The organism is Burkholderia sp. ABCPW 111 (genome assembly GCF_000773065.1).
Classification (GTDB): Bacteria; Pseudomonadota; Gammaproteobacteria; order Burkholderiales; family Burkholderiaceae; genus Burkholderia; species Burkholderia savannae.
The window spans coordinates 1-56,123 of record NZ_JPWT01000066.1 but is presented as its reverse complement, the minus strand read 5'-3'; the positions used below and the strand labels follow the sequence as shown (position 1 = coordinate 56,123).

The 56,123-nt window shown below is 67.9% G+C and carries 53 protein-coding genes and 3 pseudogenes; 23 read left to right on the top strand and 33 right to left on the bottom strand.

All coding sequences use genetic code 11. The annotated features are described in order from the left end of the window. Window positions 1–81: 81 nt before the first annotated feature. The 9 genes from X946_RS13535 to X946_RS13495 all read left to right on the top strand — a co-directional run bounded on the left by X946_RS13535 (window position 82) and on the right by X946_RS13495 (window position 9,856). On the top strand, window positions 82–750 hold the full coding sequence (locus tag X946_RS13535) for a LemA family protein (RefSeq protein WP_038748345.1): 669 nt from the start codon (window positions 82–84) through the stop codon (window positions 748–750). After that, window positions 747–1,595: a TPM domain-containing protein gene (locus X946_RS13530; protein WP_038748344.1), complete on the top strand. Its 849-nt coding sequence runs from the start codon at window positions 747–749 to the stop codon at window positions 1,593–1,595. The genes X946_RS13535 and X946_RS13530 overlap by 4 nt, the downstream gene beginning before the upstream one ends. Further along, window positions 1,595–2,092, top strand: a complete 498-nt coding sequence (locus X946_RS13525) for a TPM domain-containing protein (RefSeq protein WP_038748342.1) — start codon at window positions 1,595–1,597, stop codon at window positions 2,090–2,092. Before X946_RS13530 ends, X946_RS13525 begins: the two co-directional genes overlap by 1 nt. Window positions 2,093–2,270: 178 nt before the next feature. Next, window positions 2,271–2,639, top strand: a complete 369-nt coding sequence (locus X946_RS13520; RefSeq protein ID WP_038748341.1) for a hypothetical protein — start codon at window positions 2,271–2,273, stop codon at window positions 2,637–2,639. A gap of 93 nt (window positions 2,640–2,732) precedes the next feature. Then, on the top strand, window positions 2,733–4,031 hold the full coding sequence (locus X946_RS13515; RefSeq protein WP_038748339.1) for a TolC family protein: 1,299 nt from the start codon (window positions 2,733–2,735) through the stop codon (window positions 4,029–4,031). A 10-nt stretch (window positions 4,032–4,041) separates the two neighbouring features. Next, window positions 4,042–5,661 carry an efflux RND transporter periplasmic adaptor subunit gene (locus X946_RS13510; RefSeq protein ID WP_038748337.1) on the top strand — a complete coding sequence of 540 codons (1,620 nt, stop codon included), beginning with the start codon at window positions 4,042–4,044 and terminating at the stop codon, window positions 5,659–5,661. Continuing rightward, a complete protein-coding gene (locus X946_RS13505; RefSeq protein ID WP_038748335.1) occupies window positions 5,658–8,867 on the top strand; it encodes an efflux RND transporter permease subunit in 3,210 nt (1,069 codons plus the stop codon). The genes X946_RS13510 and X946_RS13505 overlap by 4 nt, the downstream gene beginning before the upstream one ends. Continuing rightward, the gene (locus X946_RS13500) at window positions 8,864–9,205 is read left to right on the top strand and encodes a copper-binding protein (RefSeq protein ID WP_038748333.1); all 342 of its coding nucleotides are present in this window, start codon (window positions 8,864–8,866) and stop codon (window positions 9,203–9,205) included. The genes X946_RS13505 and X946_RS13500 overlap by 4 nt, the downstream gene beginning before the upstream one ends. Window positions 9,206–9,472: 267 nt before the next feature. Then, window positions 9,473–9,856: an avidin/streptavidin family protein gene (locus X946_RS13495; RefSeq protein ID WP_038748331.1), complete on the top strand. Its 384-nt coding sequence runs from the start codon at window positions 9,473–9,475 to the stop codon at window positions 9,854–9,856. Between the two features lie 75 nt (window positions 9,857–9,931). Here the strand turns inward: X946_RS13495 and glmS are convergent, their stop codons facing one another. From glmS to X946_RS13470, 5 genes are all read right to left on the bottom strand, one after another. Further along, entirely contained in the window at window positions 9,932–11,764 is a 1,833-nt protein-coding gene (glmS, locus tag X946_RS13490; protein WP_038748330.1) for a glutamine--fructose-6-phosphate transaminase (isomerizing), read from the bottom strand. Window positions 11,765–11,826: 62 nt separating this feature from the next. After that, window positions 11,827–13,188, bottom strand: coding sequence for a bifunctional UDP-N-acetylglucosamine diphosphorylase/glucosamine-1-phosphate N-acetyltransferase GlmU (gene glmU / locus X946_RS13485; RefSeq protein WP_038748328.1), 1,362 nt, complete (start codon window positions 13,186–13,188; stop codon window positions 11,827–11,829). Window positions 13,189–13,323: 135 nt separating this feature from the next. Then, window positions 13,324–14,319: a tRNA 2-thiocytidine(32) synthetase TtcA gene (ttcA, locus tag X946_RS13480; protein ID WP_038748326.1), complete on the bottom strand. Its 996-nt coding sequence runs from the start codon at window positions 14,317–14,319 to the stop codon at window positions 13,324–13,326. Then, window positions 14,316–14,720, bottom strand: coding sequence for a dihydroneopterin aldolase (locus X946_RS13475; protein WP_038748324.1), 405 nt, complete (start codon window positions 14,718–14,720; stop codon window positions 14,316–14,318). The genes ttcA and X946_RS13475 overlap by 4 nt, the downstream gene beginning before the upstream one ends. 81 nt (window positions 14,721–14,801) lie before the next feature. Beyond that, on the bottom strand, window positions 14,802–15,875 hold the full coding sequence (locus tag X946_RS13470) for an SDR family NAD(P)-dependent oxidoreductase (protein WP_038748322.1): 1,074 nt from the start codon (window positions 15,873–15,875) through the stop codon (window positions 14,802–14,804). 13 nt (window positions 15,876–15,888) lie between these two features. Between X946_RS13470 and X946_RS13465 the strand changes: the two genes are divergently transcribed. Together X946_RS13465 and X946_RS13460 are read left to right on the top strand one after the other, a co-directional pair. Then, entirely contained in the window at window positions 15,889–17,079 is a 1,191-nt protein-coding gene (locus tag X946_RS13465) for a class I SAM-dependent methyltransferase (protein WP_038748321.1), read from the top strand. A gap of 18 nt (window positions 17,080–17,097) precedes the next feature. Further along, complete coding sequence (locus X946_RS13460; protein ID WP_038748319.1) at window positions 17,098–17,292, top strand: DUF2905 domain-containing protein; 195 nt, start codon at window positions 17,098–17,100, stop codon at window positions 17,290–17,292. A gap of 237 nt (window positions 17,293–17,529) precedes the next feature. Here X946_RS13460 and X946_RS13450 read toward each other — a convergent pair whose 3' ends face one another. The 7 genes from X946_RS13450 to X946_RS13425 all read right to left on the bottom strand — a co-directional run bounded on the left by X946_RS13450 (window position 17,530) and on the right by X946_RS13425 (window position 25,164). Continuing rightward, window positions 17,530–17,754: a hypothetical protein gene (locus X946_RS13450; protein WP_038748316.1), complete on the bottom strand. Its 225-nt coding sequence runs from the start codon at window positions 17,752–17,754 to the stop codon at window positions 17,530–17,532. A gap of 661 nt (window positions 17,755–18,415) precedes the next feature. Continuing rightward, the gene (locus tag X946_RS13445) at window positions 18,416–19,324 is read right to left on the bottom strand and encodes a carbohydrate kinase family protein (protein ID WP_038748314.1); all 909 of its coding nucleotides are present in this window, start codon (window positions 19,322–19,324) and stop codon (window positions 18,416–18,418) included. Beyond that, on the bottom strand, window positions 19,321–20,763 hold the full coding sequence (locus tag X946_RS13440; protein ID WP_038748312.1) for an AGE family epimerase/isomerase: 1,443 nt from the start codon (window positions 20,761–20,763) through the stop codon (window positions 19,321–19,323). The genes X946_RS13445 and X946_RS13440 overlap by 4 nt, the downstream gene beginning before the upstream one ends. Further along, a complete protein-coding gene (locus X946_RS13435; protein WP_038748310.1) occupies window positions 20,760–21,779 on the bottom strand; it encodes a LacI family DNA-binding transcriptional regulator in 1,020 nt (339 codons plus the stop codon). The genes X946_RS13440 and X946_RS13435 overlap by 4 nt, the downstream gene beginning before the upstream one ends. Before the next feature lie 138 nt (window positions 21,780–21,917). Next, a complete protein-coding gene (locus X946_RS36555; protein WP_268811006.1) occupies window positions 21,918–22,052 on the bottom strand; it encodes a hypothetical protein in 135 nt (44 codons plus the stop codon). Beyond that, entirely contained in the window at window positions 22,049–23,608 is a 1,560-nt protein-coding gene (locus X946_RS13430) for a methyl-accepting chemotaxis protein (protein WP_038748309.1), read from the bottom strand. The genes X946_RS36555 and X946_RS13430 overlap by 4 nt, the downstream gene beginning before the upstream one ends. 512 nt (window positions 23,609–24,120) lie before the next feature. Beyond that, on the bottom strand, window positions 24,121–25,164 hold the full coding sequence (locus tag X946_RS13425; protein WP_038748307.1) for a bile acid:sodium symporter family protein: 1,044 nt from the start codon (window positions 25,162–25,164) through the stop codon (window positions 24,121–24,123). A gap of 379 nt (window positions 25,165–25,543) precedes the next feature. On the opposite strand from X946_RS13425, the gene X946_RS35100 reads away from it, so the two are divergent. The 3 genes from X946_RS35100 to X946_RS13410 all read left to right on the top strand — a co-directional run bounded on the left by X946_RS35100 (window position 25,544) and on the right by X946_RS13410 (window position 28,631). After that, window positions 25,544–26,026: a hypothetical protein gene (locus tag X946_RS35100; protein WP_038748305.1), complete on the top strand. Its 483-nt coding sequence runs from the start codon at window positions 25,544–25,546 to the stop codon at window positions 26,024–26,026. 406 nt (window positions 26,027–26,432) lie between these two features. Beyond that, window positions 26,433–27,509, top strand: coding sequence for a porin (locus X946_RS13415; protein ID WP_038748304.1), 1,077 nt, complete (start codon window positions 26,433–26,435; stop codon window positions 27,507–27,509). A 159-nt stretch (window positions 27,510–27,668) separates the two neighbouring features. After that, on the top strand, window positions 27,669–28,631 hold the full coding sequence (locus X946_RS13410) for a LysR family transcriptional regulator (RefSeq protein ID WP_038748302.1): 963 nt from the start codon (window positions 27,669–27,671) through the stop codon (window positions 28,629–28,631). A 299-nt stretch (window positions 28,632–28,930) separates the two neighbouring features. Here the strand turns inward: X946_RS13410 and X946_RS13405 are convergent, their stop codons facing one another. Further along, window positions 28,931–29,890: an NAD(P)H-dependent flavin oxidoreductase gene (locus tag X946_RS13405; protein WP_038748300.1), complete on the bottom strand. Its 960-nt coding sequence runs from the start codon at window positions 29,888–29,890 to the stop codon at window positions 28,931–28,933. A 296-nt stretch (window positions 29,891–30,186) separates the two neighbouring features. Between X946_RS13405 and X946_RS13400 the strand changes: the two genes are divergently transcribed. Then, a complete protein-coding gene (locus X946_RS13400; protein ID WP_038748297.1) occupies window positions 30,187–31,080 on the top strand; it encodes an alpha/beta fold hydrolase in 894 nt (297 codons plus the stop codon). A gap of 306 nt (window positions 31,081–31,386) precedes the next feature. Here X946_RS13400 and X946_RS13395 read toward each other — a convergent pair whose 3' ends face one another. Then, a complete protein-coding gene (locus X946_RS13395) occupies window positions 31,387–31,875 on the bottom strand; it encodes an Lrp/AsnC family transcriptional regulator (RefSeq protein ID WP_038748296.1) in 489 nt (162 codons plus the stop codon). Window positions 31,876–31,986: 111 nt separating this feature from the next. Between X946_RS13395 and X946_RS13390 the strand changes: the two genes are divergently transcribed. After that, window positions 31,987–32,901 (top strand): DMT family transporter, encoded by a 915-nt coding sequence (locus tag X946_RS13390; protein ID WP_081989558.1) that lies wholly within the window; start codon window positions 31,987–31,989, stop codon window positions 32,899–32,901. A gap of 275 nt (window positions 32,902–33,176) precedes the next feature. Here the strand turns inward: X946_RS13390 and X946_RS36840 are convergent, their stop codons facing one another. From X946_RS36840 to X946_RS13365, 5 genes are all read right to left on the bottom strand, one after another. Further along, the gene (locus tag X946_RS36840) at window positions 33,177–33,368 is read right to left on the bottom strand and encodes a DUF1289 domain-containing protein (protein WP_100185351.1); all 192 of its coding nucleotides are present in this window, start codon (window positions 33,366–33,368) and stop codon (window positions 33,177–33,179) included. Between the two features lie 164 nt (window positions 33,369–33,532). Next, complete coding sequence (locus X946_RS13380; RefSeq protein ID WP_038748293.1) at window positions 33,533–34,039, bottom strand: YbaK/EbsC family protein; 507 nt, start codon at window positions 34,037–34,039, stop codon at window positions 33,533–33,535. A gap of 49 nt (window positions 34,040–34,088) precedes the next feature. After that, a complete protein-coding gene (locus X946_RS13375; protein ID WP_038748291.1) occupies window positions 34,089–35,021 on the bottom strand; it encodes a hydroxymethylglutaryl-CoA lyase in 933 nt (310 codons plus the stop codon). A 76-nt stretch (window positions 35,022–35,097) separates the two neighbouring features. Continuing rightward, window positions 35,098–36,039: a 2-hydroxyacid dehydrogenase gene (locus X946_RS13370; protein ID WP_038748290.1), complete on the bottom strand. Its 942-nt coding sequence runs from the start codon at window positions 36,037–36,039 to the stop codon at window positions 35,098–35,100. 4 nt (window positions 36,040–36,043) lie between these two features. Continuing rightward, complete coding sequence (locus X946_RS13365; RefSeq protein ID WP_038748288.1) at window positions 36,044–36,481, bottom strand: VOC family protein; 438 nt, start codon at window positions 36,479–36,481, stop codon at window positions 36,044–36,046. A 149-nt stretch (window positions 36,482–36,630) separates the two neighbouring features. On the opposite strand from X946_RS13365, the gene X946_RS13360 reads away from it, so the two are divergent. Then, window positions 36,631–37,266 (top strand): RBBP9/YdeN family alpha/beta hydrolase, encoded by a 636-nt coding sequence (locus X946_RS13360; RefSeq protein WP_038748286.1) that lies wholly within the window; start codon window positions 36,631–36,633, stop codon window positions 37,264–37,266. A 47-nt stretch (window positions 37,267–37,313) separates the two neighbouring features. On the opposite strand, the pseudogene X946_RS35670 reads toward X946_RS13360, so the two are convergent. From X946_RS35670 to X946_RS13345, 4 genes and pseudogenes are all read right to left on the bottom strand, one after another. After that, window positions 37,314–37,422 (bottom strand): annotated as a pseudogene (locus X946_RS35670) (ADP-ribose pyrophosphatase); the annotation flags it as partial. Window positions 37,423–37,548: 126 nt separating this feature from the next. Next, window positions 37,549–39,666: a phosphocholine-specific phospholipase C gene (locus X946_RS13355; RefSeq protein ID WP_038748284.1), complete on the bottom strand. Its 2,118-nt coding sequence runs from the start codon at window positions 39,664–39,666 to the stop codon at window positions 37,549–37,551. Between the two features lie 46 nt (window positions 39,667–39,712). Further along, window positions 39,713–40,012: a hypothetical protein gene (locus tag X946_RS13350; RefSeq protein ID WP_038748281.1), complete on the bottom strand. Its 300-nt coding sequence runs from the start codon at window positions 40,010–40,012 to the stop codon at window positions 39,713–39,715. A 274-nt stretch (window positions 40,013–40,286) separates the two neighbouring features. Continuing rightward, window positions 40,287–40,745 carry an Lrp/AsnC family transcriptional regulator gene (locus tag X946_RS13345; protein WP_038748280.1) on the bottom strand — a complete coding sequence of 153 codons (459 nt, stop codon included), beginning with the start codon at window positions 40,743–40,745 and terminating at the stop codon, window positions 40,287–40,289. 124 nt (window positions 40,746–40,869) lie between these two features. Here X946_RS13345 and X946_RS13340 point away from each other — a divergent pair, with 124 nt between their 5' ends. Genes X946_RS13340 through X946_RS13330 form a run of 3 tightly spaced genes read left to right on the top strand, consistent with a single transcriptional unit; the run spans window position 40,870 to window position 42,746 of the window. Continuing rightward, window positions 40,870–41,598, top strand: coding sequence for an AzlC family ABC transporter permease (locus tag X946_RS13340; RefSeq protein ID WP_038748278.1), 729 nt, complete (start codon window positions 40,870–40,872; stop codon window positions 41,596–41,598). Next, window positions 41,595–41,897 (top strand): AzlD family protein, encoded by a 303-nt coding sequence (locus tag X946_RS13335; protein ID WP_038748276.1) that lies wholly within the window; start codon window positions 41,595–41,597, stop codon window positions 41,895–41,897. The genes X946_RS13340 and X946_RS13335 overlap by 4 nt, the downstream gene beginning before the upstream one ends. A 6-nt stretch (window positions 41,898–41,903) precedes the next feature. Beyond that, complete coding sequence (locus X946_RS13330) at window positions 41,904–42,746, top strand: alpha/beta fold hydrolase (RefSeq protein WP_038748274.1); 843 nt, start codon at window positions 41,904–41,906, stop codon at window positions 42,744–42,746. A 561-nt stretch (window positions 42,747–43,307) separates the two neighbouring features. Here X946_RS13330 and dapA read toward each other — a convergent pair. Then, complete coding sequence (gene dapA, locus X946_RS13325; protein WP_186448549.1) at window positions 43,308–44,195, bottom strand: 4-hydroxy-tetrahydrodipicolinate synthase; 888 nt, start codon at window positions 44,193–44,195, stop codon at window positions 43,308–43,310. A 281-nt stretch (window positions 44,196–44,476) separates the two neighbouring features. Between dapA and X946_RS13320 the strand changes: the two genes are divergently transcribed. Beyond that, the gene (locus tag X946_RS13320; protein WP_235364025.1) at window positions 44,477–45,397 is read left to right on the top strand and encodes an integrase family protein; all 921 of its coding nucleotides are present in this window, start codon (window positions 44,477–44,479) and stop codon (window positions 45,395–45,397) included. A gap of 9 nt (window positions 45,398–45,406) precedes the next feature. Then, window positions 45,407–46,216 carry a hypothetical protein gene (locus X946_RS36215; RefSeq protein ID WP_235364024.1) on the top strand — a complete coding sequence of 270 codons (810 nt, stop codon included), beginning with the start codon at window positions 45,407–45,409 and terminating at the stop codon, window positions 46,214–46,216. A gap of 99 nt (window positions 46,217–46,315) precedes the next feature. On the opposite strand, the gene X946_RS31090 is transcribed toward X946_RS36215, so the two are convergent. From X946_RS31090 to X946_RS13285, 7 genes are all read right to left on the bottom strand, one after another. Next, window positions 46,316–47,127, bottom strand: a protein-coding gene (locus X946_RS31090) for an IS5 family transposase (protein ID WP_152611715.1) whose coding sequence is annotated in 2 segments (ribosomal slippage) — window positions 46,316–46,779 and window positions 46,779–47,127 — 813 coding nt in all. Because the reading frame shifts where the segments join, the coding sequence is not laid out codon by codon here. Window positions 47,128–47,388: 261 nt separating this feature from the next. Continuing rightward, a complete protein-coding gene (locus X946_RS33795) occupies window positions 47,389–47,604 on the bottom strand; it encodes a hypothetical protein (protein ID WP_145986824.1) in 216 nt (71 codons plus the stop codon). Then, window positions 47,601–49,058, bottom strand: coding sequence for an aldehyde dehydrogenase family protein (locus X946_RS13305; protein WP_038748269.1), 1,458 nt, complete (start codon window positions 49,056–49,058; stop codon window positions 47,601–47,603). Before X946_RS13305 ends, X946_RS33795 begins: the two co-directional genes overlap by 4 nt. 19 nt (window positions 49,059–49,077) lie before the next feature. Then, window positions 49,078–50,742 carry a GMC family oxidoreductase gene (locus X946_RS13300; RefSeq protein WP_038748629.1) on the bottom strand — a complete coding sequence of 555 codons (1,665 nt, stop codon included), beginning with the start codon at window positions 50,740–50,742 and terminating at the stop codon, window positions 49,078–49,080. A 166-nt stretch (window positions 50,743–50,908) separates the two neighbouring features. Then, a complete protein-coding gene (locus X946_RS13295) occupies window positions 50,909–51,850 on the bottom strand; it encodes a LysR family transcriptional regulator (RefSeq protein ID WP_038748267.1) in 942 nt (313 codons plus the stop codon). A 248-nt stretch (window positions 51,851–52,098) separates the two neighbouring features. After that, complete coding sequence (locus X946_RS13290; RefSeq protein ID WP_226383077.1) at window positions 52,099–53,091, bottom strand: alpha/beta hydrolase; 993 nt, start codon at window positions 53,089–53,091, stop codon at window positions 52,099–52,101. Then, window positions 53,092–54,075 (bottom strand): alcohol dehydrogenase catalytic domain-containing protein, encoded by a 984-nt coding sequence (locus X946_RS13285; protein WP_052145083.1) that lies wholly within the window; start codon window positions 54,073–54,075, stop codon window positions 53,092–53,094. Window positions 54,076–54,311: 236 nt separating this feature from the next. On the opposite strand from X946_RS13285, the gene X946_RS13280 reads away from it, so the two are divergent. Continuing rightward, complete coding sequence (locus X946_RS13280) at window positions 54,312–55,202, top strand: LysR family transcriptional regulator (protein ID WP_038748265.1); 891 nt, start codon at window positions 54,312–54,314, stop codon at window positions 55,200–55,202. 28 nt (window positions 55,203–55,230) lie between these two features. On the opposite strand, the pseudogene X946_RS13275 reads toward X946_RS13280, so the two are convergent. Both X946_RS13275 and X946_RS36210 read right to left on the bottom strand, forming a co-directional pair. Continuing rightward, window positions 55,231–55,623, bottom strand: a pseudogene (locus tag X946_RS13275) (IS5/IS1182 family transposase); the annotation flags it as partial. Window positions 55,624–55,648: 25 nt separating this feature from the next. Continuing rightward, window positions 55,649–55,836, bottom strand: a pseudogene (locus X946_RS36210) (transposase); the annotation flags it as partial. Between the last annotated feature and the right edge of the window lie 287 nt (window positions 55,837–56,123).

Genomic DNA, 56,123 nt, shown 5'->3' with positions numbered 1-56,123 from the left:
GGCCGTCCGAAGCCGGCGATCCCGGAACGGCCGTCGGCGAGTGGCGCAAGCTTTTCCGGCAAACGGCAACGGAGGTAGCAGATGCGACATCACACTTCGGTCTCGCGCGCCGCGGCGGCGTGGTCATTTCGGTTCCGGGCCGCGTTGCTGGCCATGCTCTCACTCGCGTTGTCCGGCTGCGGCTACAACGCGATCCAGGTGCAGGACGAGCAAGTGAGCGCGAGCTGGTCGGAAGTGCTGAATCAGTATCAGCGGCGCGCGGACCTCGTGCCGAATCTCGTCAATACCGTGAAGGGCTACGCGAATCAGGAGCGCGAAGTGCTCACCCGCGTCACCGAGGCGCGCGCGCAGGTCGGCTCGCTTCGCGCGACGCCGGAGCTGCTGTCCGATCCGCAGGCGTTCGCGAAATTCGAGGCGGCGCAAGGGCAACTGACGTCGTCGCTGTCGCGCCTGCTCGTCGTGTCGGAGAATTATCCGCAACTGAAGTCGGACGCGAATTTCCGCGATCTGCAGGCGCAGCTCGAAGGCACCGAAAACCGCATCGCGGTCGCGCGCAACCGCTACATCCGCTCGGTGCAGGCGTACAACACGACGATACGCTCGTTCCCGAGCAACCTGACCGCGATGGCGTTCGGCTACAAGGAAAAACCGAACTTCTCGGTCGCGAACGAAGCGGAGATCTCGAGGCCGCCGCGCGTCGATTTCGGGAACACGCCGGCGCCCGCGCCCGCTGCCGGAGCGTCGAATTGAAGCTCTTTCGTGCGGCGTGCTTCGCCATCCTTACGTTCGCGTCGCTCGGCGGCGGAGCGTGCCGCGCCGAGCAGCCGGTGCCGCCTCTCGCCGCGCGCGTGACGGACGAGACGGGCACGCTGACGGACGCCGAGCGCGCGACGCTCGAGCAGTCGCTGAAGGATTTCGAGGCGCGCAAGGGCAGCCAGATCGCCGTGCTGATCGTGCCGACGACGCAGCCCGAGACGATCGAGCAGTATTCGATCCGCGTCGTCGAGCAATGGAAGCTCGGCCGCGCGAACGTCGACGACGGCGCGCTGCTCATCGTCGCGAAGAACGATCGCACGCTGCGCATCGAAGTCGGCTACGGCCTCGAAGGCGTGCTGACCGACGCGACGAGCCATCGGATCATCGACGAGGTCATCGTGCCGAGCTTGCGGCGCGGCGATTTCTACGGCGCAATTTCGGCGGGCGTCGGCAGCATGATGCGCGTGATCGAAGGCGAGCCGCTGCCGCCGCCGCGCCCGCGCCGCGGTGAGGATGGCGGGCTCGGCCGCTTGTTGCCCGTGCTGTTCGTGATGACGATCGCCGCGGGCGGCGTGCTGCGCGCGATATTCGGCCGGCTCGCGGGCTCGGTGGTCACGGGCGGCGTGGTCGGCTTCGTCGCGTGGCTGTTGTCCGGCGCGCTGCTCGTCGCGATCGCGGCGGCCGCGATCGCGCTCTTCTTCACGCTGTTCGGCGGCGGAATGGGCGCGCGCGTCGGCGGGCCGTTTATCGGCGGGCGCGGCGGCTGGGGCGGCGGGCAGGGCGGCTTTCGCGGCGGCGGCGGCGGTTTCGGCGGCGGCGGCGCGTCCGGGAGGTGGTGATGGATATCGGACGAATCGCGAGGCATCTGCTGATGACACGCTGGCGCGTCGCCGCGGCGTTTCCGAAGCGCACGCTCCGCAAGATCGGGCACGCGGTCGAGGCGAGCCACGAGAAGCACGTCGGCCAGCTTCGCTTCGCGGTCGAGGGGGCGCTGCACGCGTCGGCGCTCTTCAAGGGCGTGAGCGCGCGCGAACGGGCGATCGACGTGTTTTCCGAACTGCGCGTCTGGGATACCGAGCACAACAACGGCGTGCTCATCTATCTGCTGCTCGCCGATCACGACGTCGAGATCGTCGCCGATCGCGGGATACACGCGCGCGTCGACAGCGACGACTGGGAGGAGGTGTGCCGCGCGATGGAGGCGGAATTTCGCCGCGGCCGCTTCGAAGCGGGCTCGATCCACGGAATCGAGCGCGTCACTGCGTTGCTCGCGCGGCACTATCCGGCGCGCAAGGCGCCGGGCGACGAGCTGTCGAGCGCGCCCGTCGTGCTGTGAGCCGTGCGCGGCGTCGCGACGCACGGGCGCGATCCGATTGGCTCGGCTCGACGAGACGCGATGCGATGCCGGACAAGCGATGCGCAACCCGCAACCCGCAACCCGCAACCCGATTGCAAGCAACATTCGATACGATCGTGACGAACGATGCGCATTCGCTGCGCTATACTCTTGCGCGATGAAGATCCTTCGCCTGCTTCTCGTGCTGCTGTGGTGCGCGACGCTGCCCTTGACCGGGCTGGCGGCGAGCGGCCTCGTCGGCGATTGCCCGATGCAGCAGACGATGTCGATGGGCGTCGACGGCGCGATGCCGCCGTCGCAGGACTGCGAATCGATGAAATCGACGGCTGCCGGCAAGACCGGCAAAGCGAAGATCGTCTTCTGCAAAGTCATGGTGCAGTGCCAGTTCGGCAGCCTCTATCATCCGATGCCGGCGTCTGACGTAGTCCGCCCCGCGGGCGAGAGCCGTCAGGTCGTCTTCCATTACGCGAAGTCGCTTACCGTCCGCGAGCCGGGCGGATTGTGGCGACCTCCGCGCACCGCCTAACCCCGCTCCGACAGGTTCGCCGCACATGCGGCGGGTTCGTCCCGCACTCGGGACGCGGAATCCGTTCGGGATTCCATCGCTGGGGTTCAGCACATGTATTCGACATATCGCGCGCCGCGTGGCCGGCGTGCGCGCCTGCGCGCGCGCACGCTCGTCGCGGCGCTCACTTTCGCGAGCGCGGCCGCCGCGTTCGCTCAACCGGCGCCTTTCACGCTCGACGCCGCATTGCAATCGGCGACCGATCGATCGGCGGCGATGCAGGCGGCGCAGGCTTCCGTCCAGGCGAGCGCCGAGGCCGCCGTCAAAGCCGGGCAGCTGCCTGATCCGATGCTCAAGGCCGGCATCGACAATCTGCCGATCGACGGCCCGCAACGCTTCACGATCGGTCAGGAATCGATGACGATGCGCCGCATCGGCATCGCGCAGGAATGGGTGTCGGGCGACAAGCGCCGGCTGCGCACCGCGCTCGCGAACGAAGTCGTCGGCCGCGAGCGCGCCGGCTATCTGCTGCAACTCGCAAGCGTGCGCCAGCAGACGGCGGTCGCGTGGCTCAACGCGGCCTATGCGAAGAAGGCGCTCGCGCTGCAGCGCGAGCTCGTCGACGAGATGAGCCGCGAACTTGCCGCGACGCAGGCCGCCTATCGCGGCGCGAAGGCGACGGCCGCCGACGCGGTGCAGGCGCGCGCGCTGCTCGCGCAGACGCGCGACCGCCAATCGAACGCTCAGCAGGCGTTCGACACCGCATTGATCGGCTTGTCGCGCTGGACTGCCGTGCCGGTATCCGACGTGTCGGGCGAGCCGCCCGCGCCGGTGTCGTTCGTGCCGTCGCTGCCTCCGGACGAACTGAGCCACGTGCAGCCGACGCTCATCGCGGCGGACGACGACGTGGCGGTTGCCGACGCCGATGTCGCCGTCGCGAGCAGCGAGCGCCGCCCGAACTGGACGTGGGAGATCGCGTATCAGCAGCGCGGCGCGCCGTACGCGAACATGGTGTCGATCGGCGTCACGATTCCGCTGCCGATCGATCGTCGCGACCGGCAGGATCGCGACGTCTCGCAGAAGCGCGCGCTCGCAACGAAGGCGCGGCTGATGTACGAGGACGCGCGGCGGCAGGTCGAGGCGGACATTCGCACGCAGTCGGCGACGCTCGCGAGCGGCCGCGCGCGGCTCGCCGAGCTCGATCGGTCGCTGCTGCCCGCGGCCGACGAGCGCGTGCGGCTTGCCGACGCCGCGTATCGCGCGGGCGCGGGCTCGCTCGCCGATGCGTTCGCCGCGCGCCGCGCGCGGCTCGATGCGCGTCTGCAAGTGCTCGATCTCGAACGCGACGTCGCGCAGAGTTGGGCGCAGCTCGAATATCAGATCGTCCCGTCGGCGACGCTCGCCGCACAATGAAGGAGCGAACATGAACCACACTCGCTTGACGCGTGCGACGCTGATGACGTTCGCCGCCGTTTCGTTATTGTCCGCCGGCTATTTCGCGGGCGCCCGCTTTGCGCCGCGCGTGCACGCAGCCGCGGCGGCGTCCGCGGCCGGCGCGGCGAATCGCCCAACCGCCGCAACCGCCGCCGGCACGGTCGACCCGAAGACGGGCAGAAAGGTGCTGTACTGGCACGACCCGATGGCGCCGAACCAGCATTTCGACAAGCCCGGCAAGTCGCCTTTCATGAACATGCCGCTCGAACCTGTCTACGCGGACGACGGCGGCGGCGACGCGGGCGTGCGCATCGATCCCGGCCTGCAGCAGAACCTGGGCATTCGCTATGCGAGCGTGCGACGGCGCGACGTCGACGAAGGATTCGACGCGGTCGGCACGACGCAATTCGACGAATCGCGCGCGGTGGTCGTGCAGTCGCGCGTGACGGGCTATATCGACCGACTGTACGCGAACGCGCCGATGCAGCGCATCGCGAAGGGCGCGCCGATCGCGTCGCTGTTCGTGCCGGATTGGCTCGCGCCGCAGGAGGAATATCTCGCACTCAAGCGCGGTGGAATGGATGCGGAGCTGCTTGCCGCGTCGCGCGCGCGAATGCGTGCGCTGTCGATTCCCGACGGCGTGATCGCGAGCCTCGACCGGACGGGCCGCGCGCAGACGCACGTCGTGCTCGCGTCGCCGGAGGCGGGCGTCGTCGGCGAGCTGAACGTGCGTGACGGCGCGATGGTGACGCCCGGGCAGACGATCGCGAAGATCGCGGGGCTGTCGACGCTGTGGCTCGTCGTCGACGTGCCGGAGGCGCTCGCCTCCGGCGTGCGGCCCGGCATGCGCGTGGACGCGACGTTCGCGGGCGATCCGCAGCGGCGTGTGAGCGGCGTGATCCGCGAGATCCTGCCGGGCGTCAATGCAACGACGCGCACGCTGCAGGCGCGGCTCGAGATCGATAACCACGCGTTCACGCTGACGCCGGGCATGCTGATGCGCGTGCGCGTGGACGCGCCGCATGCGGCGCCGCGGCTCGTCGTGCCGTCCGACGCCGTGATCGCGACGGGCAAGCGCTCGGTCGTGATCGTCAGGATGGCAGACGGTCGGCTGCGGCCGGCGGAGGTGGCGATCGGCCGCGACGTCGGTGACGAGACCGAGGTGCTGGCCGGGTTGAACGAAGGCGAAACGGTGGTTGCATCCGGACAGTTCCTGATCGATTCCGAAGCGAGCCTGAAATCGGTGTTGCCGAGGCTCGAAGCCGAGGCGGCCGGCGCGCGCGCGACGACGGCCGACGCCGCGACAAGCGCGACAAGCGCGACAAGCGCGCAAACGTCATCGTCGTCCCCGTCGCCTGCGCACGCGAGCGCCGCCTCGCCGGTTTACGAAACCACCGGCAAGATCGAGAAGATCACCGCGGCCGACATCACGTTCTCGCATCAGCCGGTGCCGGCGCTCGGCTGGGGCGCGATGACGATGTCGTTCGGCAAGCCCGCGCCCGCCGCGTTCGCGAACGTGAAGCCGGGCGATACGGTGCGCTTCGCGTTCCAGGGCACCGACGACGGCTATCGGCTGACGAAGGTCGAACCGATCGGAGGCGCACGATGATCGCGCACGTCATTCGATGGTCGATTCGCAATCGCCTTCTCGTGCTGCTCGCGACCGCGCTCGTCGCCGCGTGGGGCGCGCTATCGCTGAACCGCACGCCGCTCGATGCGCTGCCGGATCTGTCCGACACGCAGGTGATCGTCAAGGCGTCGTATCCGGGCAAGGCGCCGCAGGTGGTCGAAGATCAGGTGACCTATCCGCTCACGACCACGCTGCTCGGCGTGCCGGGCGCGAAGACGATCCGCGCGTATTCGTCGTTCGGCGATGCGTTCGTCTACGTGCTGTTCGACGACAAGACCGATCAGTACTGGGCGCGCTCGCGCGTGCTCGAGTATCTGAATCAGGTTCAGAGCCGGCTGCCGCAGGGCGCGAGCGTCGCGCTCGGGCCGGACGCGACGGGCGTCGGCTGGGTCTACGAGTACGCGCTCGTCGATCGCAGCGGGCGGCACGATCTCGGCCAGCTGCGCGCGCTCAACGACTGGTTCCTGAAGTTCGAGCTGAAGGCCGTGCCCGACGTCGCGGAAGTCGCGAGCATCGGCGGGATGGTGCGCCAATATCAGGTGGTGCTCGATCCCGACAAGCTGCGCGCGTTCGGCATCACGCAGGCCGACGTCGCCGGTGCGCTCGGCAAGGCGAACAGCGAATCGGGCGGCTCGGTCGTCGAGATGGCCGAATCCGAGTACATGGTGCGCGCGAGCGGCTACCTGCGTACGCTCGACGACTTTCGCAACGTCGTGCTGCGCGCGAGCGACGCCGGCACGCCGGTGCTGCTCGGCGACGTCGCGCGCGTGCAGATCGGCCCGGAAATGCGGCGCGGGATCGCCGAGCTGAACGGCGAAGGCGAAGTCGCGGGCGGCGTGATCGTGATGCGGTCCGGCAAGAACGCGCTGTCGACGATCGAGGCCGTGAAGGCGAAGCTTGCCGATCTGAAGCGCTCGCTGCCCGCGGGCGTCGAACTCGTGACGACGTACGACCGCTCGCAACTGATCGAGCGCGCGGTCGACAACCTGAAGGACAAGCTCGTCGAGGAGTTCATGATCGTCGGGCTCGTGTGCGCGGTATTCCTGTTTCATCTGCGCAGCGCGCTCGTCGCGATCCTGTCGCTGCCGCTCGGCGTGCTCGCCGCGTTCATCGTGATGCGCTATCAGGGCGTCAACGCGAACCTGATGTCGCTCGGCGGCATCGCGATCGCGATCGGCGCGATGATCGACGCGGCCGTCGTGATGATCGAGAACGCGCACAAGCATCTCGAGGCTCACGAGCATGCGCACCCGGGCGAGCCGCTGCCGAACGCCGCGCGCTGGGAGCTGATCGCCGCGTCGGCGGTGGAAGTCGGGCCCGCGCTGTTCTTCTCGCTGCTGATCATCACGCTGTCGTTCATTCCGGTGTTCGCGCTCGAAGGTCAGGAGGGCAAACTGTTCGCGCCGCTCGCATTCACGAAGACGTATACGATCGCCGCGGCGGCGGGCTTGTCGGTCACGCTCGTGCCGGTGCTGATGGGCTACCTGATTCGCGGCCGCATTCCGCACGAGGCGTCGAATCCGCTGAACCGGCTGCTCGTGCGGCTCTATCGGCCGCTTCTCGAAGCGACGCTGAAGCGGCCGTGGTTTGCGATCGGCATCGCGGTCGCGGCGCTCGTCGTCACCGCGATTCCGGTGTCGCGTCTCGGCGGCGAGTTCATGCCGCCGCTCGACGAAGGCGATCTGCTGTACATGCCCACCGCCTTGCCCGGCATTTCCGCGCAGAAGGCGGCCGAGCTGCTGCAGCAAACGGACCGTCTGATCAAGACGGTGCCCGAGGTCGCGACCGTGTTCGGCAAATCGGGCCGCGCGGACACCGCGACCGATCCGGCGCCGCTCGAGATGTTCGAGACGACGATCCGTTTCAGGCCGCGCGACGAATGGCGGCCCGCAATGACGCCCGAGAAGCTCGTCGACGAGCTCGATCGCGTCGTGAAGGTGCCGGGCCTGTCGAACGTCTGGGTGCCGCCGATCCGCAACCGGCTCGACATGCTGTCGACCGGCATCAAGACGCCGGTCGGCGTGAAGATCTCCGGCCCGGATCTCGCGCAGGTCGAGCGGATCGCAACGCAGGTCGAAGCGGCGGTGAAGGGCGTGCCGGGCGTCGCGTCGGCGCTCGCCGAGCGGCTGAACGGCGGGCGCTACGTCGATGTCGACATCGACCGGCGCGCGGCTGCGCGCTATGGCCTTTCGATCGGCGACGTGCAGGCCGTCGTCGCATCGGCGATCGGCGGCGAGAACGTCGGCGAGGTGATCGCGGGCCGCGAGCGCTTTCCGATCAACATCCGCTATCCGCGCGAGGTGCGCGATTCGCTCGAAAAGCTGCGGCAATTGCCGATCGTCACCGGGCGCGGCGCGCAGATCCTGCTGCGCGACGTCGCCGCGGTGACGATCGCCGACGGGCCGCCGATGATCCGCAGCGAGAACGCGCGGCTGTCGGGCTACGTGTATGTCGACATTCGCGGCGTCGATCTGAAGACGGCTGTCGATGCGATGCAGCGCGCGGTCGCGCAGCGGGTCGCGCTGCCGCCCGGCTATTCGATCGCGTGGTCCGGGCAGTTCGAGTATCTGGAGCGTGCGGCCGCGACGCTGCGCGCGGTGATTCCGGCCACGCTCGTCGTGATTTTCGTGCTGCTGTTCGTGACGTTCGATTCGGCGGCCGACGCGCTGCTGCTGATGACGACCGTGCCGTTCGCGCTCGTCGGCGGATTCTGGTTCGTCTGGATGCTGGGCCATGCGGTGTCGGTCGCGACGGCGGTCGGCTTCATCGCGCTCGCCGGCGTGGCGGCCGAGTTCGGCGTCGTGATGCTGCTGTATCTGAAGAGCGCGTACGCGCGGCGCGTCGCCGCCGGCGAGCCGCCGACCGAGACGATGCTCGCCGACGCGATTCGCGAAGGCGCGGCGCTGCGCGTGCGGCCGAAGGCGATGACGGTCGCCGTCGTGCTCGCGGGCCTCGTGCCGATCATGTTCGGGCACGGTTCGGGTTCCGAAGTGATGCAGCGAATCGCCGCGCCGATGGTGGGCGGCATGGTCACGGCGCCGCTGCTGTCGATGTTCGTCATTCCCGCTGGGTGGATGCTGCTGCAGCGCCGCCGCGTGCGCCGAGCGATGCGCGCGCGGCGTTCCCCCGTTGCCGGCCGCGCTGGCGCGGATTTTTCTTCCCTTGATACCGGAGAACCTCAATGAAGCAATCGATCGTGTTGCTGATCACGCTCGCGGCCGCGGCCGCTCCCGCCATCGCCGCCGACGGGATGGCGGGCATGAACATGCCGATGTCGTCGCACGATGCGTCGCGGCAATCCGACGCCGCGTTGACCGACGCGGTGGTCCGGAAAGTCGACCCCGCGGCCGGCATGGTCACGCTCGAGCATGGCGCGCTCGATAACGTCGGGATGCCGCCGATGACGATGGCGTTCAAGGCGAAGGACGCGGAGATGGCGGCGCGCGTTCGCGCGGGCGACAAGGTGAGGGTGCGCGTCGAGAACGTGGGCGGCGTGCCGACCATCGTGAAGCTCGAGAAATAAGCGTTCCGCGCATCGGGCCGGCCGGCGGCGGCCGGCCCGTTCGCGATGCTTCGGTCGCGCGCGCATCGGGTTGCGCGGCGCGGGCGTCGCGCGCGCGGCCGCCGCTCGAAACGCAGCGAAATTTCCGGAGAAAGGGCGCTCGCTGTCACGAGCGATGAACTATTGTTCTAGATATCCGTGTTGCAGCGCCGACGGAATGGCGCCTACGCGCGACCCGCGCCCCGTCCGGGCCGGCCGCCGTCGATTCGTCAATTGAGGAGGCGAAAGATGCAGCGATTGGAACATGCGCTCAGGCGCGTCAAGGTCGGCACCGGCACGCCGATCGATTTCTCCGGCACCTGGAAGAACGAGCTCGGCTCGACGATGCGGATCGAGCAGTCGGGCGACAGCGTGTCGGGCACGTACGAGAGCGCGGTCAGCGAAAAGGGCGGCTCGACGAGCGGCGATCTGATCGGCTATGTCGACGGCAATCTGATCGCGTTCGTCGTCCACTGGGATCAGTTTCAGGCGATCACCGCGTGGGTCGGGCAATGCGAGCCCGGCACGTCGAACGACAGGATCAACACGCTGTGGCAGATGACGCAGCAGGTGGAGGCGGGCGAGGAGTGGGCGTCGATCAACGCAGGCGCCGATACGTTCGTGAGGGATTGAGGCGGGAAGGTTTCGGTGCGGGACGCGAGCGATCCGCGGCGTGGCGCGGCGAATCGCTCGTTCGGCCGTGCGCGCTTACTCCACCGTCACCGACTTCGCGAGATTGCGCGGCTTGTCGACGTCGGTGCCGCGCGCGCAGGCGGTGTGATACGCGAGCAACTGCAGCGGCACGACATGCAGGATCGGCGACAGCGGCCCGTAATGCTCGGGCATCCGGATCACGTGCAGCCCTTCGCCGTTGACGATGTGCGTATCGGCGTCGGCGAACACGTACAGCTCGCCGCCGCGCGCGCGCACTTCCTGCATGTTCGACTTCAGCTTCTCGAGCAGCGTGTCGTTCGGCGCGACCGTCACGACCGGCATCGCCTCCGTCACGAGCGCGAGCGGCCCGTGCTTGAGCTCGCCCGCCGGGTATGCTTCCGCGTGGATGTACGAGATCTCCTTCAGCTTCAATGCGCCTTCGAGCGAGATCGGGTAGTGCAGCCCGCGGCCGAGGAACAGCGCGTTCTCCTTGCGCGCGAATTCTTCGGACCACGCAATGATTTGCGGCTCGAGCGCGAGCACGCCGTTGAGCGCGGCAGGCAGGTGGCGCAGTTGCTTCAGGTAGTCGGCTTCGCGCGATGCGTCGACGTGGCCGCGCAGCTTGCCGAGCGTCGCCGCGAGCACGAACAGCGCGACGAGCTGCGTCGTGAACGCCTTCGTCGACGCGACGCCGATCTCGGTGCCCGCGTGCGTGAGAAATTGCAGCTCGGTTTGGCGCACCATCGCGCTCGTCGCGACGTTGCAGATCGCGAGCGTGTGCGCGTGGCCGAGCGCCTGCGCGTGCTTGAGCGCGGCGAGCGTGTCGGCCGTCTCGCCCGATTGCGAGATCACCACGACGAGCGAGCGCGGGTTCGGCACCGATTCGCGATAGCGGTATTCGCTCGCGATCTCGACTTGCGTCGGGATCTTCGCGATCGATTCGAGCCAGTACTTCGCGGTGAGCCCCGAGTAGTAGCTCGTGCCGCACGCGAGGATCAGCAGGCTGTCGATGCCGGCGAACACGCCGGCCGCGTTCTCGCCGAATAGAGACGGATCGAACGCTTCCGCTTGAGGAAGCGTGTCGCCGATCGCGCGCGGCTGCTCGAAGATCTCCTTCTGCATGAAGTGCCGGTACGGGCCGAGCTCGACCGCGCCGCCGTACGCATTGACGACGCGCACTTCGCGCTCGGCGCGCGCGCCGTCGCGATCGACGATCCGCACGCCGTCGAGCGTGAGCTCGCAAACGTCGCCTTCCTCGAGGAACGTGAAGCGATCGGTGCTGCCGGCGAGCGCGAGCGCGTCGGATGCGAGGAAGTTCTCGCGCTCGCCGAAGCCGACGACGAGGGGCGAGCCCTGGCGCGCACCGACGACGGTGTTCGGCTCGTCCATGTGGATCACCGCGATCGCGTACGCGCCGTGCAGCTGCTTGACGGCTTCCTGGACGGCCGCGAACAGGTTGCCGCGATAGAGGCTGTGGATCAGGTGCGCGACGACCTCGGTGTCGGTCTGCGACACGAATTCATAGCCTTGGCCGCGCAACGCCTCGCGCAGCGGCTCGAAGTTTTCGATGATGCCGTTGTGCACGAGCGCGAGCGCGTTCGACGAGAAGATCGGGTGCGCGTTGTGCGTGACGGGCGCGCCGTGCGTCGCCCAGCGCGTGTGCGCGATGCCCGTCGCGCCTTCGAGATGCGATTCGCGCACCTGCGCGTCGAGATCGGCGACGCGCGTGACGCTGCGCGCGCGCTTCGGTGCGCCCGGCGTGGAGGCGTGAGCGTCGAGCACCGCGACGCCGCACGAATCGTAGCCGCGATACTCGAGACGGCGCAGCCCTTCGATCAGCACCGGAACGATGTTACGTTGCGCAACTGCGCCGACAATTCCGCACATGAGAATCTATCCTCGAAACTCGACAATGATGCGGGCGCGTCGTCGCGCGCCCGGGAAACCGTTCAGCTCTTCTTCTTGACGGGACGCACGTAGCCGCTCTTCGCGGTCTGCGTCTTGTCGTTCCGCACGAGCATGCCTTCGGCGACGTCCTTCCATACGGTCGTGCCCGCCGCGATCGTCACGCCTCGGCCGACGCGCACCGGCGCGACGAGCTGCGTGTCCGAGCCGACGAACACGTCGTCCTCGATGATCGTGCGGAACTTGTTCGCGCCGTCGTAGTTGCAGGTGATCGTGCCCGCGCCGATGTTCACGCGCGCGCCGATGTCCGCGTCGCCGAGATAGGTCAGGTGGTTCGCTTTCGAGCCGTGGCCGAGCGTTGCGTTCTTCACCTCGACGAAGTTGCCGACGTGCGCCTCGTCGGCGAGCACCGCGCCCGGGCGCAGCCGCGCGTACGGGCCGACGACGGTGTGCGCGCCGAGCGTCGCGCCGTCGAGATGCGAGAACGCGTCGATGCGCGCGCCCGCGGCGATCGTCGCGTTGCGGATCACGCAGTTCGCGCCGATCGTCACGCCGTCGGCGAGCGTCACGTCGCCCTCGAACACGCAGTTCACGTCGATCGACACGTCGCGGCCGCACGCGAGCTTGCCGCGCACGTCGATGCGCGCCGGATCGGCGAGCGTCACGCCGCTCGCGAGCAGCGCGTCGGCGAGATTGCGCTGGTGGATGCGCTCGAGCTCGGCGAGCTGCGCCTTGCTGTTCACGCCGAGCGTCTCCCATTCGTCGTCCGGTTGCGTCGTGACGATCTCGAAGCCCGCCTCGATCGCCTGCTCGACGACGTCGGTCAGGTAATACTCGCCCTGCGCGTTGTCGTTGCCGAGCGCGCCGAGCCACATCGACAGCTGCGCGGTCGGCGTGACGACGATGCCCGTGTTGATCTCGGCGATCTTCAGCTCGTCGGGCGATGCGTCCTTCTGCTCGACGATGCGCGTCACGCACCCCGCCTGGTCGCGCACGATGCGCCCGTAGCCCGTTGGATCGTCGAGCGTGACGGTCAGCACGCCGTAGCGCGCATCGGTGGCGGCGTCGACGAGGCGCTTGAGCGTCGCCGTGCGCGTGAGCGGCACGTCGCCGTACAGCACGAGCGTCGGCTGCGACGGGTCGAGCAGCGGCAGCGCCTGGCGCACCGCGTGCCCGGTGCCGAGCTGCTGCTCCTGCACCGCGAACTGCACGTCGGGCGCGGCGACGGCCGCCTGCACCGCTTCGGCGCCGTGGCCGACGACGACGACGAGCCGCGACGGCGCAAGCGCGCGGGCGGTGTCGATCACGTGGGAGAGAAGGGGCCTGCCGGCCAGAGGATGAAGCACTTTCGGCAGCGCGGAACGCATGCGCTTGCCGGTGCCTGCCGCCAAAATCACGATATTCATGGCGCCAGTTTCGTAGGGAGAGTTCGAAGCTGGTCATTCTAGCATGCGGGCCCCTTCCGGCGCGGCTGCGCGGCCGGGCGGGGCGGGGGCCGCATGCGCGGGCGCCGCTCGCCGAGCGACGAGCGGCGCCGCCATTTACAGATCGTCGAACTGCACGATCGACACGGGCTTCGCGCCGCCCGGCGCACCCGCGTCGGTGCCGCACGGATCTTCGTCGAACGCGATGTCGCCGTTCGGATCGGCCTGGCCCGTCGCGCGCAGTCCGGCGAACGGGAAGAGCTGCGTGTCCATCAGGTGCGACGGCACGACGTTCGCCAGCGCGTTGAACATGTTGTCGACGCGGCCCGGGAAGCGCTTGTCCCACTCGCGGATCAGCGCCTTCATCTCGGCGCGCTTCAGGTTCGGCTGGCTGCCGCACAGGTTGCACGGGATGATCGGGAATTCGCGCAGCTCCGCGTATTTCTCGAGATCGATTTCCTTCGCGTACGCGAGCGGACGGATCACGACGTTCTTGCCGTCGTCCGACTGCAGCTTCGGCGGCATGCCCTTCAGCTTGCCGCCGTAGAACATGTTCAGGAGCAGCGTCTGCACGATGTCGTCGCGATGGTGGCCGAGCGCGATCTTCGTCGCGCCGAGCTCGCCCGCGACGCGGTACAAGATCCCCCGGCGCAGCCGCGAGCACAGCGAGCAGGTGGTCTTGCCCTCGGGCACGAGCCGCTTGACGATGCTGTACGTGTCCTGATTCTCGATGTGGAACGGCACGCCGGTCTTCGTCAGGTACTCGGGCAGCACGTGCTCCGGAAAGCCCGGCTGCTTCTGGTCGAGATTCACGGCGACGATGTCGAAATCGATCGGCGCGCGCTCGCGCAGCCGCATCAGGATGTCGAGGAGCGCGTAGCTGTCCTTGCCGCCCGACAGGCAGACCATCACCTTGTCGCCGTGCTCGATCATGTTGTAGTCGCCGATCGCCTGACCGACCTGGCGCACGAGCCGCTTGAACAGCTTGTTGTTCTCGTACGCCTGTTTCTGCTCGCGGCGCGTGAGCGTGCGGCGGTCGGTCTCGGCGGCGTTCACTTCGACGGCGGCGGCCGCGTCGGCTTCGTTCAGATGCGGGGTGTGGGGCGCATTCATGCTCGCTCCTCGTCCTTGATGCGAAATACTTCGACGCCGACGGCGTCGCAATCGGGATAGGCGTCCGGCTTTTCGGTGGAAACGCGCACCGCGCGCACGGCGTCGTGCGCGAGCAGGGCCGCCGCGATCGCGTCGCACAGCGTTTCCTGCAGATGGATGTGGCCGCGCGCGACGCACTGCGCGACGCTTTGCTTCATCAGATCATAGTCGACGACTTCGCGCAGCTTGTCCTCGACGGGCGTGGTCAGCGCGAGCGGCACGAACAGGTCGACGTTGACGACGACGCGCTGTTCGCCGCGCTTCTCGTGCTCGAAGGCGCCGATGTTCATGTACACCTCGTGGTCGCGCAGGTAGAGCCTGCGGCAATCGGCGAGCCTGGGATGCAGGAGGGCGGCAAACATGGTCGTTCCAGTCAAAGGGTGATGCATGCAAAGGGGCGCGGCCCGGCGCGGCGTCGATGCGTGCGCACGGGGCCGCGCCCGTCAATTCCGCTCGTCCGCGGGCGGCGCGAGATGCTCGCCGCCGTCGACGGTCAACGTCGCGCCCGTCACGCCCGGCGCGCTCGCGAGATAGCACGCGGCGTCGGCGATGTCGTCCGCGCGCGGCGCGCGCCCGCGCACGAGGCCGACGACCCGCACCTTCGGCGCGAGCGCGAGCGCCTGCGCGGTCGTCGCGCGGTGCAGCGCGGCTTGCGCGAGCGAGTGCGACAAGCGCTCGGGCGCCGGATCAAACAGCGCCTCGTCCAGCAGATGAATCACGACCGCGCGCTCGCGTTCGTGCTCGCGCGCGGCGTCGGGCGTCGCGTCGGCGAGCGTGCGCGCAAGCACGAGCGGCGCGGCGACGCCGCGCGCCATCGCGCTCGCGAGCGACGCGTAGCCGACGTCGTGCGCGTTGTCCGCGACGGGCGCGGCTTGCGCGACGACGCACGACGGCCGGCCGAGCGCCGCGCCGCAGCCGGCGACGAGCCGCGCGACGTCGTCCTCGACCGACAGATCGGCGACGAGCACCGCCGCGCGGCGGCCGAGCGCCTCGACTTCGGCGGCGAGCGCGGCGGCCGCGTGCGCTTCGCCGCCCGCGGCCGCCGCGAGCGCGACGTCCCAGCCGCGCCGCGCGAAGCCGACGGCGAGTGCGCGGCCGACGGCCGCGGCGTCAAGCGCGGGCCGCGCGGCGGCGGGTGCGGCACGGGCGGCCTTGCCGGTTCCTTCCGACAAGCCGCGCGCGGCGACGGCGCTCGGCGCGCCATTCGCGCCGGGAGCCGCGGGCGCGCCGCCGGAACGTGCGGTGTCCGAAGCGACGTTCGCTCGCGCATCGCCTGCCCGCGCGGCGCTCGTCGGCGCCGCGTGCGTCTCCGCGTGCGTCTTCGAGGCGCCGGCGCGCGCATCACTCGCCCGGGCGGCCGCGCCGGCCGTCTGCTTCGCGCGCGTCTGTGCCGCTTGCGCGCCGTCCGCTGGCGCGGCGGCCGTCTGCACGGCGCCCGCTTGCACGGCGCCCGTAATCAGCACGACCCGCGCGGTGCGGGCCGCGGATGTGTCACAGGTGTCGGCGGGGGCGGTCATTTACAATGCCGGGATGAATCCGAAAGCTCACGAACCCGGTAGTTTACCCGTTCCCGGCCCCGACGCGCTTGCGCAGTCCGAGTCGCTCGCCGCTTCGCTGCGCGCCGAAATCGCCGCGGCGGGCGGCTGGATCACGTTTGCGCGCTACATGGAGCGTGTGTTGTACGCGCCGGGCGCGGGCTACTACAGCGGCGGCGCGCAGAAATTCGGCTGGCGCGCCGACGACGGCAGCGATTTCGTGACCGCGCCCGAGCTGTCGCCGCTCTTCGCGCAGACGCTCGCGCGCCCCGTCGCGCAGGCGCTCGAGGCGAGCGGCACGCGGCGCGTGATGGAATTCGGCGCGGGCACGGGCAAGCTCGCGGCGGGGCTGCTGAACGCGCTCGCCGCGCTTGGCGCCGAGCTCGACGAATACGCGATCGTCGACCTGTCGGGCGAGCTGCGCGCGCGTCAGCGCGAGACGATCGAGGCGCACGCGCCCGGTCTCGCCGCGCGCGTGCGCTGGCTCGATGCGCTGCCCGAGCGCTTCGAGGGCGTCGTCGTCGGCAACGAAGTGCTCGACGCGATGCCGGTGCGGCTCGTCGTCAAACATGCGGACGGCTGGCGCGAGCGCGGCGTTTTGGTCGACGGCGCGCTCGCGTTCGCGTTCGCCGACCGGCCGCTCGCGCACGCAGGCGACGCGGCGCGCGTGGTCGAGATCGACGCCGACGAAGGCTACGTGACGGAGACGCACGACGCGGCGGCGGCGTTCGTCCGCACGGTGTGCGCGATGCTCGCGCGCGGCGCGGCGTTTTTCATCGACTACGGCTTTCCGAGCCACGAGTACTACCACCGGCAGCGCGCGCAGGGCACGCTGATGTGCCACTACCGGCACCGTGCGCACGGCGATCCGTTCCTATATCCGGGGCTGCAGGACATCACCGCGCACGTCGAATTCAGCGCGATCTACGAGGCGGGCGTCGGCGCGGGCGCGGATCTGCTCGGCTACACGTCGCAGGCGCGCTTCCTGCTGAACGCGGGCATCACCGACGTGCTCGCCGAGATCGATCCGACCGACGCGCAGCGCTTCCTGCCCGCCGCGAACGCGGTGCAGAAGCTGATTTCCGAGGCGGAGATGGGCGAGCTGTTCAAGGTGATCGCGTTTTCGCGCGACATCGACGGCACGCTCGACGCGTTCGCGCGCGGCGACCGCTCGCACACGCTGTAGCCGGCCGGAGGCGATGCGATGCTGCGCTGGCTGCTCACCACGTTCATCGCCGTGATGGTGCTCACGCGCGCGTGGCCGTGGCTGTCGAAGCTCGGCGTCGGGCGCTTGCCGGGCGACGTGACGCTCAGGCTCGGCTCGCGGGCCTATCCGTTTCCGTTCATGTCGACGCTCGTGATCATGGGCATCGTGTCGGTGATCGCGCGGCTCTGGTGACGCCGGCGGCGTGCGGCGCGAATCGTTGCGCGGGCCGCACCGGATCGACACGGCGGACGTTGCGGCGGGCCGGCGCCGGCGCGTGCGCGCCGACGGAGCCGCGCGTGGGCCTTGCTTCGCGCGTTGCGGGTTCGAGCGGACGGGCGGCGCGCGGCGCGCGATCGGCGCCGCGTTCGCGCCGCCCGGCGCGGATCAGGCCGATCGGCCGCGCGTTGCGCGCGGCGCCGCCCGCGCGCGTCACAGCTCGAGCTCGCCGAGAATCCGGTGCGCGAGCGCCTTCGCCTCGTTGAACGCTTCCGCCTCGTTCGCGCTCGTCGCGTCGACCTCGTAGAGCGTATTGTCGGGCGTGCCGCCTTCGTCCCGGGACAGGATCACGTACCCCTGGAAGCGTCCGTTATCCGTCTTGCGGGTATGCGCCTTGGCCGTGTAAAGGCCCTTCGTGTAGGTGTTGCCGCCGTCCATGATGCCTCTCCCGAGAAAGGACGCCCCCATCGTAGCATCCCGACGCCTCGCTTTCAGCGGCGGCGAAAACGCGCGGCTGGGTGAGGGCGCGCGCGAAACGGGGCGGCCGAGTCGGGCTGCCCGGTGAAGCGCCGCGCCCCGTCAGGCGCGATCTGTCGCGCAATGTCGCTCGGATATGGCCGATCAGGCGCAACGGGTTTGACGCACAAGAGGAGCGGACGGGGTTGCTGAAACCGATCCGAAAAGCGCGGCCCGCGAGAGTCGAGCGCGCCGAGGTTTCGATCGTCGCGTGCGGGAAGCGAACGATCCGAGGCGATATACGGCTGCAAAGCGGCCGCGCCGGCCAAGCCGGCCATCGCGCGATCGAGCGCGTCGCGCGCGCGGCGCGGCAATGCCCGGCCGGTTCAGGTTCGTGCCGGCGTGTGTCCTGTCTCTTGTCGCGCGACCCGTCCGTTCGCCCGCAGCGCCGCCCGAGCGCACCGATTACACGTACCGTTCGCGTGCACCGGTTGCGCGACAGGACGTTCAGCGCGGTACGTTCGCGCGAAGCCCGTCGCGAACGGAGTCGCATCGACGGTTCGTGCGCGAATGCCGTCGTGCGATGCTCGGATCTGCCGCATCCGCATCCGCATCCGCATCCGCATCCGCATCCGCAGCCGCGTCACGACGCGACGAGCGCGACGACTTCGTCGAGCGTCGGCGCGTGCGCGCCCGTGTGGCGGCACGCCGCCGCGCCGGCCGCGAGCGCGAACGACAAATGCTCGCGCCAGCCGCGCGCCGGCACCGTCATCAGGCTGAACAGCAAGCCGCCGATCGTCGCGTCGCCGGCGCCCACCGTGTCCGCGACCTCGACGCGCGGCGGCCGCGCGTCGAGTGTCTCGCCGCCCGCGTAGAGCGTCGCCGTGTCCGGCCCCCGCGTGACGAGCAGCGCCGCGCGCGGATTGAACGCGTGCAGCCGCGCGATCGCGCTCGCTTCGTCTTCGCCCGCGAACAGGTGCCGCAAGTCTTCGTCGGACACCTTGATCAGCTCGGCGAGCTCAGCCATCTTCGCGAGCGTCGGCCGGTAGCCGTCCGTCATCAGATTGCGGTAGTTCGGATCGAAGCTGATCTTCACGCCCGCTTCGCGCAATTCGGCGGCGAGCGCGATGAGCGTCGCCGCGAGCGGTTCGCGCACGAGGCTGATGCAGCCGAAATGCGCCCACTTCGCGTGCTCGCGCCAGCCGTCGGGCAGCCGCTTCGGATCGAACGCGAGATCCGCGCTGTTTTCGCCGATGAAGAAATACGCGGGCGGCTGCGTTTCGTGGACGATCGCGAGGAGCGGCGCGCGCTCGACCCGCTGCAGGAAGCGCAGATCAAGGCCGGCCGCCTCGCTTTCGCGCCACAGCTCGTCGGAGAAGCAGTCGCGGCCCACCGCGCCCGCGCACGCGCTCGGCGCGCCGAGCCGCGCCACCGCGCGCGCGACGTTCCAGCCGGCGCCGCCCGGGCGAGACGTCCAGTGCGCGCCGCCCGTGCGGACCATGTCTGTGAGAATGTCGCCCGCCGACACGAATTGCGGAAACCCTGCGCTCATCGCGCTCCTCCGTTTCGGCGGCGCGCCGCGCCGTCGCCGTTGATCTTGCCGTGACCGCCGCGCCCATCGCGTCCATCGCGTCCGTCGCCGTGCTTCGCGGGCGCGGCTTCGCCGTGGCCGCCCGCGCCGTCATCCGCATCATCCGCGCCGTCGCCCGCGCGCATGCCGCCGCCGTCGCCGCGCTTCGCCGCGAGCGCGTGCAGCACTTCGTAGCACGCGCCCATCGTGTGATAGTCGGTCTTGCCGGCGGGGCTCTTCTCGTCGCTGTACTTGCGGTTGTCGCAGGTGAGAACCCGGTACCACGCGCCGTAGCGGTGATCGACGAAGTGCGCCCAGCTATAGCGCCAGATCTCGTCGTACCAGTCCCAGAAGCGTTCGCTGCCCGTGCGCTGCGCGAGGAGCGCGGCCGCCGCGAAGCTCTCCGCCTGCACCCAGAAGTACTTGTCGTGGTCGCACACCTTGTAGTCCGGCCCGAAGCCGTAGCAAAGGCCGCCGTGGTCGCTGTCCCACGCGTGCGCGAACGCCGCGTCGAACAGCTCGATCGCGCGCGGCAGCAGCCAGTCGAGCGGGCGGTGGCGCTCGAGAATCAGCAGCAGCTTCGCCCATTCGGTCTGATGGCCGGGCTGGAAGCCCCACGGACGGAAGATGTTCGAGCTGTCTTCCTTGTTGTATTCCCAGTCGACCGACCAGTCCGCGTGGAAGTGCTCCCACACGAGCCCCTGCGACAGCGCGGCCTGCCGCTGCACGATGTTCGTCGCGACCTTCTCCGCGCGGTCGAGATACGTCAGGTGGCCCGTTGCCTCGTATGCGGCGAGGAGCGCTTCCGTCGCGTGCATGTTCGCGTTCTGGCCGCGGTAGCTCGACACGGCCCAGCCCGGCGTCGCGTCGTCCGCGTAGAGGCCCGCCGCCCGATCCCAGAAGCGGCGTTCCATCAGCTCGAACGTGTGCGCGATGAGCGGCTTTGCCTCTTCGACGCCCGCCATCGCCGCGTGCGCGGCCGCGAGCAGCACGAACGCGAGCCCGTAGCAGTGGCGCGTGCCGTCGCGCGTCGCGCGCTTCTCGCCGTCGCGCCATTCGATCTCCCAGTCGTAGCCTTCGTGCTCGGCGTCCCAGTGCGCGTCGCGCAGGAAGCGCAGCCCGTGGCGCACGTAGTCGAGATCGCGCGCGTCGCCGAAGTGGCGGTACGCCATCGCGTAGTTGAAGATGAAGCGGCAGCTGCTGACGAGGTGGCGCGTGGTGCGATCGTAGACGCTGCCGTCGTCGCGCAAGAAGTGGTGGAAGCCGCCCGTCGGGTCGAACACGTGCGGCGCGTAGAAGCGCAGCGTGTCCTCGACGTGCGCGATGAGGAACTGCGGGTCGCGGAAGCTCGCGACGTACGGCGCGGTGGCGTGCGGCGCGTCGGGCGTCGGACGGGAAGCGGGCGTGGCTGAGGTCGTCATGATCCGAGTACCGAGGTGAGGGGGCGCGGCGTGCGTGCGGCGCCCGCGCTGCTGGCCCGCGCGATCAGTTGCACGGGAAGGCTGAGTTCGGTTTGCGCGGGCGAATCGGCGAGCAGCAGCTCGATGCCCTGCCGGCCGAGCGCCTCCTTGTCGATCGCGAGCGTCGTGAGGGGCGGCGCCGCGTGCGCGGCGGCCGGAATGTCGTCGAAGCCGACGAACGCGATGTCGTCCGGCACGCGCACGCCGTGCTCGATGCACACGCGCATCGCGGCGAGCGCGGCCGCGTCGTTGTACGCGAACACGGCGTCGGGCAGCGGGCCGCCCGCGTCGAGCAAGTGCCGCATCGCGTTCGCCGCGCCGGCGTCGGGGCCGAGGCTCGTGTCGATCGACAGCTCGAGCGACGGATCGAACAGCATGCCCGCGTCGAAGAACGCGCGGCGATAGCCGAGCGCGCGCTGCGCGATGCTGTAGTGCGCGAGCGAGCCGCCGATGAACGCGATGCGCCGGCGGCCCGACGCGAACAGGTGATGCATCGCGAGCGCGGCGCCGCCCGCGTTGTCGACGTTGATCGAGCGCAGCCCGGGCGCGCGGATGTCGATGAGCACGAGCGGGCGGCCCGTCGCGGCGAGCGCTTCGAGCGTCTCCGGCTCCATGAAGCCCGCGACCGCGATCGCGTCGGGCGCGTGCGGGCGCATCTGGCGGATCACGTCGTCGGTCGGGCCCGTCGTCAGGAGCGACGGCACGATCCCGCGCTCGCGGCACGCGTCCTCGACGCCGTGCAGCACGTGCGAGAAGAACGGCGTCGTCGCGAAGTTGTTGTGCTGCCGATGCAGCAGGAACGTGAGCCGCTTGATCCGCGGGCGCAATTGCGTCGGATCGTAGTTCATGCGGCGCGCGATCTCGACGACGCGCTCGCGCGTCGCCTCGGACAGGCCAGGCTGATTCTTGAGCGCGCGCGACACGGTGCCGATCGACACGTTGGCCGCCTGCGCGACGTCGCGAATGGTGGTGCCCATCGTTTTGAGCCGGGATGTTTAGGGTGTTGGCGATTGTATAGTAAAAATCGTCGTGCAATGCCCTGGGACTATGTCGATTCGGCTTATAAGTGCTTATTTATAAATAGGTTGGTGGGGCATAATTGTTTACTAAAAATACTAAACAGATATCGGTTTGTGGGTCGTCGTGATGCCGTCGCCGATGCCGTCGCCGATGCCGTCGCCGATGCCGTCGCCGATGCCGATGCCGATGCCGATGCCGTCGCCGATGCCGATGCCGATGCCGTCGCTCACGCCGCGACGCGGAAGATCGCCGCCGCCTCGCGCAGCGCGGACGCTTCGTCGGCGAGCGCGCCCGCGGCGCTCGCCGCCTTCTGCACGAGCAGCGCGTTGTGCTGGGTCATTTCGTCCATCTGCGCGACCGCGCGGTTCACCTGGTCGATGCCGGAGCGCTGCTCGTCGGACGCATGCGAGATTTCGTCGACGAGCGTCGCGACCTGCCGCACCGACGCGAGCATGCCGACGATCGTGCCGCCCGCGGCCTTCACCGTGTCCGCGCCGAGCTCGACTTCGCCCGTCACGTCGGCGATCAGCGTCGAGATTTCCTTCGCCGCCTGCGCGCTGCGATGCGCGAGGCCGCGCACTTCCTGCGCGACGACCGCGAAGCCGCGGCCCGCCTGGCCGGCGCGCGCCGCCTCGACGGCCGCGTTCAGCGCGAGCAGGTTGGTCTGGAATGCGATGCCCTCGATCGTCGACGAGATGCTGCGGATCTGCTGCGAGCGGACCGACAGCGCCTCCATCCGCGCGATCGCGTCGCGCGCGGCGGCGTCGCCCTGCTCGGCCTGCGTCGACGCGGCGATCGCGAGCGAGCTCGCCTGCCGCGCGTGATCGGCGTTCGTGCGCACGGTCGCGGCGAGCTGCTCCATGCTGCTCGCCGTCTGCTGCAGGCCGGCCGCGTGTTCGTCGGTGCGGCGCGACAGGTCGTGGTTGCCGTGCGCGATGTCGGACGTCGCGTGCGCGATCGCGTCGGCCGCGCGCTGCAGCGTGCCGATCGTCGCCGCCAGGCGCGCGCGCATCGCGTGCATCGCATGCAGCACGCTGCCGGGCGCGGCGTCGGCGGCGCGCACGTCGAGCGCGAGGTTGCCGGATGCGATCTCGTTGGCGACGGTCGCCGCGTAGTCCGGCTCGCCGCCCAATTGCCGCGCGAGCGCGCGCGCCATCGCCGCGCACAGCACCGCGACGGCCACGACGCCCGCGAGCACGCAGCCCGCGACCGCCCACTGGACGAGCCGCGCGACGCCGCGCGCGCGGTCGTACGCGTGTTGCGCCGCTTGGAGCTGCCACTGGCGCAACTGCGCGGCCTCGCCCTTGACGCGTTGCGCGACGGGGTCAAGCGTCTGCGTGACGACCCATTGCGCTTCGGACAGATTGTTCGCCTTCAGCAGATCGACGGCGGGCCGGATGCCCTTGTCGCGCAGCGTCGCCCAATCGGCGGCGAGGCGCTCGGCCTGCGCGCGCTCGGCGTCGGCGCGCGGCGTCGCGCGGTAGTCGGCGAGCAGGCGATCGATCGCGGCGACGTCGCGCGCCGACGCCGCGGCGACCGCTTCGGTTTTCGCGGCGGACGGATCGAGCACGGCGTCGCCGACCGCGTAGCGCGTCTGCGTGACGAGCTCGTCGATCGACGAGATTCGCTGCAGTGTCTTCGCGCGATCCTCGAAGACGTGCGCGAGCGCGTCGCCGACGCGCGCGACGCCGGCGAGACCGATGCCGCCGGCGGCGGCGAGCACGAGGACGACGACCGCGACGAGGGCGCGCAGACGGGCTTTGACGGTGAGGCGGGTGGTGTTCATCGGGGGCGGTTCCGGAAGCGGCGCGTCGCGCTCGTGACGCGTCGAGCCGTGACGAGAAGCCGGCTTAACGGCGTCGGGGGCCCCGGATTGAATGAATTTTTCGTGAAGCGATGCCCTGATTTGGGGCGTCGGCGGCGAGGGGCGCGTGTTGCGTGATTGGGCGAAGGATGCCTGCCGGTCGTTTCGGTGTGGCGTCGCGGGCGTTGCGGCGCGCGAATGCGGCGATGCGCGAATCAGATGCGCGAATCAATCGGCGAACCGGGGAGCCCGGCGCGCCGTGCATCGCCGCGGAGCGCACGATGGCGGGCCGGAGCACGCGCAGCGGACGAAACCGGCGAGTCGGCGAAGCCGGGAAATCGGGAGGTCGCGCTGCCGGGAAGCCGCGCAAGCGTGGAGCGTGCAAGCGCGCTCTGCGAGGCGAGGCGAACACAGCGCGGCCGAGGCGAGTCGTCGCGCCGCGTCGCGTCGCGCGCAGCGTTTCGCGGCGCGTCAGTGCCGCATCGCGTCGCGCGTCAGTGCTTCGTCGCGCCCGCGCGCGCGCCGAGCGCCCCGCCGCCGTGCGCGTTGTCGGCCTGCCGCTCGCGGCTCGTGTCGCGCGCGCCCCAGCGCTGCGCGAGCGCCGCGCAGGTCATCAGCTGAATCTGATGGAACAGCATGAGCGGCAGCACCACCGCGCCGACCGCGTGCGCGGCGAAGATCACTTTCGCCATCGGCACGCCGGCCGCGAGGCTCTTCTTCGAGCCGCAGAAGATGATCGTGATCTGGTCCGCGCGATTGAAGCCGAGCCGCTTGCTGACGATGGTCGTGACCGCGAGTGCGACCGCGAGCAGCACGACGTTGACGACGACGAGCCCCGCGAGCGCGGTCGGCGGAATTTGGTGCCAGAGGCCTTCGTTGACCGCTTCGCTGAACGCGACGTAGACGACGAGCAGGATCGAGCCCTGATCGACGAAGCGCAGCACGCCGCGATTGCGCTCGATCCAGCGGCCGATCACCGGCCGCAGCAACTGCCCGGCGATGAACGGCACGAGGAGCTGCATCACGATCGCGCCGATCGTGCTCCACGGCGATGCCGTCGCGCCCGTGCCCTGCGTCGACACCATCACGCCGACAAGCGCGGGCGTGACGAAGATGCCGAGCAGGCTCGACGCGGACGCCGAGCAGACGGCGGCGGGCACATTGCCCTTCGCGATCGACGTGAACGCGATCGACGACTGCACGGTGGACGGCAGCGTGCAGAGGAACAGCACGCCGGCGTAGAGCGCGGGCGTGACGAGCGGCGTGAGCACCGGCTTGAGCGCGAGGCCGAGGAGCGGGAAGAGCGCGAACGTGCAGAGCAGCACGACGGCATGCAGCCGCCAGTGCGTCGCGCCCGCGATGATCGCCTCGCGCGACAGCTTCGCGCCGTGCAGGAAGAAGAGCAGGCCGACCGCGATATTGGTCGCCCAGTTGAACGCGTGCGCGGCCTCGCCGCGGCACGGCAGGAAGCTCGCGAGCACGACTGTGCCGACGAGCGCGAGCGTGAAATTGTCGGGAATGAAGCGGGAGCGCGCCATTTCGGGTCTCGATCGAATGCGGTGGAAGCGCCGCGGCTCGCGGGCGGCGCGGCGGTTGTCAGCCTGATATTCTCGCGGTCGGCAATTGAATAGGCAAATTCATTCGAAGAATTGATTAATGATTCGAATGCATGCCGATGCGCGCTGCGGGTGCATCGCAACCTTACGGCCAAAACGGTCGAAAACAGGCGGCGCGCGATGTCCAAAAAAGTACGCGGAATCCCTGAAAGCCGTGCAGTAACACGGTGTTACACCGATGCCTTTGGTCTAACACTTTTGCGCTCGACACACTTTCGCCTCGCCAATAAATTACCGCTGAAAGGCTTGCGCGCGCGATTCGGGTGCGCGCGCGAGCAGAAAAGCAAGCGGTAGACCAATCATGACGACGGAACGGGCATTACGGAAGATCGGGCGATGGGCGGCGGGCGCGATGTGCGCGCTCGCGGCGGCGCTCGCCTTCGCGCAGCCGCCGCATGGCGGTGGGCCCGGCTTCGGCGGCGGTCGCGGCGGCTCGCACTACGCGGCGGGCGGCGCGGGCGGCTGGCGCGGCGCGCCCGGCTACCTGCCGGCGCCGCACGGCGGCGAGGCGCGGATCGGCGTGAACGGCTACCGTCAGCGCTGGGGGTTGCGTCCGACGCCTTCCTATGGCCGCTACGCGGCGCAAAGCCCGTACCGGCCGATCAGCGCCGAGGCGCGCCAGGCGCCGCACGCGCCCGGCTCGGCGAACGTGCCGATGCGTGCCGGCTCGATCCGCGCCGACGTCGCGCGCTACAACGAAGAGCGCGGCGGCCGTCCCGCGCCAGCCCCGCGCCAGGACGAAGCGCCGCATCTGCCGTTCTTCGCGCCGTTCTACCGCAACTGAGCGAGCGCCGGCCGGCGCATGCGCCGCCGATTGATGCAAATTCGCGACACTCGCGCGAAATCCTTCCGTGCATTTCGCTGGTTACGCTATCTTTCGCGCCTCGTTGCGAGGACGACGCGCGCAAGCCGGCATTTTCTCGCGGTTCGAATCGCCGCCCGACCTTGCCGCCGACGCACGATCGGCGCGCACAGGAAAGCCGTTCGTCAGCTTGAAACCGGAAAGCCCGCCGGTCACGCCCGACAAATCGCCGGGAAGTTAACGCTGACGCTATATCCGCAATAAGTCCCTCCTTTTTTGACCGGAAAAATGGCTCGGGAAGATGGCGACGCCCGCGAACGGCGCCGCGCCTTCCGGACGTCGCGCGTCCGTTCGCCTCGCTTCCGTTAGACGACCCTCTGGAGATCTCATGAAGTCATCCGTCAGCCGCGCGCTGAAAACCACTTTCGCGTGCGCCGCCGTCGCGGCGTTGGCCGCGGGCGCGTCGGGCGTTCGCGCGCAGTCGAGCGTTCAACTCTACGGACAGGTCGACGAATGGATCGGCGCGCAGAAATTCCCCGGCGGGCAGCGCGCGTGGGGCGTGCAGGGCGGCGGGATGTCGACGTCGTACTGGGGGCTGCGCGGCACCGAGGATCTCGGCGGCGGCTATCAGGCGATCTTCACGCTCGAGGATTTCTTCCGCGCGCAGAACGGGCGCTACGGCCGCTTCGACGGCGACACGTTCTTCGGCCGCAACGCGTATGTCGGGCTCTCGACGCCGTACGGCACGGTGCGCGCCGGGCGCCTCACGACGGAACTCTTCATCTCGACGATCCTCTTCAATCCGTTCGTCGATTCGTACGTGTTCTCGCCGATGGTCTACCACGTGTTCCTCGGCCTCGGCACGTTCCCGACGTACACGACCGATCAGGGCGTCGTCGGCGATTCGGGCTGGAACAACGCGATCGACTACACGAGCCCGACCTTCGGCGGCTTCAACGCGGCCGCGATGTACGCGTTCGGCAACACGGCGGGCGACAACCGCTCGAAGAAGTGGAGCGGCCAGCTGAACTATTCGAACGGTCCGTTCGCCGCGACGGCCATCTATCAATACGTGAATTTCAACGGCGGCCCGGGCGATCTCGGCGCGCTCGTCGCCGGCATGAAGAGCCAGGGCGTCGCGCAGGTCGGCCTGTCGTACGATTTCAAGGTCGCGAAGATCTACGCGCAATACATGTATACGAAGAACGAGCAAAGCGCCGCCAGTTGGCACGTGAACACCGCGCAAGGCGGCGTGTCGGTGCCGCTCGGGCCGGGCAGCGCGCTCGCGTCGTACGCGTATTCGCGCGATTCGGGCGGGCTCGATCAGACGCGTCGCACGTGGGCGCTCGGCTACGACTATCCGCTGTCGAAGCGCACCGACGTATATGCGGCGTACATGAACGATCGTTACTCGGGCATGTCGAGCGGCGACACGTTCGGCGCGGGAATTCGTGCGAAGTTCTAAAGAATCGCAAGCCGGGCGCGCGCCGCCCGGTCGATGTACGAAAAAGTGAGCAGCGTCACATTAAACGGCGCCGTTTTGCCTTTTTTGACGTTTTCAATTCACCAGCTTTGTTACAGTTGCTTGCGATTGCATAATTCCCCTCGATTGCGAGCATTTCGGATGGATACCCTCGTCAGCATGAATGTGTTTCGCTATGTCGTCGAAGTCGGCAGCTTCGTCGGCGCGGCCGAGCGCATGGAAATGTCGGCGGCGATGGCGAGCAAGCATGTGATGCATCTCGAGCACCAGCTCGGTGCACGTCTTCTGCATCGCACGACGCGCCGCGTTGCGCCGACGGAGGCGGGGCGCGAATATTACGAGCGGCTCGTGCAGGCGCTCACCGAACTCGACGAGGCCGGACAGGCGGTGGGCGCCGCGAGCGTCGTGCCGCAAGGGCGGCTGCGCGTGACGTCGCTGTCCGCGTTCGGGCTGCGGCACGTGATGGACGCGGTGACGTCGTACGCGCAGCGCTACTCCGACGTGACGGTCGAGATCACGCTGTCCGATCGCGTCGTCGAGCTGATCGACGAAGGCTACGACGTCGCGGTGCGCGCCGCGCCCGCCGGCATGAAGTCGTCGTCGCTCGTCGCGCGGCAGATCGCGACCGCGCACATTCTGCTCGTCGCGTCGCCCGACTATCTCGCGAAGCACGGCACGCCGGCGACGATCGCCGATCTCCAGCATCACAGCTTCATTCGCCGCGAGTCGAACGAGACGCTGCTCGACGCGGCGATCACCGACGTCGCGGCCGCGTCGCGCGTGCCGCTGTCGGGCAACGTGATCGTCAACCATCTCGAAGGGTTGCGCGTCGCGGTGCTGAGCGGCGCGGGCATCGGCCTTCTCGGCACCGAAGTGGTGGGCGAGGACATCGAGTCCGGCCGTCTCGTGCCGCTCCTGCTCGACGCGGTGCCGCCGCGCGAGCTGCCGATCTACGCCGTGTACGCGAGCCGGCGGCACGTGTCGGCGAAGGTGCGCTCGTTCGTCGATTTCCTCGCGGACCGCTTTGCGGGCCAGTCGCTGTGTCCGTCGATCGACGAGCGGCTGCGGCAGCTCGCGATGCCGCGGATGAAGCGGCTCGGATAACGCGCATCGCATCGCGCGGCGCGCATCGACAAAAAAACGCGGACCGGCTGGTCCGCGCTCAGACTGAAGACGAACCCTCGCGAAGCGAGGGTTTTGTTTTTGTTGTTTACCGCTTCTTGTTTTCGCTTTCGGGCATGCGTCGTCGGCACCGGGCCGAATCGGTTCGCATCGATTCGATTGGCGTAGACGCGGTGCGAGACGCATCGCGCATCGAAAGCAGCGTGCGCGGCGCGCACGCGTCTTGACCGACTGAGGGACCGATCGAGGCAGCGCGCACCGCTTGCCGCGAGGAGCGCGCGTTACGCGCGAATCCCGAGCCGCGCCTTCGCGTCGTCGTATTCACGCTTGAGCCGCGCGACGAGTTCGGCCACGGACGGAACGTCGTCCATCAGCCCGACGCCTTGCCCCGCGCCCCAGATGTCCTTCCACGCCTTTGCCTTGTCGCCGCCGAAATTCATCTTCGTCTTGTCGGATTCGGGCAGCGCGTCCGGATCGAGGCCCGCGTTCACGATGCTCTCGCGGATGTAGTTGCCGTGCACGCCGGTGAAGAGGTTCGTGTAGATGATGTCGGCCGATTTCGCGTCGAGGATCGCGTGCTTGTACGCGTCGACCGCGTGCGCTTCCTGCGTCGCGATGAAGCGCGTGCCCATGTACGCGAGATCGGCGCCCATCGCCTGCGCGGCGAGGATCGAGCCGCCGTTCGCGATCGAGCCGGACAGCACGAGCGGGCCGTCGAAGACCTTGCGCACTTCGCCGACGAGCGCGAACGGCGACGTCGTGCCCGCGTGGCCGCCCGCGCCCGCCGCGACGAGGATCAGGCCGTCGACGCCCGCCTCGAGCGCCTTTTGCGCATGCCGCAGGTTGATCACGTCGTGCAGCACGATGCCGCCGTAGCTGTGCACGGCGTCGACGATCTCGCGCGCCGGCGCGCGCAGGCTCGTGATGAAGATCGGCACCTTGTGCTCGACGCATACGCGGATGTCGTGCTCGAGCCGCGCGTTCGACTGGTGGACGATCTGGTTCACGGCGATCGGCCCGATCACGGCGTCCGGGTTCGCGGCCTTGTGCTCGGCGAGCTGCGCCTGGAGCTGTGTGAGCCATTCGTCGAGCAATTCGGCCGGGCGCGCGTTGAGCGCGGGAAACGAGCCGACGATGCCGGCCTTGCATTGCGCGAGCACGAGTTCCGGATAGCTGACGATGAACATCGGCGACGCGATGACGGGCAGCGAGAGGTTTTGCAGGACGGCGGGCAGGGCCATGCGGTGTCTCCTGAATCGTCGCCGCGAGCGCGGCGAATGCATGAAGTTCGTTGCGTCGCGGCGCCCTCGCGGGCGCCCGTCGCGCGGTCGATATGTTATGTGAGTGTCGTGCCGGCTGCGCGCTCGCAACGAATTAATACGAACGGTCGTGCCATTATAGACGCGCTTCGATGAACGCGCCGCGGCGGCGCTGTCGAATGAGTGCTCTGTTTCTACGCTTTGCGAGGGTGCGCCGGCAGTGGCGCGACGATCGCGCTCCTACAATAACGAGCACAACAATTCGAGAGAACAAGACCATGTCGTTTGAGGAGTTCGCGCCGTTTCGCGTCACGGCGCAAGACGTCGACATCTTCGGCGTCAAAGGAGGCGCGGGACCGCCGCTTCTGTTGCTGCACGGGCACCCGCAAACGCACATGATCTGGCATCGCGTCGCCGCGACGCTCGCCAGGCATTTCACGGTGATCGCCACCGATCTGCGCGGCTATGGCGCGTCGGGCAAGCCGGCGAGCGACGCGCGGCACGCGCCGTATTCGAAGCGTGCGATGGCGGCCGATCAGGTGGCCGTGATGCGTCATTTCGGCTTTCCGCGTTTCCACGTGTGCGCGCACGATCGCGGCGCGCGCGTCGCGCATCGGATGGCGCTCGATCATCCGGACGCGGTCGAGCGGATGCTGCTCCTCGACATCGCGCCGACGCTCGCGATGTACGAGCGCACCGATCGCGCGTTCGCGACCGCGTACTTCCACTGGTTCTTCCTGATCCAGCCGGAGCCGCTGCCGGAGACGCTGATCGGCGGCCATCCGGACGCGTACGTCGAGGCGGTGATGGGTAATCGCTCGGCGGGCCTCGCGCCGTTCGCGCCGCAGGCGCTGCACGCGTATCGCGAAGCGCTGCGCCAGCCGGGCGCGGTGCATGCGATGTGCGAGGACTATCGCGCGTCGGCGACGATCGACCTCGACCATGATCGCGCGGACATCGAGCGCGGCCGCAAGCTCGCGTGCCCGCTGCGCGTGTTGTGGGGCGAGCGCGGCGTCGTCGCGCGCTGCTTCGATCCGCTCGACGAATGGCGGCGCGTCGCGCGCGACGTGAGCGGCCGTGCGCTCGCGTGCGGGCATTACATTCCGGAAGAAGCGCCCATCGCGCTGATCGACGAGATCCTGTCGTTCTTCGAGGCGCGCGAAGTGGCGTGACCTGCTCGGGCTGCGGCAGTCGGAGGCGACGATGGCGAATCGCTCGCGGCGTGCGTGCAGCGTGCAGCGTGCGTCGGGCTGCGGGCGTGGCGCGATGCGGCGCGTCGGGGGGCGTTGCGGGTGCGTTGCAGCCGCGAAGCGCGACATGCTCGCGGCGTCGGCCCGCGTTGCCGCGAGCCGGCCCTTAGCCCGGCATGCGGCTTTGCTTGCGCGAGCCGGGCGTTTGGGTTGCTCGCCTCTTGCAGCGCCGCCGCGCCGGCTTCACATGGCGCGGCTTCGCCGCGCTTCGCGTGCGCGCCGCGCGCGTCAATCCTCTTCGATCGCAAGCGGCGGCAATCGCCGTGCGACGGGCGTCGACTTGACGATCGCCGTGCTCGTCTCCGCGCGCTCGGTCACCTTCGCGAGTATGCCGTCGAGCTGCTCGATCGAGCGCAGGTACAGCCGGCAGACGAAGCAGTCGTCGCCCGTCACCTTGTCGCATTCGACGAACTCGGGAATACGCCGCAACAGTTCCTCGACGAGATGCAATTGGCCGGGCAGCGGCTTCACGCGCACGATCGCCTGCAGCGTGTAGCCGAGCGCGCGCGGATCGAGCTCGACCGTGAAGCGCGCGATCACGCCCTGCGCTTCGAGCCGGCGCAGACGGTCGGCGGTGCTCGGTGCGGACAGCCCGACGCGCCGCGCGAGCTCGCTGACGGGCTGGCGCGCATCGTCGGCGAGCGCGCGCAGCAGTTCGCGGTCGATCACATCGAGCATGCTCGCCGCCGGCTGCGGCGTCGAAAGGCGTTTTTGCATGACAGCCTTCTTTTCACAGGTGGAAAGACGTTCTGCGCTCAGTTTAGCGATGGAGATGCGCAAATCAAGTCCCTAAAATCAAAGCCAGGCTTTCCTCTTGCGAGAACTCTCATGGCTTCGGACATGGCTTCGAACGAAACGCGCCGCGGCGCGCTCGAAATGGTGGTCGCGATGCTGATGTCGGGGACGATCGGCTGGCTCGTTGTGTCGTCGCAGCAGCATCTGATGAACGTCGTGTTCTTTCGCTGCCTGTTCGGCGGCGCGACGATGCTGATCATCTGCGCGGCGCTCGGCTTTCTGCGCCGTGATCTGCTGACCAGGCGCACGGTCGCGCTCGCCGCGATCGGCAGCGTCGCGATCGTCGCGAACTGGGTGCTGCTGTTCGCCGCGTATTCGCGCGCGTCGATTTCGATGGCGACGGCCGTCTACAACACGCAGCCGTTCATGCTCGTCGCGCTCGGCGCGATCGTGTTCCGCGAGCGGCTCAGCGCGTCGGTCGTCGCGTGGCTCGCGATTGCGTTCGGCGGGCTCGCGCTCGTCGTGCGCGTCGAGCCGGCGGTGCTCGCGGTGCCCGGCCAGTATCTCGACGGCGTCGTGCTCGCGCTCGGCGCGGCGTTTCTGTACGCGGTGTCGTCGATCGTCACGAAGCGTCTGAAGGGCACGCCGCCGCATCTGCTCGCGCTGTTCCAGACGGGCGTCGGCGTGCTCGCGCTCGCGCCGTTCGTCCACTACGACGCGCTGCCCGCGACGGCGGGCCAGTGGCTCGATCTCGTCGCGCTGGGCGTCGTCAACACGGGGATCATGTACGTGCTGCTCTACGGCGCGATCCAGAAGCTGCCGACCGCGACGATCGGCGCGCTGTCGTTCGTCTATCCGGTCGTCGCGATCGTCGTCGATCGGATTGCGTTCGGGCAGACGCTCGCGTGGAGCCAGATGTTCGGCGCGGCGCTGATCCTGCTCGCCGCGGCGGGGGTGAATCTCGGCTGGCGGATCGTGCCGTCGCGACGCGTCGCGGCGCGCGGTTGAGCGCCGCGTGCGAATGCTAATGCGGATGCGAGTGCGAGTGCGAGTGCGAGTGCGAGTGCGAGTGCGAGTGCGAGTGCGAGTGCGAGTGCGGGCTGCGACATTCCGACACGCGCAAGTAAGTTGTAGGGAAACTCCTGATGCGGTGCAGCGAGGGCGCTCGTATGATGCGCAGTGACGTTGATCACGTCCACAGAATTCTCATTACGCATGCCGTTCGCCAGTTTGGGCGAACGGCTTTTTTTTCGTCGCGCGCATGCGGTTGCGCGCCGGCCGCGTCACGCACTGGCCGTGCGCCTCGCCGCCAGCCGCGCGAGCACCGCGCGCTTCGCGTCGTCGTCGAACTTGCGCCAGCCGGCGATTTCGTCGCGCGTGCGACGGCACCCTTCGCACCAGCCGGTTCTCGCATCGATTCTGCAAACGTTCGTGCACGGCGACGGCACGCTCGCGACGGGCGCCGTGGTTGCCATGCTCGCTGCGGCCGAGCTCGCCGGCGCTTCTTTCGCGGCCGCCGCGTTCGCCGCGGCGGCCGCGCTCCCGTCGCCCCCGCTGACCCCGTGGGGCCTGTCGCCCCCGCCGGCCGCGCCCGGCGCATCGTCGAACCGCGCTGCGCCGTCGATCTTCGTCACGCCGCTCATGCGCCGCTGCGTTGCGCGACGTCGGCGATGGGCGCGCCCGTCAGCGACACGAGTTCCCGCGGCGACAGGTTGAACACCGCATGCGGATGGCCCGCCGCCGCCCACAGGCTGTCGAGCTCGAGCAGGTCGCGATCGATCAGCGTGACGGGCTCGACGAGATGGCCGATCGGACACACGCCGCCGATCGCGTAGCCGGTGTTGTCGCGCACGAACTTCGCGTCCGCGCGGCCGACTTCGCCGACCTGCGCGGCGACCTTCTTCTCGTCGACGCGGTTCGCGCCGCTCGCGACGACGAGCACGGGCGCGCCGTCCGCGCGGCGTCGAAACAGGATCGACTTCGCGATCTGCGCGACCGAGCAGCCGAGGCCCGCGGCGGCTTCGGCCGAGGTCTTGCCGGTTTCCTCGAGCATCACGATGCCCTTCGCATGGCCGCGCTCGCGCAGCAGCAATGCAACGCGTCGAGCGGAATCGGGAAGCTTGTCGATGGGGGCGGAGATAGCCATGGGAGCGCTTCGTATCCTCGTGTGATGTTTCGAATGGGTGCCGCGCGGCTCACGCGCAGGCGGGCGGTTCGGCGGCCGCGCGCCGCTTCGCGAGCAGCGCGCGGCCCGCGCGCGACACGTTCGCGCGGCCGATCGCGGTCGAGATGAAATCGCCGGCGGCGACGACCTGATCGAGATCGACGCCCGTGTCGACGTTCAGCCCGCGCATCATGTACAGCACGTCCTCCGTCGCGACGTTGCCGGTCGCGCCCTTCGCGTACGGGCAGCCGCCGAGGCCCGCGACCGACGCGTGGAAGATCGCGATGCCCTCGATGAGCGCCGCGTAGATGTTCGCGAGCGCTTGCCCGTACGTGTCGTGGAAGTGGCCCGACAGCCGCTCGCGCGGAAACACCTTCGCGACCGCGTCGAGCACCGCGCGCGTGCGGCCCGGCGTGCCGACGCCGATCGTGTCGGCGATGTCGATCTCGTCGCAGCCGAGCGCGGCGAGGCGCTCGACGACGTCGACGACCGCCTCGACGGGCACGTCGCCCTGATACGGGCAGCCGAGCGCGCACGACACGCTCGCGCGCAACCGCACGCCCGCGTCCTTCGCCGCGCGCGCGACGGGCGCAAAGCGCGCGATGCTCTCGGCGATGCTGCAGTTGATGTTGCGCTGCGAGAACGCTTCGCTCGCCGCGCCGAAGATCACGACTTCGTCGGCGCGCGCGGCGAGCGCGTTCTCGAAGCCCTTCAGGTTCGGCGTGAGCGCCGAGTAGATCGTGCCCGCGCGGCGCTCGATGTCGGCCATCACGTCGGCGCCGTCGGCCATCTGCGGCACCCATTTCGGCGACACGAACGACGCCGCCTCGATGTTGCGAAAGCCCGCGCGCGACAGCCGGTTCACGAGCTCGATCTTGACGTCGGTCGGCACGAACGCCTGCTCGTTCTGCAGCCCGTCGCGCGGGCCGACTTCGACGATCTTCACGGATTGGGGGAGCGTCATCCGAGTCTCCTGGTTCCTGTCTTCTGATGAATGTATCGTGGCATGCGGCTCTGCGGCGCGCGCTCGCGGGCCGCGGTCAATAGCCGCGCGCGCGCTCGACGATGCCGCCGATCGGCTCGCCGCGCTCGAGCGCGCCGATCTTCGCGGCGATTTGCTCGACCGCCTGCGCGCGCAGCGTATCCGCCGAGCAGTGCGGCGTGATCGCGATGCGCGGCTCGCGCCAGAACGGATGATCGTCCGGCAGCGGCTCGGCCGCGAACACGTCGAGCGTCGCCGCGGCGATGCGGCCGCTCGCGAGCGCGTCGAGCAGATCGGCTTCGACGAGATGCGCGCCGCGCGCGATGTTCACGAGGTACGCGCCGTGCGCGAGCTTCGAGAACGCGTGCGCGTTCAGGATGCCGTCGGTGTCCGACGTGCTCGGCAGCAGGTTCACGAGCAGCTTGACGCCGGAAAGGAACGCGTCGAGCTGGGCGGCGCCCGCGAACGTCGCGATGCCGTCGAGCGCCTTCGGCGTGCGGCTGTAGCCGCGCACCGGCAAGCCGAGCGCCGCGAGCGCGCGCGCGACGCCGGCGCCCAACGCGCCGAGCCCGAGCACGCCGACGACGAACGATTCGCGCGGATGCGGCTCGAGCACCTGCCAGCGGCGTTCGCGCTGCAACAGCGCGTATTCGTCGAAGCGGCGCAGATAGCGCAGCGCCGCATGCGTCGCGTATTCGACCATCTGGCGCGCCATCCCGGCGTCCTCGAGGCGCACGAGCGGCACGTCGGGCGGCAGCAGGCCCGGATGCGCGCGCTCGAGCGCGAGCACCGCGTCGACGCCCGCGCCGAGATTGAACACCGCCTTCAGATCCGCGCGCGGCGCGAAGAACTCGCGCGGCGCGCGCCAGACGAGCGCGTAGTCGGCGGGCGCGTCGTCGCCGGGCGTCCATGCGCGCAACTGCGCGCCGGGCAGCGCGCGCTCGATGTCGCGCTTCCAGTCCGGCGCGTCCCGATGCGGCGTATAGAACAGGATGCGCATGCGTCTACTTCGCGAACAACTGGCCGATGTCGGCGAACGCCTTGAATTCCAGCGCGTTGCCGCACGGATCGAGGAAAAACATCGTCGCCTGCTCGCCGACTTCGCCCTTGAAGCGGACGTGCGGCTCGATCACGAATGACGTGCCGGCCGCCGTCAGCGCGTCGGCGAGCGCGCGCCACTCGTCCATCGACAGCACGACGCCGAAATGGCGCACCGGCACGTCGTCGCCGTCGACCGGGTTGACGGCCGAGCGGCCCGTCTCGTCGGGCGCGAGGTGCGCGACGAGCTGATGTCCGAAGAAATCGAAATCGACCCAGCGATCGGAGCTGCGGCCTTCCGGGCAGCCGAGCAGGCCGCCGTAGAAGCGGCGCGCGTGCGCGAGGCTCGTGACCGGAAAGGCGAGGTGAAACGGGCGCAACGCGCCGCGCGGCGTGGCGGACATGCATCGTCTCCTTGAAGGAAGCTCTCATTCTACGGTTTTGCCGCGCGTCGCGTCGTGATGCGCGGAAATGCAAAGCACAAAATATTGGTTCGCCGCGTGCGGCGCGCACGTGACAATCGACGCCAGGCTCCTAGCTCCGCGAGGGACACATGCGCTCATGCAGCAAATCGACGTGGCCGCCGCGGCTCGTCACGGTGCCCGGCCTGCACGGCAGCGAAGGCGCGCACTGGCAGACCTGGCTCGAGAGACAGTTCGCGCGCGCGCTGCGCGTCGAGCAGGACGACTGGGACGCGCCGCATCTCGCGCGCTGGGCGCAGAAAGCGCGCGATCTGCTCGCGCGCGAGCGCGGGCCGTTCGTGCTCGCCGCGCACAGCTTCGGCTGCCTCGCGACCGCGCATGCGCTCGCGCAGCACGCATCGGCCGCGGATGCGCCGGCGGCTGAGGTCGTCGGCGTGCTGTTCGTCGCGCCGGCGAATCCGCGCAAGTTCGCGTTCGCGGGCGACTTCGACGCGCGCCGCCTCACCGTGCCGTCGATCGTGATCGGCAGCGAGAGCGACCCGTGGATGACGCTCGCCGACGCGCGCGAATTCGCGCACCGGCTCGGCAGCGCGTTCGTCAATCTCGGCGACGCCGGGCACATCAATACCGCGGCGGGTTACGGGCCGTGGCCGCGCGCGAAGTATCTCGTCGATACGCTCGTGCATTGCGCGGCGCCGCTCAGGTTTCGCGACGACGCGCCGGAGTTCGGCGCGAACGCGCCTGAGCCGCTCGTGACGGCGGCTTGAAGCCGTCGAGCGCGTTTCGTCGAGCGTTTTTCTTTTCTTTCCGCGCTTCAGGCTGCCTGCGCGCACGGCTCGACGGCGACCGCGCACCGCGTGCGTGAGCGGCTGCGGCAGATCGTCGAGCTCGAACCAGCCGAAGGCGTCGTGCTTGTCGGGCTCGTGCGCCGACAAAACGGCACTTTCCGCTTCGTCGCGGCGCGCATGCGCTTTCGATTGCGCATCGATCCGCGCCGACCGAGCGGCGGCGCACGCCGCGCGCGCCGCCGCCGGCATTCCGATCGTGCGTCAGGCCGTGACGGGCGCGATCGCCGCCGGATCGGAATAACTCGTCTTGCCGTTCTCGACATGGCCCGCGAAGCGGCGCACGAACTTGCCCGTCGCGCCGTCGGACACCGTCACGTCGTACCAGTGATGGCTCGCCGCGAGCGCCCATTGCTCGACTCGTTCGTCGCCGCCGCGCAGCGTGATGCGGCGCGGCGACGCGCCGTACGCATTGTCGGTCAGCGTGAGCTGCACGCTCCGGCCGCCGTGATTCTTCAGCTTCAGATACAGATTGCCGTTCGCGACGTCGTAGCCCGCCTTCACTTCCGGATGCGCGGCCGCGTGCCGCCCGTGGCCCTCGGCGGCGGCGACGCCTTCGAACGCGCGCGCGAAGCCGTTCGGGCCGTACACCGAGAACGCATACGCGCCGTCCGTAGCCGCGAGATCGAATTCGTCGTGCAGCGAGCCGTGCGCGCCGACCGTGTAGCGCCACGGGCCGTCGCTGCGATTCGCTGCGTACACGTAGAAGTGCGCGCCTTGCTCGCCGCGGTTCGCGAACTCGATTCGCAGGCGCGCGCCGCCTTGCACCGACGCGTTCACGTGCAGTTCGTACGGCAGCGCGCGCGCCGGGCGCACGCCGGGCTCCTGCGGATCGACGGGGCTCGGCGCGGCGGGCACCGTCGGCGCGGGCTTCGTCGAGCACAGCCGATCGGCGATCGACCGATAGTTGCTGGTGTCGGGCAGCGGCGGCAGCGTCGCGTCCGGCGTGCGGAAATCGAACGCGGACGTGAGATCGCCGCACACCGCGCGGCGCCACGGCGTGATGTTCGGCTCGTCGATGCCGAAGCGCGCGGCGATGAAGCGGATCACCGACGTGTGATCGAACACCTGCGAGCACACGAAGCCGCCCTTCGTCCACGGCGACACGATCGTCATCGGCACGCGCGGGCCGAGGCCGTACGGCAGGCCGTCGGCCGTGTAGCTGCCGCCGCGGCCCGGGTTCACGACGTCGTGGATCTCGCCGTCGACGGTGACGGTGGACAGGCCCTGCGCGCGCGTCGTCGCCGGCTGCGGCGGCACGACGTGATCGAAGAAGCCGTCGTTCTCGTCGTACATGATGAAGAGCACGGTCTTGCGCCATACGTCGGGGTTCGACGTCAGCGCGTCGAGAATCTGCGACGTGTAGTTCGCGCCGTACGCGGGCGTGTATTTCGGGTGCTCGGAGAACGCGGCGGGCGGCAGCAGCCACGACACCTGCGGCAGTTTGTTCGCGAGCACGTCGGCTTTCAGGTCGTCGAGCGTGCGCGCCGTCTGCGCGCGCTGATACAGCGACGAGCCCGGCTTCGCGTTGATGAAGTTCGCGAAGTTCTGCAGGACGTTCGTGCCGTAGTTGCCGTTCAGCGGATCGGCGCCCGTCGTGCCCTGCTGATAGATCTGCCACGAAATGCCGTTCGCCTCGAGGCGCTCGGGATACGTGGTCCACGTGAGCAGGTCGTACTTCGGCGGCACGTCGCCGTCGACGTAATCGTTGTTGTCGAGCAGCGGGCCGCCGTACTTGCCCGTCGGGTCGACCGTGCCCGTCATCAGATACGAGCGGTTCGGATGCGTCGGGCCGGGCAGCGAGCAGAAGTAGTTGTCGCAGACGGTGAACGCATCGGCGAGCGCGTAGTGGAACGGGATGTCCTCGCGCACGTGATAGCCCATCGTCATGTCGGTCTTGTTCGCGGGCCACTGGTCGTAGCGGCCGCCGTCGATCGCGGCGTGCGTCTTGTACCACGAGTGATCGAGATCGCCGATGCATTGCGCGCTCGTCGTCAGCGTGTTCAGGCGAAACGGCAGCACGGGCTTGCCCGGATCGGCCTTCGACGGCTGATACCAGACCGGCTTGCCGTTCGGCAGCGGGATCGGAAAGCGGTCGTTGTAGCCGCGCACGCCGCGCAGGTGTCCGAAGTAATGATCGAACGAACGGTTTTCCTGCATGAACACGACGACGTGCTCGACATCGCGGATCGTGCCCGTGCGCGACGCGGCGGGAATCGCGAGCGCGCGGCGAATCGATTCGGGAAACACGGTGAGCGCGGCGGCGGCGCTCGCGGATTGCGCAACGGTATGCAGGAAACGGCGGCGGCTTTCTGACGTCATGTTTTCACCTTTGGCTCTGCGGGGAAGAAGGCGCGGCAAAAAGCGATCAGCCAGGATGCGATGCGGGCCGCGCGGAGGCCGCCGTCGCGCCGGATGCATCGTCGGCGTCGTCCTCGGGCGGGTAGTGGATCACGGGCGTCGCAAGCGGCGCGCTCGCGCCTGCGTTGCCGGCCGCCGTCGCGTTGCCGTTGAACGCGTTCGCGGCGCCGCCCTGCGGCGATGCCGGCGATGCGTCCGCGTGCGATTCCGCGCGGGCGTGCGAAGCCTCGTCGCTGCAAGCGGCGACGAGCGGCGCGACGCACAGTGCGCCGGCGAATGCGGCGAGAGCGGCGAGACGCTGGCGCATCGGCGTGTCTCCTGGAAGATCGCGAGTCTTGAACGTCCGCAAGTATGAGGAAACGATGCGTCGGTTACGTGAATCGTTTGCGACCGCCATATTATGACGATTGGCTTTCGGGCGGCCGGCGGCGGCGCGCGGGCGGCGCGGCGGCCGCGGACGCACGGCGCGGTGCGACGCTGTGCGGTGCGGCGTCTTGCGGCGCGCCTGGCCGCGCAGCCGGTCGAGTCGCGCGGCGATCGCGCGCGCCCTCGAATGCCCGGGCCGCCGAACCTTCACGCCGTCAAACCGGCACCTCCGACGTCAGCTTCACCTTCTGCAGCGGAATCTCGGTCTTCACGCTCTGCACGCCCTTGATTCGCGTCAGATGATGCATCTGGAACTGCCGATAGTCGTCGATGTCGGCGGCGACGACGCGCAGCAGGAAATCGCAGTCGCCCGCCATCAGATGGCACTCGACGACCTGCGGCAGTTGCCGGACCGCCTCGGCGAAGTGATCGACGGAGCCCGCGTCCTGCTCCTTCAGCCAGACGCGCGTGAACACGGTCAATCCGCGGCCGACTTTCGCGGGGTTGAGCACCGCGACGTATCGCTCGATCACGCCGTCCTCCTCGAGCAGCCGGACTCTCCTCAGGCACGGCGAAGGCGACAGGCCAACCTCTTTCGCGAGCTCGACGTTTTGCAGCCGGCCGTCGCGTTGCAGGGCTTGCAGGATGCGTCGATCGATGGCGTCAAGTTTCATTGGAATTCAATTCCAGAAAAGTATTGAAAATAGGTGGTTCGTACCAATTCGACATCAGGATATAGCAACAACGCAACCCAATTTCATCGAATTTGGCAGACAATATTGCCTCGAAGGAGGTTTCATGAACAGTCTGCCAACATCAACCGTCATTTCCGAGGAATCCACTGCAAGATCCGAAGCGTGGCGCGGCCTGCGCGCATCGCTGCCCGTGATGCTCGGCTTCGTTCCGTTCGCGCTCGTGCTGGGCGCGCAGGCGGCGCAAAAGGGCCTGAGCATCGTCGAAGTGCCGCTCCTGACCGGCCTGAATTTCGGCGGCGGTTCCGAATTCACGGCGATCCGGCTGTGGACGTCGCCGCCGCACATCTTGCTCATCGTCGCGATGTCGTTCCTCGTCAACTGCCGGCATATCCTGATGGGCGCGGCGTTCGCGCCGTATCTGCGGCATCTGTCGCGCAAGCAGACCTTTCCGGCGCTCTTCTTCATGTGCGACGAAAGCTGGGCGATGGCGCTCGCCGACGCGCGGCGGCAGGCGCGCGGCCGCGTGAGCCTGCCGTATTACCTGGGCGTGTCGGCCGGGCTGTATCTGACCTGGATCTCGTGCACCGCGCTCGGCGCGGCGCTGGGGCCGACGATCGGAGACGTCGAGCGATACGGCTTCGACATGGCGTTCACCGCGGTATTCCTGGTGCTGCTGCGGGGCATGTGGAAAGGCGCTCGCGCGAGCCGTCCGTGGCTCGTCAGTCTCGTCGTCGCCGCGGCGACCTATCTGCTCGTGCCGGGCGCGTGGTACGTCGCGGCGGGCGCGCTCGCCGGGCTCGTCGCCGCCGTCGTCTGCGGGGAGCGGTCATGATCGACGTGTCCACGCTGCTGACGATCGTGCTGATGGCCTCGTCCACCTACCTGAGCCGGATTCTCGGCTACGTCGTGCTGCGCAATCGCACGCTGAGCCCGCGGATGCTGGCGGTGATGGAAAATGTGCCGGGATGCGTGCTGGTGTCGGTGATCGCGCCGGCGTTCGTGTCGGACAAGCCGGCCAACTTGCTCGCGCTGGCGATCACGCTGCTCGCGGCAACCCGCTTGTCGATCCTGCCGACCGTGCTCGTCGGCATCGTGTCGGCGGGCCTGTTGCGGCATCTGCTCGGTCAGTGACGGAACATGGACGAGCGGCGACACGCGACGGAAGATCGCCGGGTCGATACCGGGCGGGGGAGCCTGTTCGTGCGATGCTGGGCCGCGCCGCAACGCGCGCACGCGCACGACGGTGTTCCGCCGCCCATCGTGCTGTTCCACGATTCGCTCGGCTGCGTTCGCCTGTGGCGAACGTTTCCGCAAGCGCTCGCCGAATGCACGGGCCGGCAGGTGATCGCGTACGATCGGCTCGGCTTCGGGCAGTCCGATCCGCGCACGGACACGCTCGACGCGAGCTTCGTGCGCGACGAGGCGCGGCGGTTCTTTCCGATGCTGCGCGGGCAGCTCGGCTTCGATCGTTTCGTCGCGCTCGGCCATAGCGTGGGCGGCGGCATGGCGGTGCATTGCGCGGCCGCGCATCCGTCGGCGTGCGAAGCGCTCGTCACCGAATCCGCGCAGGCGTTCGTCGAAGACAGGACGCGCGCCGGCGTCGCCGACGCGCGCGAGCAGTTCAAGCAGCGCGACGCGTTCGAGCGTCTGCGCGCGTATCACGGCGACAAGGCGCGCTGGGTGCTCGACGCCTGGATCGATACGTGGCTGTCGCCGGGGTTCGCCGGCTGGTCGCTCGAAGATGCCTTGCCGCAGGTGACGTGCCCGACGCTCGCGATCCACGGCAGCGACGACGAATACGGCTCGAATCTTCATCCGGAGACGATCGCGCGCTTGGTCGCCGGGCCGGCGCGGATCGAGATCGTGCCGGGCGCGCGGCACGTGCCGCATCGCGAGCGCGAGCGGTGGGTGGCGGAGCTTGTCGCGACGTTTCTTCGCGAGGTGCGGTGCGGCGGTTCCGAGCAGGGCGGTTCCGAATAGGCTGCATGGCGTTGGCGTTGGCGTTGGCGTTGGCGGCAGCGACGAGCGACGAGCGACGAGTGGCGAGTGGCGAGTGGCGAGTGGCGGGCTGTTGCGGCGCGCGCCGCTGGCGGCCGGCTTCCGTGTTCTCGGTTCCGCAAACACGGCCATGTGATGAAACGCCGACACGCCCGCGTGTCGATACGCTGACGTTCCGAAACGCCGAAACGCCGAAACGCCGAAACGCCGAAGCTCCGAAGCTCCGAAGCTCCGAAGCTCCGATGCGACAAAGCGAACTATTGTCGAGTCGATGATGAGTCGAAACGATGAACGACGAGACGACGCGTCACTCTAGAAAGCGACGCTCGAATCGACGGATTCGAACCGCCGCATCACATACAAGCCACCGATCGACGCGTTGCCTTCCGCACGAACCGCACGAACCGCACGAACCGCACGAACCGCACGAACCGCACGAACCGCACGAACCGCTCAAACCGCTCAAACCGCTCAAACCGCTCAAACCGCTCAAACCGCTCAAACCGCTCAAACCGCTCAAACCGCTCAAACCGCTCAAACCGCTCAAGCGTCGGCCGTCTCGCTCTGCCGCAGCGCTTCCCAATGCGCGGCCAGCCGCGCAGCGAGCGCGTCGCTCACCGGCAGGAACGGCAGTCGCAGCTCGTTGTCACACCAGCCTTGCGCGGCGAGCAGCGCCTTCACGGGCGCGGGATTCGGTTCCGCGAACAGATCGGCGATGAGCGGTTGCAGCGCGACCGCGATCCGTCGCGCGTCGTCGAGCCTGCCTTCGCGCAGCAGCGCGTGCACGCGCACGTGCCACGCGGGCAGCACGTGCGCGGCGCTCGTGATCGCGCCGTGCGCGCCCGCGCACAGCGCCGCGAAATTCTGGCTGTCGTCGCCGGAGAGGATGCGCAGCGGCGTTTCGTGCACGAGCCGCAGCATCCGTTCGATCGTCCCGCCGCATTCCTTCACGCCGACGACGCGCACATCGCGCGACAGCGCCTGCAACGTGTCGAGCTCGACGTTCACGCCGGTCCGGTACGGAATGTTGTAGATGAGTACGGGCAGATCTGCCGCTTCGACGATCGCCTCGATGTGCCGCCGCACGCCCGCTTGCGACGGCCGAACGTAGACGGGCGGCGTGGCGAGCAGCCCGTCCGGGCGCAGTGCCGCGAGTTCGCGCGCGCGCTCGGCGACCGCGCGCGTGGCGCTCCCGTTGATGCCGAGCACGATCGGTAACGTCGGCGCGGCGTCGCGCAGCGTTGCGAAAATCGCTTCCTGCTCGCCGGCGTTGAGGAGTGCGCCTTCACCCGTCGTCGCACCGGCGACGAAGCCCGCGATCCCTTCGCCCGCGTAGTGCCGAGCGAGGCGCGCGAGTGCAGGATGGTCGATTTCGCCCGCGTGGAACGGCGTGACGATCGGAAGCCAGATACCTTCGAAACGTGATTGCATGTGCATCCTCTAGGTGAAACGAATGGAGGGAAACCGTCCTGCCGGCCGGTGCCGGATCGAGATATGTGCGAAGAGCGAGTCAGCGAGCGGGCGACCCGTCCGGCAATCGCCCGACGGGACACGACGTCCCCGCGTGTTGCCGTTGATCTGCATGTCTCGATGTTGCGGAAGACGGTGATAGTGCAAGGTTATCAATGGGTTAGTGGTATTGGGGAAATGGGGGGCAATGTCATGCAATTGCCCCCTTTTACTCAAACCGCTTACGCAGAAGTGACACAAACGTGGCTCGTATCAACTTCACCGCCGGGCGCGTGCGCGACTTTCGCTGCCCTCCCGATGCCAAGCAATTCTTTATGTGGGACTCGGGTGCGCCGGGCCTTGGGCTGCGCGCCACCGCTGGCAGCGTGTCTTATGTCTTCCAAGGTCGCATCGCGGGCAACACGGTTCGCACCACAATCGGCGACGCTCGCACATGGGATATCGATGGCGCTCGCCAGAAAGCGCGCGAACTTCAGAAACTCATCGATGAGGGTAAAGACCCGCGCGTCGAAAAGGCTACGGCTATCGCGGTTACGCAGGCACGGCGAGTCGAGTCGAGTCGCCGTCAGGCCACGCTGGATACTGCATGGAAGAGCTATATCGAAGCGAATCGTTCCCGCTGGAGCGACCATCATGTTGCGGATCATGAGAAGGTGTCTCATCGTGGCGGCGAAATGAGAAAGCGCGGACGCAAGCAACCTCGCGTTGGCGGCGCACTATCGAGTCTACTTGATGTGCCGTTGCCGGACTTGACCGCAGACGTGATTGCCGAGTGGCTAAAGCGCGAGACGGAAAGCCGACCGACCCAAGCTTCGCTCGCATTTCGATTGCTGCGCGCATGCGTGAACTGGTGTGGCGAACAACATGAATGGCCGGGACTTGTGCCGGAACACGTATGCCGTACACGCCAGGTGCGTCAGAACGTCCCAAAGATTCGTGCGAAATCCGATTGCCTCCAGCGCGAACAACTGGCTCCATGGTTCGACGGCGTGCGTCGGATTGCAAGCCCTATCGTATCCGCATACCTGCAGGCGTTGCTTCTCACGGGAGCACGCCGCGAAGAAATGAGCGAACTCAAATGGACCGATTTGGACTTCCGCTGGAACACGTTGATCCTGTGGGACAAGGTGGACGGCGATCGAACGATTCCTCTGACGCCCTAGGTGGGATCGTTGCTGGACGCATTGCCTCGCCGCAATGAATGGGTCTTTAGCAGCGTCAAGTCGGAATCCGGCCGCTTGCAAGCTCCCGACGATCGGCATCGCATTGTCTTGCGGGCAGCGCATCTCGAAGGGCTCACCCTGCATGGGCTGCGCCGCTCGTTCTCGACGCTTACCGAGTGGATCGAGTGTCCTGCGGGCGTCGTCGCACAAATCATGGGCCACAAGCCAAGCGCCACGGCGCAGAAGCATTACAAGCAGCGCCCGATCGATTTGCTGCGCGTGATTGCCCGCGAATCGATCACGGTGATGCCTATATCCGCCAACGATCTCGAATGGTGGACCAAGCTCGACGAGACGACTTTGTCTTGCGACGCGATGTGTTCGCACGATCGGATTGTCGTCCGTATAGGCGACGCGAAAACCTGGATCGCATCGCTTGGCACGAAGTTACCTGGCATATTGGCTGAGAACTGTTCGAAGTCGTCCGGCACATCGGCAGATCGGGATGTGTTACAAAACCCATCGGCGGCGGATATGACCGAAATTCGCTCGGTTCAACAATCAACCGTTTCGGTCGCTTGGCAGCTGCGGCTTGTCGAGCATTGGCCAGATATCGTGCGCGAGCATGGGCCGTCCGTGGAGGCTCGCGCTGTCATGCGATACATCAAGAAGCATGACGAGTCGGGCGTGATTGTGGCTCGTCCTGTCGCCGACGAATTGATGTGCCGTACGCAACTCGGCGATACGAAGATCGTGGGTCTCAAGACGTTCAAAAACGCCGCGAGCTTGCTGCGCAAGCGTGGTTGCCTGAGGACGTAGGGCTTTGCGAGGGGAGTGTGCGTGCTTCCCTCGGCATCCCGAGGGTGCCCCGAGACCGTCCCGTCTATCGTCCCGAAGTCGCTGAATGCCTAAGCATCTCTAACAGAATGATGTTTGAAGTTGTCGCCGGCAAATGATGCAGGCGGCGATGTTCACGAACGCTTCGTGGATTGCCGCGAGGCGTTCGAACCGGATGCGCTGCCGCCTGAAGTTGTGCAGCCATGCAAAGGTACGCTCGACGACCCAGCGAGTCTTGCCAAGGCCGCTGCCGCGAGGCTCCCCACGGCGAGCGATCTGCGTGGCGATACCGGCAGCGTGCAGAGGCTTGCGATATTTGCCGTGGCCGTGGCCGCGATCGGCTTGCACGATGACGGGCTTTGACTGCGGCCGTCCCCGCTCGCCGCGAATGGGTGGAATGGCCCCGATCAGAGGCGGCGGTTGAGTGACGTCGTTGCGGTTGGCGCACGTGAGAATCAGCGCGAGCGGGATGCCCTGCGCTTCGGTAACGAGGCGGTGCTTTGAACCGGGTCGTGCCCGATCGGTGGGATTGGGTCCTGTTTTTGACCTGATCCCACTGCGCGAATGGAGGATGAATCGATGACCACGCGCGACCAGTCGATGCGATCGGCCGCTCGAAGTTTCGCCAGCAGCACCTCGTGCAGCCGGTCCCAGGCGCCTGCCTGTTGCCAGTCGCGCAGTCTGCGCCAGCAACTCATGCCCGAGCCACATCCCATTTCCTGCGGAAGCATCTCCCAGGGAATACCGGATTGCAGCACGAACAGGATGCCGGTGAGCACGGCGCGATCGTCGAGCGGCTTGCGCCCCGGGTGTCGCGTGCGGCGTGGCTTCGGTGGTGGCAGCAATGGTTGGATGAGTGACCACAATTGGTCATCGAGTAACGGTTTTGCCATTGCCCCCTCGTCAGCGAAACAACGAAGCGGTTGACAATGCGTGCGCCGGGTTATCAGCCCCCTGATACTCATTTTGTTAGAACTTTTAATAAGTCGAAAGCAAATGACGATTCACGAATCGGACTGATTCAGGATCGCGCTGGACCGCAGGCTCGAGTCCTGACGGCACAACGACTCGAGTCGATTGCACGGTCGATTCACCTGACATGGCGCGACTGCCGTCATCGACGAGCCGTCCGCAACATTCGACGGTCTGGGCAATCAAGGATCGATTGCGCGCGCCATGACGTGAGTGACGGAATAGTGTCGCCGATACAGTGACGATCTCTTATCGATGCGTCTTTCCGCATCGAGCGGCCGCGTATCGATGTTTGCCAGGCAGCCGCCGCCGTTGCGGGGTGATTTTCCCGACGCGTTCCATCGCACTTCGTTGAGTCCCGTCATAGGATGCCCGTCGCGAATGATCGCGCCTGTCATTGAGGGACTCCGGTGCTCAGCGTGATGTGTTTGTACTCGATGAAATCGTCGATGGCGGCGGCGCCGTTGAGGCGGCCGAGGCCCGACTGGCGGTAGCCGCCTTCCTCGAATTCGTCGTAGATCTTCGCCCAGTCGTTGATCCAGATCGTGCCCGCCTGCAGCGCGCGCGCGACCCGCATCGAGCGCTGGACGTCGCGCGTCCACACCGCAGCGGCGAGGCCGTATTCACTGTCGTTGGCGAGCTTGATCGCTTCGTCTTCCGTGTCGAACACCTGCAGCGTCATCACCGGTCCGAACGTTTCATGCTGCACGATGTCGAGCCCCGGATCGTCGACTTCGAGCAGCGTCGGCCGGTAGAACGCACCTTTCGCGAGATCGCCGTCGGTGGCGGGGCCGCCCCGCAGCAGCACCTTTGCGCCGGCCGCGATCGCCAGTTCGACGGCGCGGTCGACGCGCGCGACATTGGCCCGGTCGATGAGCGGCCCCATGTCGCTGCGCGGGTCGGCGGCGGGACCGACGCGCACCGCGCCGAGGCGCGCGGCGAGACGCGTGCGGACAGCCTCCGCCACGCGCCGCTGCACGAGCAGGCGCGAGCCCGTCATGCAGAACTGGCCGGCGAACACGGTGATCGACTTCTCGATGACGGGCAGCGCGGCGTCGAGATCGGCGTCGTCGAACACGACATGCGGCGTCTTGCCGCCGAGTTCAAGGCCGAAGCGCTTCAGGCGCTGCGCGCCGGCGGCCGAGATCGCGCGGCCGGTCGCCGTCGATCCCGTGAAGCTGATGACGGGCACGTCCGGCGATGCGACGAGGTATTTCGCGCCGTCGGAGCCGGATTCGCTGAATACGTTGACGACGCCGCGCGGCAGCGACGGTGCTTCGGACATCACCCTGGCGACGAGCGCATTGGTTTGCGCAGTCTGCCCCGGCAACTTGACGACGGCGGTCGTACCGGCGGCGAGCGCGGGCGCGAGCGAGCGCACCATCAGCACGACCGGCGAGTTCCACGGCGCGATGATGCCGGCGACACCCATCGGCTCGCGCAGCACGAGCGACACGACGTCCGGGTGCGGCGTGCCGCCGTGAGCGCGCTCGGCGCGCGCGAGCGCCGCGTAATAGCGCAGCTTCGACGGCACCATTTCGACCTCGAATCGGGCTTCCGGCTTGATCTTGCCGTTCTCGAGCGAGAGCTGGTCGATCAGTGCATCGGTGTGTCGTTCGAATGCGACGGCGAGTTCCTCGAGTACCTTGGCGCGCAGCGCGGCGTTGCGCTTCCAGGGCGTGCGATCGAACGCGCGCAACGCGGCGGCGACGGCCGCGCGCGCCTCGGTTTCGCCGCCGTCGGCATAGCGGCCAATCACGGCGCCGGTTGCGGGATCGAGCGAATCGCGATGAACGGGCGAATCGACCCATTCGCCGTCGATCCAATGCAATGCATGAGAAATGGAAGTCATGAGTTTCCCCGGCCCGGATTCAGAGGTAGCGGCGAGCGATATGCTCGGCCGTTGCGATGGTGGTGACGTTGGTGGCGACGGAAACCGAGTCCGGGAAAATCGACGCGTCGACGACGCGCAAGTTGTGCATGCCGTGCACGCGCCCGTCGAGGTCCACGACCGCGTGCGGATCGCCCGGAACACCCATCGGCGCGGTCGACGTGGGGTGGTGGTAGGTGTCCAGGGTCGACCTGACGGACGCGAGGATCTGCTCGTCGGTCGCCGCGCCCGGGCCGGGATTCAGCTCGGAATGAATGAGGTCCGACAATGGGGCGGTGCGGCCGATGCGCCGCGCCAGCTTGATGCCGTCGAGCAGGCGCACGCGGTCCTGCTCGTCGGCGAGGAAGTTCAGGTCGATCACCGGCGCGTCGCCCGGCTTGCGGCTCGCGAGCTTCAGGCTGCCGACCGACAGCGGCCGCGTTAGCGCGACCGCGAGCACGAAGCCGACCTTGGTCGGGCTCTGGTCGTGCGGGAACAGATGGGTCGCCGTGACGTGCAAATCGAGGTCGCCGTTTTGCGCGGACGCGCTGTGCGTCCAGAGGAACGCGCCGATCACGGGCGACTGGTCGCCGATTCTGTCGGGGCGCGCCGCGTAGGCGTTGTAATAGAAAGGGTGATCCTTCAGGCGCTGCCCGACGGGCAGATTCGCGACTTCGGGGATCGACAGCGCGCGCAGATCCGCGCCCGGTCCGATGCCGGATCGCAGCAGAATCGCGGCGCTGCCGTAGCTGCCCGCGCTCAGGATCACTTCGTTCGCGTGGATTTCCTCGCCGTTCGCAAGCCTGACCCCGATCGCGCGGTCGCGGTCGAAGAGCACGCGGTCAACGAGCGCGTCTCCCCGGATTCGCAGGTTGTTGCGCGCGCGGACGTCGTTGGTCAGATAGGCGATGCCCGTGTTGACGCGCACGCCGTTGACGATGTTCATCGAATACGGGCCGACGCCGTTGGCGTCCGGACCGTCGAAATCGTCGATGACGCGATAGCCATTCGCGACGGTCGCATCGACGAACGCGCGTTGCATCGGCGTGATGTCCTCGCGGGTCAGCTGGCGTACCGGCAGCGGGCCGGCATGGCCATGCAGCGCGGCGCTGCCGCTGTCGCGGCTTTCGAGTCGCTTGAACGACGGCAGCATGTCGTCGAATGACCAGCCCGGAAGATTCCAGTTCTTCAGATCCTGCGGGCGAGGGCGAATGGCGACCGCACCGTTGATCGCGGAACTGCCGCCGAGCACCTTGCCGCGCAGCGCGCCGATCGGGTGATCGATGTAGCCGGTCTGGGTGCGGTAGCCCCACTCATGGCGCGCGTCGCCGCCGACGATGTCGCTGCTCGCGATCACGTGCGGATAGTCCCACGCGGCGTAGTTGCGGCCGGCTTCGAGCAGCAGCACGTTGCGGCCCGTCTTCTCGCTGAGACGCGCCGCCAGCACGGCGCCGGCCGAGCCGCCGCCGACGATCAGCACGTCGAGCGTGCGTTTGCCGTTGCCGGCGCGGCGGCGGGACGGCGCGTCTGTCGGTGCGTCGGCGGAGGCCGGCGCCGCGGTCGCTTCGCCGTTGAGCAGCGAGCCGACGGCGAGTGCGGCCGAATGGGAGAGTGTCTGCGCGAGCATCGTGCGGCGCGCGGGGTTTCGCAGGGTATCGTCACTCACGGTCGTGGGCCTTGTGAAAATGAGTCGCGACCAGATTACGAATTGCGAACGCACCGGCATAGCCGGCGGCAGGCGAACGCGGCGTTCGGTTTCCACGAACGCCGGGCCCGACAACGACGTGTGCGGCACATGGGCGGCGATTGGGCCCGGGGGGCGTGAAGCGCCGTTACGCCTGCCGGACGCGAGGCAGAATGCCGCGCTCGACGAGCGCGGCGTCCCAACTGGCCGGTTGGCCGATCTCGTTGGCGAGAAACTGGACGAGCGCCTGGATTTTGGGCGACGTGCGAATCGTTTTTCGGTACAGCGCGGATATCTGTCCGCCCGGCGGGGGGTGGTCCGGCAGAACGGGCACGAGATCGCCGGCGGCGAGCGCTTCGGCGGCGAGGAACGTGGGTAGGATCGCAAGGCCCAGGCCTGCCAGTGCGCCCGCCAGCAATTGATGTCCCGAATCGGTTCGCATCCGGACACGGATACGAAACGACTGCTGGGTGCCGTCGAGCGGCAGGCTCCACATGCCGTTGGGCTCGCGATTCAGATAGATCAGTCCGTCGTGCTGCAGTAGATCCGCGGGATGCGCAGGCACGCCGCGCCGGGCAAGATAGGCGGGGCTGGCGCAAATCAGGTGGTGATTGGCGGTGAGCGTGCGCGCGACGAGATTCGAATCGGTCAGCTTGCCGATGCGTATTGCGAGGTCGAAATGACCGTCATGCAGATTGGATAGCCGGTCCTCCGCCTCGACATCCACGCAGAGGTCGGGATATTTCGCAGCAAAGCGAACCAATAGCGGCGCAAGCTGGCGCGTGACGAACGTGGCCGGCACCACGAGCCTCAATGTGCCGTGCAGGCTCGCTCCGGCTTCCTGAACGTCGGATTCGATTCTTTCGAGCTCCTGAAGAAGCGGTCTCGAATGATCGAAGTAACTTTGTCCGGGTTCGGTCAGCTGCAGCGGGCGACCGCGTTTGAGTAACATGCAGCCGAGACGCTTTTCGAGCTGCTGGACGCGCTGGCTGACGATTGACTTGGTCGTGCCGAGGCGGCGGGCGGCTTCGGAAAAGCTGCCTGATTCGACGACGGCCACGAACGTGCTCATGTCGGAGAATTTGTTCATTTTTCAGTGCGGCAGGCCGAGATCGGCGCGCGGGCCGGCCCGCGCGCCGCGTGACCGCTCCATCTGGAATACGTAGCCGGGCAGGTTCCTGGTCGCAGAATCGCTGCGTGCCAATCCGTCCATCAACTGCTTCCCCCAAGTTCCGCGGTCACAAGCCCGGCGCTCGCGACTTGCCGTCCATGCACCGAGCCTCGTCGGACCGTGCGTGTCATTTCGGATGTATGCCCGGTGCCAGCCGGGCTTACGGATTACTGTGAGGCAGTTTGTTTCCGGAGAAATCGTATTCCATCGTCTAGTGCGACCTCGCCTCGGGGATGGTTCGCCTTGTCCTTGAAGAACTGGATGAAACCGTGTGACTGCCCTTCGTAGACGATGACGGATGCTTCAACGCCTGCTTCTTTCAGGCTGCTTGCGTACGCGACGTTCTCGTCGCGCAACGGATCGAGCTGGCCGACCTGAATCAGTGTTGGCGGCAGATCGGCATGATCTCCCAGGATGGGGGAAAGCAGCGGCGCATGCGGGCTTGTTTCCGTCGGCACATAGCTTGCGAGCACATTGCGCATCACCTCCCGCGTGGGAAAGTACGCGTCGCCCAGCTCGGCCCATGAGGGGGTGTCCAGTTTGTTGCTCACGGACGGGTACATGAGCCATTGCGCCACCGGTCGAGGACCGCCGCGATCGCGGGCGAGCATGGCGGTCGCCGTCGAAAGAGTCGCACCGGCGCTATCGCCGCAGAGCACGACCCGCTTGGCATCGCCGCCCATTTCGTCAACGTGGTCGGCCGTCCATCGCAGCACGGCGTAGACGTCTTCAAGACCCGCGGGGAACGGAAATTCGGGCGCGAGCCGGTAGTCGACGGCAATCACGAGCGCGCGAGCACGGCTGGCGATCGCGCGCGCGAGCACGTCGTGCGTATCCAGATCGCCGGACACGAAGCCGCCACCATGCGTGAACAGCACGACCGGAAGTCGTTCGTCCGCTCGCGCATCGGTCGGCTTGTATACGCGCACCGGGATGTTTCGGGCGGGATGCGTGGCGGCTACATCGATCGCGAGCACCTGATCGACCGGGTCGGGTGCGCCGGCAGACGGAATCATTGCGCGATAGGACGTTCGCATGTTTTGGGCGAACGTCGCCGTTTGGTCGTTGACCCATTGTGCCGCGGTCGCACCCGGCTCGACGATTCGATGCGGCGCCAAGATGCCGAAACATGAATGGCTAATGAGTTTCCACTGAAACATTCATACACTCCTAATCCTGCTGTTTGGACACGTACTCGAATGGCAGCGGCCTGCCTGTGCCATCCGCTTCGATAGAAACCCGGACAAGCCGAAGGGTATCGGCGTGGGTGGCATTCGTTGCGCGGCCGACCGGCTGAGCTGTTTGCGGCGCGAGTGCCGATCGCACGATCTCAGCGACGAAAGTCTGGCGAATTGCCCAGCCCCGTTCCTGTGTTGCCGGAAAATCGCCGTCACCCGAGCGGCGTGCATGGCGTGTCGCTCGGGCGAACCCGTCGGGCGAACGTCAAGACTTCGGATGCCGAGCGAATCCCTCAGGGGGCTGGCGCCGACGCCTTCCCGCACGACGTCGACGCCAGACGGAACAACTTCCTTGACGGTTGCCGCAATTTGCCCGCCGTCGACGAGAGCAAGATCGGCGCCGACGTCGCGCATCCGCTGAAAATGGGCTTGCGCCCGGTTCGTAGCTATGACCGTGACGCAACGGTATTTCGCATGGGCGATTGCCGCGAGCGCGACCGAAGGCGTACCACCACGGATCAGCAGCGTTTGGCCGGAACAGATCGCCAGCACCTTGTCGAGCGCGCCGGCCGCAGTGACATACGCTTGCGGCAACGCGGCGAGCGCTTCCCATGAAAGCGCCGAGTCGTCCACGGCGACGACGTTGCCGCGCAGAACGGTGACTTGCTCCGCGTAGCTGCCCGGTCGCGTGAATGGCAGCCCGCCCATCGCGGTTGCGACGGCCTGTCCGGTTCGACGCTGGCCGGCAGGATCGTGGAGCACTTCACCGACCGCTTCGACGCCCGGCACGCGAGGCTGGTCGCCAATTGGCCCGAGGTTGCCCGACCGGAGATACATCTCGGCGCGGTCGAGTCCGGACGCGCGAACGCGAATCCGGATTTCGTCGTCGCCGGGATTCCGCATCGGCACGTCCTGCAACTGCAGGACGTCCGGGCCGCCGAAGCGTTCGATGACGTAGGCCTTCACGAGAACTCCGGATGCGCGCCGGGCGCGCACGCGACACGGTCTCCGTACCGGGCGTCTCCATCGTGACGCCCGGCGGAATCCGCTTCCGCATGCGTTGCCCGAGGTGCGAAAAGTTGCGAAATGACGGCTCATCCGGTAGATCGATGAGCCGTCGAACACGCGTCATTCTGGATTGGTCAAATCCGCAACGGAACTAGCTAAAATGAAAAAATCTCTTTCATTTTTGGCAGGCTGAATTGGACCTCAACGATGTACGGATATTCGTGGGCGTCGTGCAGACGGGCAGCCTTTCCGGTGCCGCCGCGCGGCTGGAGATGCCGTTGCCGACGGTCAGCCGCCGTATTCGTGCGCTCGAGAAGCAATTGCAGGTGCAGTTGCTGGAGCGCACCACGCGCGGCACCAAGCTGACCGAAGCCGGGACCCGGTTCTACGAGCATGCGAGCCGAGGCGTCGAGATGCTCGCCGAGGGCGAGCAGGCGGTGGTCAGCGATCAGGCCCGGCTGAAGGGGCGGTTGCGCTTGTCGTTGCCGCCCGCATTCGAGGCGTGGTGGGAGCTGTTGTCGGCGTTCGGGAAGCGGTATCCGGATATCCACTTGCACGTGTATACGACCGAGCGTCGAGTCGATCTGATCGAGGATGGGATCGACGTCGCGCTGCGGATCGGAGCGATCTCGCACGAAGCGATGGTGGCGCGCCGGTTACTCTCCTACCGCCACGTCCTGGTCGCCAGTCCGGCGATGATCGACGCGTTGGGTACGCCGGAGGCGCCAGACGACCTGCATCGGTTCCCCTGTGCGGTCTGGAGCACGGGTGCGAATTTCAGTCGGGGATGGCGTTTGGGCGAGCAGACGTTCGAACCCGGCGTCGTCTTGTCCACCAATGACTATTCACAGTTGCGCCGCAGCGCAATATCCGGAGAGGCCGTCACGGAGCTCCCGCCGTTTCTCGCCGCCGATCCGATTCGTCAGGGACGGTTGACTGCGTTGCTTCCCAACCACCCGCTGCCTGAACAGCATGTCAATCTGCTGTATCCGTCGCATCGGCATCCGTCGGCGCTGGTGCGCGCCTATCTCGAGTTTTGCCAATCGCGGCTTGCGTGGTTTGCAAGCGTTTGTGCCGTTGGCTAGGCTAGCGCGTTGCCGCATCGGATGGGGCGGCCCTCAAGGTCCGCAGCGCCTTCTTCATCCGCTTGCACTGCTTCGCGTGCGCATGGCGGCCAATCTGGCTCTCCGGGCGGGGCGCCTCGCGGTTGTCGTTCTGCCTCAGCTTCGGCCCATGTCGAGCGGCCGCCTTCACCGGATGTTCGCGGCAGCGCTCGAGTAGCCGCGAATCGGTCGGATAGGCAATCGCCTTCTTCATCACCGTCGTATCGACGATCACGCGCTTCAGACTCGCGTGCTTGACGACCTTGGCCCGTTTGGCCGCCTCGATCGTCTCCGCCAGCCGCTTTTCAACGCAAGCTTCGCCCAGCCGCTTGCGCCAGCGCGTCAGGCTCGGCGGATCGAGCGGCAGCTTGGTCTGCAAGTACGTCTCACCCGTGAATACCTGAAGCGCCCCGAGGATGTAGGAGACGTCCACATCCCATTTCCTGCGGAAGGATCTCCCAGGGAATACCGGATTGCAGCACGAACAGGATGCCGGCGAGCACGGCGCGATCGTCGAGCGGCTTGCGCCCCGGGTGTCGCGTGGGCGTGGCTTCGGTGGTGGCGGCATCGGTTGGATGAGTGACCACAATTGGTCATCGGGTAGCGGCTTTGCCATCGCCCCCTCGTCAGCGAAACGACGAAGAGGTTGACAGAGCGCGCACCGGGTTAACAGCCCTCGCTACTCATTTTGTTAGAACTTTTAAGTATCGCCTCAAATCGAGCACGATACGTATGATGTCGGACCGAATAGGGAGGGAGAACCACAAAGACGTTCACTGATTGACGTCTTGACTCGATAACTCGTCACCGAACAGTTGATCGGAAATCTGCGCCATCGCATGAAAAACCGGCTCGAGCAACTTGCCCCTGTCGGTAATCATGTACTCGACATAGGGCGTGGCC

Bases quoted from the DNA above. Each gene is read 5' to 3' on its own strand.
- X946_RS13535 (WP_038748345.1), top strand. From the start codon at position 82: ATGCGACATCACACTTCGGTCTCGCGCGCCGCGGCGGCGTGGTCATTT.
- X946_RS13525 (WP_038748342.1), top strand. From the start codon at position 1,595: ATGGATATCGGACGAATCGCGAGGCATCTGCTGATGACACGCTGGCGC.
- X946_RS13520 (WP_038748341.1), top strand. From the start codon at position 2,271: ATGAAGATCCTTCGCCTGCTTCTCGTGCTGCTGTGGTGCGCGACGCTG.
- X946_RS13515 (WP_038748339.1), top strand. From the start codon at position 2,733: ATGTATTCGACATATCGCGCGCCGCGTGGCCGGCGTGCGCGCCTGCGC.
- X946_RS13510 (WP_038748337.1), top strand. From the start codon at position 4,042: ATGAACCACACTCGCTTGACGCGTGCGACGCTGATGACGTTCGCCGCC.
- X946_RS13505 (WP_038748335.1), top strand. From the start codon at position 5,658: ATGATCGCGCACGTCATTCGATGGTCGATTCGCAATCGCCTTCTCGTG.
- X946_RS13500 (WP_038748333.1), top strand. From the start codon at position 8,864: ATGAAGCAATCGATCGTGTTGCTGATCACGCTCGCGGCCGCGGCCGCT.
- X946_RS13495 (WP_038748331.1), top strand. From the start codon at position 9,473: ATGCAGCGATTGGAACATGCGCTCAGGCGCGTCAAGGTCGGCACCGGC.
- glmS (WP_038748330.1), bottom strand. From the start codon at position 11,764: ATGTGCGGAATTGTCGGCGCAGTTGCGCAACGTAACATCGTTCCGGTG.
- glmU (WP_038748328.1), bottom strand. From the start codon at position 13,188: ATGAATATCGTGATTTTGGCGGCAGGCACCGGCAAGCGCATGCGTTCC.
- ttcA (WP_038748326.1), bottom strand. From the start codon at position 14,319: ATGAATGCGCCCCACACCCCGCATCTGAACGAAGCCGACGCGGCCGCC.
- X946_RS13475 (WP_038748324.1), bottom strand. From the start codon at position 14,720: ATGTTTGCCGCCCTCCTGCATCCCAGGCTCGCCGATTGCCGCAGGCTC.
- X946_RS13470 (WP_038748322.1), bottom strand. From the start codon at position 15,875: ATGACCGCCCCCGCCGACACCTGTGACACATCCGCGGCCCGCACCGCG.
- X946_RS13465 (WP_038748321.1), top strand. From the start codon at position 15,889: ATGAATCCGAAAGCTCACGAACCCGGTAGTTTACCCGTTCCCGGCCCC.
- X946_RS13460 (WP_038748319.1), top strand. From the start codon at position 17,098: ATGCTGCGCTGGCTGCTCACCACGTTCATCGCCGTGATGGTGCTCACG.
- X946_RS13450 (WP_038748316.1), bottom strand. From the start codon at position 17,754: ATGGACGGCGGCAACACCTACACGAAGGGCCTTTACACGGCCAAGGCG.
- X946_RS13445 (WP_038748314.1), bottom strand. From the start codon at position 19,324: ATGAGCGCAGGGTTTCCGCAATTCGTGTCGGCGGGCGACATTCTCACA.
- X946_RS13440 (WP_038748312.1), bottom strand. From the start codon at position 20,763: ATGACGACCTCAGCCACGCCCGCTTCCCGTCCGACGCCCGACGCGCCG.
- X946_RS13435 (WP_038748310.1), bottom strand. From the start codon at position 21,779: ATGGGCACCACCATTCGCGACGTCGCGCAGGCGGCCAACGTGTCGATC.
- X946_RS13430 (WP_038748309.1), bottom strand. From the start codon at position 23,608: ATGAACACCACCCGCCTCACCGTCAAAGCCCGTCTGCGCGCCCTCGTC.
- X946_RS13425 (WP_038748307.1), bottom strand. From the start codon at position 25,164: ATGGCGCGCTCCCGCTTCATTCCCGACAATTTCACGCTCGCGCTCGTC.
- X946_RS35100 (WP_038748305.1), top strand. From the start codon at position 25,544: ATGACGACGGAACGGGCATTACGGAAGATCGGGCGATGGGCGGCGGGC.
- X946_RS13415 (WP_038748304.1), top strand. From the start codon at position 26,433: ATGAAGTCATCCGTCAGCCGCGCGCTGAAAACCACTTTCGCGTGCGCC.
- X946_RS13410 (WP_038748302.1), top strand. From the start codon at position 27,669: ATGGATACCCTCGTCAGCATGAATGTGTTTCGCTATGTCGTCGAAGTC.
- X946_RS13405 (WP_038748300.1), bottom strand. From the start codon at position 29,890: ATGGCCCTGCCCGCCGTCCTGCAAAACCTCTCGCTGCCCGTCATCGCG.
- X946_RS13400 (WP_038748297.1), top strand. From the start codon at position 30,187: ATGTCGTTTGAGGAGTTCGCGCCGTTTCGCGTCACGGCGCAAGACGTC.
- X946_RS13395 (WP_038748296.1), bottom strand. From the start codon at position 31,875: ATGCAAAAACGCCTTTCGACGCCGCAGCCGGCGGCGAGCATGCTCGAT.
- X946_RS13390 (WP_081989558.1), top strand. From the start codon at position 31,987: ATGGCTTCGGACATGGCTTCGAACGAAACGCGCCGCGGCGCGCTCGAA.
- X946_RS36840 (WP_100185351.1), bottom strand. From the start codon at position 33,368: ATGGCAACCACGGCGCCCGTCGCGAGCGTGCCGTCGCCGTGCACGAAC.
- X946_RS13380 (WP_038748293.1), bottom strand. From the start codon at position 34,039: ATGGCTATCTCCGCCCCCATCGACAAGCTTCCCGATTCCGCTCGACGC.
- X946_RS13375 (WP_038748291.1), bottom strand. From the start codon at position 35,021: ATGACGCTCCCCCAATCCGTGAAGATCGTCGAAGTCGGCCCGCGCGAC.
- X946_RS13370 (WP_038748290.1), bottom strand. From the start codon at position 36,039: ATGCGCATCCTGTTCTATACGCCGCATCGGGACGCGCCGGACTGGAAG.
- X946_RS13365 (WP_038748288.1), bottom strand. From the start codon at position 36,481: ATGTCCGCCACGCCGCGCGGCGCGTTGCGCCCGTTTCACCTCGCCTTT.
- X946_RS13360 (WP_038748286.1), top strand. From the start codon at position 36,631: ATGCGCTCATGCAGCAAATCGACGTGGCCGCCGCGGCTCGTCACGGTG.
- X946_RS13355 (WP_038748284.1), bottom strand. From the start codon at position 39,666: ATGACGTCAGAAAGCCGCCGCCGTTTCCTGCATACCGTTGCGCAATCC.
- X946_RS13350 (WP_038748281.1), bottom strand. From the start codon at position 40,012: ATGCGCCAGCGTCTCGCCGCTCTCGCCGCATTCGCCGGCGCACTGTGC.
- X946_RS13345 (WP_038748280.1), bottom strand. From the start codon at position 40,745: ATGAAACTTGACGCCATCGATCGACGCATCCTGCAAGCCCTGCAACGC.
- X946_RS13340 (WP_038748278.1), top strand. From the start codon at position 40,870: ATGAACAGTCTGCCAACATCAACCGTCATTTCCGAGGAATCCACTGCA.
- X946_RS13335 (WP_038748276.1), top strand. From the start codon at position 41,595: ATGATCGACGTGTCCACGCTGCTGACGATCGTGCTGATGGCCTCGTCC.
- X946_RS13330 (WP_038748274.1), top strand. From the start codon at position 41,904: ATGGACGAGCGGCGACACGCGACGGAAGATCGCCGGGTCGATACCGGG.
- dapA (WP_186448549.1), bottom strand. From the start codon at position 44,195: ATGCAATCACGTTTCGAAGGTATCTGGCTTCCGATCGTCACGCCGTTC.
- X946_RS33795 (WP_145986824.1), bottom strand. From the start codon at position 47,604: ATGACAGGCGCGATCATTCGCGACGGGCATCCTATGACGGGACTCAAC.
- X946_RS13305 (WP_038748269.1), bottom strand. From the start codon at position 49,058: ATGACTTCCATTTCTCATGCATTGCATTGGATCGACGGCGAATGGGTC.
- X946_RS13295 (WP_038748267.1), bottom strand. From the start codon at position 51,850: ATGAACAAATTCTCCGACATGAGCACGTTCGTGGCCGTCGTCGAATCA.
- X946_RS13290 (WP_226383077.1), bottom strand. From the start codon at position 53,091: ATGTTTCAGTGGAAACTCATTAGCCATTCATGTTTCGGCATCTTGGCG.